The 56170-nt window shown below is 66.3% G+C and carries 49 protein-coding genes and 1 riboswitch (1 of these 50 cut by a window edge); of the genes, 25 read left to right on the top strand and 24 right to left on the bottom strand.

The features are described 5' to 3' along the window. The 3 genes from dxs to N0K08_RS03850 form a co-directional block, all read left to right on the top strand. Positions 1–1258, top strand: the 3' portion of a protein-coding gene (dxs, locus tag N0K08_RS03860; protein ID WP_261498714.1) for a 1-deoxy-D-xylulose-5-phosphate synthase. The gene continues 626 nt to the left of window position 1, outside the view; the window shows 1258 of its 1884 coding nt (coding positions 627–1884); the start codon falls outside the window, past its left edge; the stop codon is at positions 1256–1258. Positions 1259–1507: 249 nt separating this feature from the next. After that, a complete protein-coding gene (locus tag N0K08_RS03855) occupies positions 1508–2590 on the top strand; it encodes a TRAP transporter substrate-binding protein (protein ID WP_261498713.1) in 1083 nt (360 codons plus the stop codon). Positions 2591–2753: 163 nt separating this feature from the next. Continuing rightward, positions 2754–3833: a TRAP transporter substrate-binding protein gene (locus tag N0K08_RS03850; protein ID WP_261498712.1), complete on the top strand. Its 1080-nt coding sequence runs from the start codon at positions 2754–2756 to the stop codon at positions 3831–3833. A 247-nt stretch (positions 3834–4080) separates the two neighbouring features. Here N0K08_RS03850 and N0K08_RS03845 read toward each other — a convergent pair whose 3' ends face one another. From N0K08_RS03845 to N0K08_RS03835, 3 genes are all read right to left on the bottom strand, one after another. After that, positions 4081–5865, bottom strand: coding sequence for a TRAP transporter large permease (locus N0K08_RS03845; RefSeq protein ID WP_261498711.1), 1785 nt, complete (start codon positions 5863–5865; stop codon positions 4081–4083). Positions 5866–5883: 18 nt separating this feature from the next. Then, positions 5884–6504, bottom strand: coding sequence for a TRAP transporter small permease subunit (locus N0K08_RS03840; RefSeq protein WP_261498710.1), 621 nt, complete (start codon positions 6502–6504; stop codon positions 5884–5886). A 334-nt stretch (positions 6505–6838) separates the two neighbouring features. After that, positions 6839–7198, bottom strand: coding sequence for a hypothetical protein (locus N0K08_RS03835; RefSeq protein WP_261498709.1), 360 nt, complete (start codon positions 7196–7198; stop codon positions 6839–6841). 152 nt (positions 7199–7350) lie between these two features. Between N0K08_RS03835 and N0K08_RS03830 the strand changes: the two genes are divergently transcribed. Beyond that, positions 7351–8178 (top strand): undecaprenyl-diphosphate phosphatase, encoded by an 828-nt coding sequence (locus N0K08_RS03830; RefSeq protein ID WP_261498708.1) that lies wholly within the window; start codon positions 7351–7353, stop codon positions 8176–8178. A gap of 172 nt (positions 8179–8350) precedes the next feature. Here the strand turns inward: N0K08_RS03830 and N0K08_RS03825 are convergent, their stop codons facing one another. The 5 genes from N0K08_RS03825 to N0K08_RS03805 form a co-directional block, all read right to left on the bottom strand. Then, positions 8351–9178: an alpha/beta fold hydrolase gene (locus N0K08_RS03825; protein WP_261498707.1), complete on the bottom strand. Its 828-nt coding sequence runs from the start codon at positions 9176–9178 to the stop codon at positions 8351–8353. A gap of 57 nt (positions 9179–9235) precedes the next feature. Continuing rightward, positions 9236–10258 carry a proteasome-type protease gene (locus tag N0K08_RS03820; protein ID WP_261498706.1) on the bottom strand — a complete coding sequence of 341 codons (1023 nt, stop codon included), beginning with the start codon at positions 10256–10258 and terminating at the stop codon, positions 9236–9238. Next, positions 10255–12909, bottom strand: coding sequence for a DNA mismatch repair protein MutS (mutS, locus tag N0K08_RS03815; protein ID WP_261498705.1), 2655 nt, complete (start codon positions 12907–12909; stop codon positions 10255–10257). Before mutS ends, N0K08_RS03820 begins: the two co-directional genes overlap by 4 nt. A 133-nt stretch (positions 12910–13042) precedes the next feature. Beyond that, the gene (locus N0K08_RS03810; RefSeq protein ID WP_261498704.1) at positions 13043–13684 is read right to left on the bottom strand and encodes a DsbA family oxidoreductase; all 642 of its coding nucleotides are present in this window, start codon (positions 13682–13684) and stop codon (positions 13043–13045) included. Between the two features lie 20 nt (positions 13685–13704). Continuing rightward, complete coding sequence (locus N0K08_RS03805) at positions 13705–15021, bottom strand: MFS transporter (protein WP_261498703.1); 1317 nt, start codon at positions 15019–15021, stop codon at positions 13705–13707. A 413-nt stretch (positions 15022–15434) separates the two neighbouring features. Between N0K08_RS03805 and N0K08_RS03800 the strand changes: the two genes are divergently transcribed. Together N0K08_RS03800 and N0K08_RS03795 are read left to right on the top strand one after the other, a co-directional pair. After that, positions 15435–15866 carry a DUF2325 domain-containing protein gene (locus tag N0K08_RS03800; RefSeq protein ID WP_261498702.1) on the top strand — a complete coding sequence of 144 codons (432 nt, stop codon included), beginning with the start codon at positions 15435–15437 and terminating at the stop codon, positions 15864–15866. Positions 15867–16100: 234 nt separating this feature from the next. Next, complete coding sequence (locus N0K08_RS03795; RefSeq protein ID WP_261498701.1) at positions 16101–17582, top strand: PAS domain-containing protein; 1482 nt, start codon at positions 16101–16103, stop codon at positions 17580–17582. Between the two features lie 82 nt (positions 17583–17664). Here the strand turns inward: N0K08_RS03795 and N0K08_RS03790 are convergent, their stop codons facing one another. Then, positions 17665–18585 carry an inositol monophosphatase family protein gene (locus N0K08_RS03790; RefSeq protein ID WP_261498700.1) on the bottom strand — a complete coding sequence of 307 codons (921 nt, stop codon included), beginning with the start codon at positions 18583–18585 and terminating at the stop codon, positions 17665–17667. A 188-nt stretch (positions 18586–18773) separates the two neighbouring features. Here N0K08_RS03790 and N0K08_RS03785 point away from each other — a divergent pair, with 188 nt between their 5' ends. Next, positions 18774–19541, top strand: a complete 768-nt coding sequence (locus N0K08_RS03785) for an RNA methyltransferase (RefSeq protein ID WP_261498699.1) — start codon at positions 18774–18776, stop codon at positions 19539–19541. 31 nt (positions 19542–19572) lie between these two features. Further along, positions 19573–20364 (top strand): serine O-acetyltransferase, encoded by a 792-nt coding sequence (cysE, locus tag N0K08_RS03780; RefSeq protein ID WP_261498698.1) that lies wholly within the window; start codon positions 19573–19575, stop codon positions 20362–20364. Positions 20365–20370: 6 nt separating this feature from the next. Here cysE and N0K08_RS03775 read toward each other — a convergent pair whose 3' ends face one another. Continuing rightward, positions 20371–21087 carry a carbonic anhydrase gene (locus N0K08_RS03775; protein WP_261498697.1) on the bottom strand — a complete coding sequence of 239 codons (717 nt, stop codon included), beginning with the start codon at positions 21085–21087 and terminating at the stop codon, positions 20371–20373. Positions 21088–21226: 139 nt separating this feature from the next. On the opposite strand from N0K08_RS03775, the gene N0K08_RS03770 reads away from it, so the two are divergent. Beyond that, positions 21227–21880 carry a nitroreductase gene (locus N0K08_RS03770; RefSeq protein WP_261498696.1) on the top strand — a complete coding sequence of 218 codons (654 nt, stop codon included), beginning with the start codon at positions 21227–21229 and terminating at the stop codon, positions 21878–21880. A gap of 112 nt (positions 21881–21992) precedes the next feature. Here the strand turns inward: N0K08_RS03770 and N0K08_RS03765 are convergent, their stop codons facing one another. Beyond that, a complete protein-coding gene (locus N0K08_RS03765; protein WP_261498695.1) occupies positions 21993–22535 on the bottom strand; it encodes a DUF2799 domain-containing protein in 543 nt (180 codons plus the stop codon). A gap of 204 nt (positions 22536–22739) precedes the next feature. Further along, a riboswitch (TPP riboswitch) is annotated at positions 22740–22862 on the top strand. Positions 22863–23099: 237 nt separating this feature from the next. Between N0K08_RS03765 and thiC the strand changes: the two genes are divergently transcribed. After that, on the top strand, positions 23100–25004 hold the full coding sequence (gene thiC / locus N0K08_RS03760) for a phosphomethylpyrimidine synthase ThiC (protein ID WP_261498694.1): 1905 nt from the start codon (positions 23100–23102) through the stop codon (positions 25002–25004). Positions 25005–25015: 11 nt separating this feature from the next. On the opposite strand, the gene N0K08_RS03755 is transcribed toward thiC, so the two are convergent. From N0K08_RS03755 to yjgA, 3 genes are all read right to left on the bottom strand, one after another. Then, positions 25016–26644: a methyl-accepting chemotaxis protein gene (locus N0K08_RS03755; RefSeq protein ID WP_261498693.1), complete on the bottom strand. Its 1629-nt coding sequence runs from the start codon at positions 26642–26644 to the stop codon at positions 25016–25018. Between the two features lie 242 nt (positions 26645–26886). Further along, positions 26887–27498 carry a molybdopterin adenylyltransferase gene (gene mog / locus N0K08_RS03750; RefSeq protein WP_261498692.1) on the bottom strand — a complete coding sequence of 204 codons (612 nt, stop codon included), beginning with the start codon at positions 27496–27498 and terminating at the stop codon, positions 26887–26889. Then, entirely contained in the window at positions 27491–28186 is a 696-nt protein-coding gene (gene yjgA, locus N0K08_RS03745; RefSeq protein ID WP_261498691.1) for a ribosome biogenesis factor YjgA, read from the bottom strand. Before yjgA ends, mog begins: the two co-directional genes overlap by 8 nt. A gap of 63 nt (positions 28187–28249) precedes the next feature. Between yjgA and pmbA the strand changes: the two genes are divergently transcribed. Together pmbA and N0K08_RS03735 are read left to right on the top strand one after the other, a co-directional pair. After that, positions 28250–29659, top strand: a complete 1410-nt coding sequence (gene pmbA / locus N0K08_RS03740; protein WP_261498690.1) for a metalloprotease PmbA — start codon at positions 28250–28252, stop codon at positions 29657–29659. 232 nt (positions 29660–29891) lie between these two features. Next, on the top strand, positions 29892–30953 hold the full coding sequence (locus N0K08_RS03735) for an NAD-dependent epimerase/dehydratase family protein (protein ID WP_261498689.1): 1062 nt from the start codon (positions 29892–29894) through the stop codon (positions 30951–30953). 62 nt (positions 30954–31015) lie between these two features. Here the strand turns inward: N0K08_RS03735 and N0K08_RS03730 are convergent, their stop codons facing one another. The 3 genes from N0K08_RS03730 to N0K08_RS03720 all read right to left on the bottom strand — a co-directional run bounded on the left by N0K08_RS03730 (position 31016) and on the right by N0K08_RS03720 (position 33152). Continuing rightward, positions 31016–31462, bottom strand: coding sequence for a GatB/YqeY domain-containing protein (locus tag N0K08_RS03730; RefSeq protein ID WP_261498688.1), 447 nt, complete (start codon positions 31460–31462; stop codon positions 31016–31018). A 98-nt stretch (positions 31463–31560) separates the two neighbouring features. After that, positions 31561–31773, bottom strand: a complete 213-nt coding sequence (gene rpsU, locus N0K08_RS03725; protein WP_159917519.1) for a 30S ribosomal protein S21 — start codon at positions 31771–31773, stop codon at positions 31561–31563. 131 nt (positions 31774–31904) lie between these two features. Further along, complete coding sequence (locus N0K08_RS03720) at positions 31905–33152, bottom strand: BaiN/RdsA family NAD(P)/FAD-dependent oxidoreductase (RefSeq protein ID WP_261498687.1); 1248 nt, start codon at positions 33150–33152, stop codon at positions 31905–31907. Between the two features lie 154 nt (positions 33153–33306). Here N0K08_RS03720 and N0K08_RS03715 point away from each other — a divergent pair, with 154 nt between their 5' ends. Continuing rightward, on the top strand, positions 33307–33804 hold the full coding sequence (locus N0K08_RS03715) for an acyl-CoA thioesterase (protein ID WP_261498686.1): 498 nt from the start codon (positions 33307–33309) through the stop codon (positions 33802–33804). Between the two features lie 172 nt (positions 33805–33976). Here the strand turns inward: N0K08_RS03715 and cobA are convergent, their stop codons facing one another. Beyond that, positions 33977–34774 (bottom strand): uroporphyrinogen-III C-methyltransferase, encoded by a 798-nt coding sequence (gene cobA / locus N0K08_RS03710; RefSeq protein WP_261498685.1) that lies wholly within the window; start codon positions 34772–34774, stop codon positions 33977–33979. A gap of 12 nt (positions 34775–34786) precedes the next feature. Further along, positions 34787–35746: a DNA-binding protein YbiB gene (gene ybiB, locus N0K08_RS03705; protein ID WP_261498684.1), complete on the bottom strand. Its 960-nt coding sequence runs from the start codon at positions 35744–35746 to the stop codon at positions 34787–34789. A 322-nt stretch (positions 35747–36068) separates the two neighbouring features. Here ybiB and N0K08_RS03700 point away from each other — a divergent pair, with 322 nt between their 5' ends. The 8 genes from N0K08_RS03700 to N0K08_RS03665 all read left to right on the top strand — a co-directional run bounded on the left by N0K08_RS03700 (position 36069) and on the right by N0K08_RS03665 (position 46576). Then, positions 36069–36668, top strand: a complete 600-nt coding sequence (locus N0K08_RS03700) for a DUF937 domain-containing protein (RefSeq protein ID WP_261498683.1) — start codon at positions 36069–36071, stop codon at positions 36666–36668. Positions 36669–36794: 126 nt separating this feature from the next. Beyond that, on the top strand, positions 36795–37247 hold the full coding sequence (locus tag N0K08_RS03695; RefSeq protein WP_261498682.1) for a CBS domain-containing protein: 453 nt from the start codon (positions 36795–36797) through the stop codon (positions 37245–37247). Between the two features lie 216 nt (positions 37248–37463). Continuing rightward, positions 37464–38504 carry a tRNA (adenosine(37)-N6)-threonylcarbamoyltransferase complex transferase subunit TsaD gene (tsaD, locus tag N0K08_RS03690; protein ID WP_261498681.1) on the top strand — a complete coding sequence of 347 codons (1041 nt, stop codon included), beginning with the start codon at positions 37464–37466 and terminating at the stop codon, positions 38502–38504. Between the two features lie 93 nt (positions 38505–38597). Further along, positions 38598–40055 (top strand): efflux transporter outer membrane subunit, encoded by a 1458-nt coding sequence (locus N0K08_RS03685; protein WP_261498680.1) that lies wholly within the window; start codon positions 38598–38600, stop codon positions 40053–40055. A gap of 21 nt (positions 40056–40076) precedes the next feature. Beyond that, positions 40077–41408 (top strand): efflux RND transporter periplasmic adaptor subunit, encoded by a 1332-nt coding sequence (locus tag N0K08_RS03680; RefSeq protein WP_408642898.1) that lies wholly within the window; start codon positions 40077–40079, stop codon positions 41406–41408. Next, positions 41405–42181: an ABC transporter ATP-binding protein gene (locus N0K08_RS03675; RefSeq protein WP_261498678.1), complete on the top strand. Its 777-nt coding sequence runs from the start codon at positions 41405–41407 to the stop codon at positions 42179–42181. The genes N0K08_RS03680 and N0K08_RS03675 overlap by 4 nt, the downstream gene beginning before the upstream one ends. After that, positions 42181–43380 carry an ABC transporter permease gene (locus N0K08_RS03670; RefSeq protein WP_261498677.1) on the top strand — a complete coding sequence of 400 codons (1200 nt, stop codon included), beginning with the start codon at positions 42181–42183 and terminating at the stop codon, positions 43378–43380. The genes N0K08_RS03675 and N0K08_RS03670 overlap by 1 nt, the downstream gene beginning before the upstream one ends. 160 nt (positions 43381–43540) lie before the next feature. Next, on the top strand, positions 43541–46576 hold the full coding sequence (locus N0K08_RS03665; RefSeq protein ID WP_261498676.1) for an HD domain-containing phosphohydrolase: 3036 nt from the start codon (positions 43541–43543) through the stop codon (positions 46574–46576). A gap of 50 nt (positions 46577–46626) precedes the next feature. Here the strand turns inward: N0K08_RS03665 and N0K08_RS03660 are convergent, their stop codons facing one another. The 5 genes from N0K08_RS03660 to N0K08_RS03640 all read right to left on the bottom strand — a co-directional run bounded on the left by N0K08_RS03660 (position 46627) and on the right by N0K08_RS03640 (position 52236). Beyond that, positions 46627–47037 (bottom strand): Hsp20/alpha crystallin family protein, encoded by a 411-nt coding sequence (locus N0K08_RS03660; protein WP_261498675.1) that lies wholly within the window; start codon positions 47035–47037, stop codon positions 46627–46629. Between the two features lie 180 nt (positions 47038–47217). Continuing rightward, positions 47218–48291 (bottom strand): lytic murein transglycosylase B, encoded by a 1074-nt coding sequence (gene mltB / locus N0K08_RS03655; RefSeq protein ID WP_261498674.1) that lies wholly within the window; start codon positions 48289–48291, stop codon positions 47218–47220. Then, entirely contained in the window at positions 48288–50333 is a 2046-nt protein-coding gene (locus N0K08_RS03650) for a transglutaminase family protein (RefSeq protein ID WP_261498673.1), read from the bottom strand. Before N0K08_RS03650 ends, mltB begins: the two co-directional genes overlap by 4 nt. Then, positions 50330–51319 (bottom strand): DUF58 domain-containing protein, encoded by a 990-nt coding sequence (locus tag N0K08_RS03645; protein WP_261498672.1) that lies wholly within the window; start codon positions 51317–51319, stop codon positions 50330–50332. Before N0K08_RS03645 ends, N0K08_RS03650 begins: the two co-directional genes overlap by 4 nt. Then, positions 51316–52236 carry an AAA family ATPase gene (locus tag N0K08_RS03640; protein ID WP_261498671.1) on the bottom strand — a complete coding sequence of 307 codons (921 nt, stop codon included), beginning with the start codon at positions 52234–52236 and terminating at the stop codon, positions 51316–51318. The genes N0K08_RS03645 and N0K08_RS03640 overlap by 4 nt, the downstream gene beginning before the upstream one ends. 35 nt (positions 52237–52271) lie before the next feature. Here N0K08_RS03640 and N0K08_RS03635 point away from each other — a divergent pair, with 35 nt between their 5' ends. The 4 genes from N0K08_RS03635 to N0K08_RS03620 all read left to right on the top strand — a co-directional run. Beyond that, positions 52272–53231 (top strand): histone deacetylase family protein, encoded by a 960-nt coding sequence (locus N0K08_RS03635; RefSeq protein ID WP_261498670.1) that lies wholly within the window; start codon positions 52272–52274, stop codon positions 53229–53231. A gap of 38 nt (positions 53232–53269) precedes the next feature. Further along, entirely contained in the window at positions 53270–54085 is an 816-nt protein-coding gene (locus N0K08_RS03630) for an enoyl-CoA hydratase (protein ID WP_261498669.1), read from the top strand. 11 nt (positions 54086–54096) lie between these two features. Then, the gene (locus N0K08_RS03625; RefSeq protein WP_408642915.1) at positions 54097–55398 is read left to right on the top strand and encodes a mechanosensitive ion channel family protein; all 1302 of its coding nucleotides are present in this window, start codon (positions 54097–54099) and stop codon (positions 55396–55398) included. 135 nt (positions 55399–55533) lie between these two features. After that, positions 55534–56170 (top strand): electron transfer flavoprotein subunit beta/FixA family protein (locus tag N0K08_RS03620; protein WP_261498667.1); only part of this gene is annotated, 637 nt, incomplete at its 3' end.

Below are 56170 nucleotides of genomic sequence, written 5' to 3'. Positions count from 1 at the left end.
GGGCAAGAGCGTGCTCAAGCAGGTGCCGCCGCTGCTGGAACTGGCCAAGCGCCTGGAGCAGTCGGCCAAGGGCATGGTGGTGCCGGCCACGCTGTTCGAGAACTTCGGTTTCAACTACATCGGCCCTATCGACGGCCATGACCTGGACTCGCTGATTCCGACGCTGGAAAACATCAAGGGCCTTGAAGGCCCGCAGTTCCTGCATGTGGTGACCAAGAAGGGGCAGGGCTACAAGCTGGCCGAAGCCGATCCTGTCACCTACCATGGCCCGGGCAAGTTCGACCCGGCCGTAGGCATCGTCAAGCCGACGACGCCGTCCAAGACCACCTTCACCCAGGTCTTCGGCCGCTGGCTGTGCGACATGGCTGCCGAGGACAAGCGCCTGGTGGGCATCACCCCGGCCATGCGCGAAGGTTCGGGCATGGTGGAGTTCGAGAAGCGCTTCCCCCAGCGCTACTACGACGTGGGCATTGCCGAGCAGCATGCGATCACTTTCGCGGCCGGCATGGCCTGCGAAGGCGTCAAGCCGGTGGTGGCGATTTATTCCACCTTCCTGCAGCGCGGCTATGACCAGCTGATCCACGACGTGGCGCTGCAAAACCTGCCGGTGGTGTTTGCGCTCGACCGCGCCGGCCTGGTCGGCGCCGATGGCGCGACCCATGCGGGCAACTACGACATTCCGTTCGTGCGCTGCATTCCCAATATGTCCATCGCCTGCCCGGCCGACGAGCGTGAATGCCGCCAGCTGCTGAGCACGGCCTACGCGCAAAACCACCCGGTGGCCGTGCGCTATCCGCGTGGCAGTGGCGCCGGTGTCGAGCCCCTGCTCAGCCTGGAAGGCCTGCCGTTCGGCAAGGGCGAAATCCGCCGCGAATCCAGCCGCACTCCCGAGACCGGGCCGCGCGTCGCCATCCTGTCCTTCGGCAGCCTGCTGTACCCCGCGCTGGAAGCCGCTGCAGCGCTGGACGCGACGGTGGTCAACATGCGCTGGGCCAAGCCGCTGGACGTGGAACTGCTGCTGGAAGTCGCAGCGCGCCACGATGCGCTGGTGACGCTGGAAGAGGGCGCCATCATGGGCGGTGCGGGCAGTGCCGTGCTGGAAGCCTTGCAGGCCGCGGGCGTGCTGCGCCCGGTGCTGCAGCTGGGCCTGCCGGACCAGTTCATCGAACACGGCGATCCGGTCAAATTGCTGGCCTTGCAAGGGCTCGATGCCCCAGGCATAGAGAAGTCGGTGCGCGAGCGCTTTTACAGCGCCTGAGCATCCAGGACCGGACAGGAAAGCCGCCGCGAGGCGGCTTTTTTACGTCGCCACGCGGGACCTGCCCGCTCGGTGGCCGGAACTTGCAAATAAATGTGTCACGAATAGGGGTAAAGCCGGGTTTACCCAGGAATGTTTGCACAAGGTGCTTTCCTACAATCATTGGAATCAAGTCTGGATGGGCGCTGTGTCCATCTCCGCGGGGGAGCTGACGTCAGTGCAGCCAGACTTTCTAATGGAGTTGTTTACATGGATCGTCGTTCATTGATCAAGCAGGCGGGTATCGCCGGTGTTCTGGCTGCCGGTGTGGCCCCTGCGGTGCACGCGCAAGCCGCCGTGCGCTGGCGCATGGCATCGAGTTTCCCCAAGTCTCTGGACACCATTTTCGGCAGCGCCGAAATGTTTGCGCGCACCGTCAAGGCCTTGTCGGGCGGCAAGTTTGAAGTCTCCGTGCACGCTGCCGGCGAGCTGATGCCCGCTTTCGGCGTGGTCGATGCCCTGCAGAACGGCACCATCGAAATGGCGCAGACCGCGCCTTACTACTTCACCGGCAAGGACGCGATCTTTGCCTTTGCCTGCGCAGTACCCTTCGGCCTGACGGCGCGCCAGATGGACGCCTGGATGGACCATGGCAACGGCCGCAAGCTGATGGATGCGTTCTTCGCGAACTACAACATCAAGAGCTACAGCGCCGGCAACACGGGCACGCAGATGGGCGGCTGGTACCGCAAGGAAATCAAGTCCGCAGCCGACCTCAAGGGCCTGAAGATGCGCCTGGGCGGCGGCCTGTTCGGTGAAGCCATGGCCAAGCTGGGCGTGATCGCGCAGAACATGCCCGCGGGCGATGTCTACCAGGCGCTGGAAAAAGGCACGCTGGACGCCACCGAGTTCGTCGGTCCTTACGACGACCAGAAGCTGGGCTTCAACAAGGTCGCGCCTTACTACTACTACCCCGGCTGGTGGGAAGGTGGCGCCGAGCTCGAGTTCTTTGTCAACACCAAGGCCTACGCCGCGCTGTCGCCAGAGAACAAGGCCATCGTCGATGCCGCGACCAAGGTTGCGGCGCGCGACATGACGTCCAAGTACGACGCTTTCAACCCCATCGCCCTGAAGAAGCTGGTTGCCGACAAGACCCAGCTCAAGCCTTTCCCCAAGGACGTGATGGACGCCGGCTACAAGGCTTCGATGGAAGTCTTTGCCGAGCACGAGGCAAAGTCGCCCGAGTTCAAGAAGATCCATCAGGACATGCGCGCCTTCCAGCGCGACCAACTGCTGTGGGAGCGCTTCTCGGAGTTCCGCTTCAACAGCTACATGACTTCCGTCAAGCTGTAACAGCAGGCGTTAGGCAACGCACATGGCTGGCAACGCGCAGGCGCCCCAGCCCATGGCAAGCAACCGGTATCAGGACTGACTGCAGTGGTCCCGATGCCGGTTTTTTTTCGGCCTGTCGCCGCCATGGGATAGGCAGGCTGGGTCAACACACAGGAGACACAAATTGGATCGTCGTTCCATCTTGAAAAATGCCGGCATCGCCGGCGTGCTGGCGGCTGCGGCCGCTCCCGCCGTGCATGCCCAGCCTGTGGTGCGCTGGCGCATCGCCTCGAGCTTCCCCAAGTCGCTGGACACCATCTACGGCTCGGCCGAAGTGTTTGCGCGCGCGATCAAGGAGATGTCGGGCGGCAAGTTTGAAGTGACGGTGCACGCGGCTGGCGAGCTGATGCCGGCGTTTGGCGTGGTCGACGGCGTGCAGAACGGCACCGTGGAAATGGCCCATACCGCGCCGTATTACTTCTTCGGCAAGAACGAGGCCTTCGCCATTGGCGGCGCGATTCCGTTCGGCATGAACTCGCGCCAGCTCACGTCCTGGATGGTCGATGGCAATGGCCAGAAGCTGATGCGCGAGTTCTATGCCAAGTACAACATCGTCAACTACCTGGGCGGCAATACCGGCGCGCAAATGGGCGGATGGTTCCGCAAGGAAGTGAAGTCGCCGGCCGACATCAAGGGCCTGAAGTTCCGCGTCGGCGGCTTTGCCGGGCGGGTGATCGAGCGCCTGGGTGGCGTGCCGCAAAACATTCCCGCGGGCGAAATCTACCAGTCGCTGGAAAAAGGCACGATCGATGCGGCCGAGTGGATCGGACCCTACGATGACCTGAAACTGGGCCTCAACAAGGTCGCGCCTTTCTACTACTACCCCGGTTGGTGGGAAGGCAGCCTGAACCTGGAGTTCTACGTGAACCAGAAGGCGCTGGCGGCCTTGACGCCCGAGCAGCGGGCCATGGTCCAGGCGGCGAGCAACGAGGCGCATGTGGTCACGCAAGCCCGCTACGACGCGCGCAATCCGGGTGCGCTCAAGCAGCTGGTCGCCGCCAAGGCCAAGGTCTTGCCGTTCCCGCAGACGGTGATGGATGCGTCGTTCAAGACGACCATGGAGCTGTACGCCGAGCTCGACAAGAGCAACCCCGAGTGGAAGAAAATCTACGCCGATTACCGCAACTTCCAGCGCGACCAGATCCTCTGGTTCCGCTTTGCCGAGTCGCGCTTCGATAACTTCATGGCTTCGCAGAAACTTTGAGCACCCCCTGAGCGGCTGACGCCGCTCCCCCCTCTCATCCTTCGGTGGAGGGGGGCGACACCATCGCTGCGGGGCGGCCCTTGCTCGGTGTCCCCTTGCTGGGCAACGCCAGTTGCATAGGCTGCGAGCGATAACCAAGCTAGGCTCTGCCTGGCTTTTTTCATGGGCGTGACCATGTGAGGCGTCCATGAAAAAGCCCCTGCGGCCGGGCCGGCAGGGGCTTGGAGGGGCAGTGGCAGGCCAGGGCTTACTGCTTGGCGCCTTCGCGCTCCAGCGTGTCCTGCATGGCCTTGAGCGCGTCTTCGGCGCTGCCGGGGGCGCTGCTGGCCGGGGCGGGTTCGTTGCCCGGGATCTGCGTGCTCGGGTCGTCAAAGTCCATGGCCGGCGGCATGCTGGCTTCCATTTCCAGCCGCACCTTGTCGAGGTCGTAGACCACTTTTTCGTCCAGGCCGCTGGAGACAATGCCCGGGAAGAAAATGATCAGGCCGACCATGACCAGCTGGATCGCGACGAAAGGCACGGCGCCCGCGTAGATCTGCATGGTGGTGACAGGGTCGACCATCTTCTTCGTGACCTTGTCGACGTAGGCCTTGGTGGGCGCGACGCTGCGCAGGAAGAACAGCGCGAAGCCGAACGGCGGGTGCATGAACGAGGTCTGCATGTTCACGGCCAGCAAGACGCCGAACCACACCAGGTCGATGCCCAGCTTGTCGGCCACGGGCGCGAGCAGGGGCACGATGATGAAGGACAGTTCGAAGAAGTCCAGGAAGAAGGCCAGGAAGAAGACCAGTATGTTGACGACGATCAGAAAGCCGGTCTGGCCGCCGGGCAGGCTGGTCAGCAGGTGCTCGACCCACAGCGGGCCGTCCACGCCCTGGAACGTCAGGCTGAACATGGTGGCGCCGATCAGGATGAACAGCACAAAGCAGGACAGCTTGGTGGTCGACATCAGCGCCTGGCGCAGCAGAGGCATGTTCAGGCGCCCGCGCAGCAAGGCCATGATGCCCGCGCCCAGTGCACCCATGGCGCCGCCTTCGGTGGGCGTGGCCACGCCCAGGAAGATGGTGCCCAGCACCAGGAAGATCAGCAGCAGGGGCGGGATCAGCACAAAGGTCACGCGTTCGGCGACCTTGGACAGCAGGCCCATGCGGGTGATGCGGTTGAACGAGGCGGCGGCAAAGGCCAGCGCCACGCCAAAGCACATGGCGACGACGATGGTTTCGTCGAGCGCGACTTTTTCCACCAGCTCGCCTGTCCACCAGGTGTGCAGCTCGGGCATGTGCTTGCCGACGAAAATCGAGGCGCCCACGCACAGCGCGGTGAGCACCAGCAGCGAAGGCATGCCCGACTGGCCATTTTCTTCACGCAAGGTGCGGGCTTCGGGTGGCAGGGCCGGTACCAGGTGCGGTTTGAAGATGGCCAGGGCCATGATGAACAGGGCGTAGAAGCCGGTCAGCATCATGCCGGGAATGAACGCGCCCTTGTACATGTCGCCGACGCTGCGGCCCAACTGGTCGGACAGCACGATCAGCACCAGCGATGGCGGAATGATCTGCGCCAAGGTGCCCGAGGCGGCGATCACGCCCGAGGCGATGCGTCGGTCATAGCCGTAGCGCATCATGATGGGCAGCGAAATCAGGCCCATGGAAATCACCGAAGCCGCCACCACGCCGGTGGTCGCGGCCAGCAGGGCGCCGACAAAGATCACCGCCAGGGCCACGCCGCCGCGCACCGGGCCGAACAGCTGGCCTACGGTTTCCAGCAGATCTTCGGCCATGCCGCTGCGTTCGAGAATCAGCCCCATGAGAGTGAAGAACGGGATGGCGAGCAAAGTGTCGTTTTGCATGATGCCGTAGATGCGCAGCGGCAAGGCCTGCAGCAGCGCTTCGGGCAGCACGCCCAGCTCGACGCCGATGAAGGCGAAGAACATTCCGCAGGCACCGAGGCTGAACGCCACGGGAAAGCCCAGGATCATGAAAAAGATCAGGCCCACGAACATGATCGGGGCGAGGTTATGGGTCAGGAATTCCATTGAGTGTGTCTCCTGCGCTCAAGCGTCCGGGGTGTTCTTCTTGCTGTTGCCCTTGGAGGCTTCAGCCAGGTTGCGGATGGCTTCAGCGAGGTCTTCCTCGGCCGTTTTTTCCATCTTCTTGGCGGTCGGGTCCTCGATCAGGCCTTGCAGGAAGGCAATGCGCTTGATCAGTTCGGACCAGCCTTGCAGCAGCAGCAGTCCGAATCCCAGCGGCATCATCAGATACACCGGCCAGCGGATCAGGCCGCCGGCATTGCTGGACATTTCGCCGGTCTGGAAAGCCTGCCAGAAGAAGGGCACGCCCAGCCAGAGAACGGCCAGGCTCATGGGGGTGAGAAAGCAGGCAAAGCCGAAGATGTCGATCCAGATCTGCTTGCGCTTGGACAGGCGGCTGGAGAGCACGTCGACCTTCACATGTTCGCCCTGCAGCAGGGTGTAGCCCGCGGCCAGCAAAAAGGAGGCAGCGAACAAATACCACTGCACTTCCAGGAACGCGTTGGAGCTGGTGTTGAACACCTTGCGCACCACGGCATTCACTGCGCTGATGACGGTGGAGCCCAGAATGAGCCAGATGACGTACTTGCCGACCTGGGTGTTAATCCAGTCGACCCCTCTCGAAAACTTGAGTAAAGCCTGCATGGTGTCTCCAATCAAAAGGCCGTGCGTTTTTGACCGGATGGGCGCGGGTAAGCGACCTCCGGTGAATTTTTATCAACCCCTGATTTTAAAGAGCAGTTGTGCGATTTTTTCACCTGAGAATATAGGAATAACACTATATTTAACGCCTATACATTGCTATCTATTTGGTAGCTATAGGTGTTTACCTTTGTGTGGCGGAATTGTCAGCGTGGAGTGATTTTGACGACGGGCCGTCCCAAGCCAAAAAGTGCCCCTTTGGGGCGGCCCGCGTAGGGGCAGCGGCTACGCGAAGCGAGCAAGCGTGGGGGCCATTTCCACGGCATTTGCCCGCGCTTCATTCCAGTTCGAAGCGCTCGCGCAGGGCCTGGCTGAAGGCGGCGCTGGCACTGAGCGTCAGGCTCAGCGTGGTGCGCTGACCGGGCTGTGTGGCGAGCTGCAGGCGGCCCGTCGCCGGGTCGTAGCTGACGGGCAGGGGCTGGCCGTCGTCCTGCTGGGCCTGCAGGTCATAGTCCCAGTCGCCGCCATCTTCGACCGGACCGCGGCGGCCTGCAAAGCGGTGGGCCCAGCGCAGCAGTTGCTGCACTTCTTCGCTCAGCGCCGGCAGGCGCTCGCTGGTGACGCTGGCCAGCGCATCCCAGCTGCCCGTGCCTTCATCGTCTTCGCTGTAGTCAAAATCCAGATAGTCCAATTGCATGGCGGTCTCGTCGTGGGGGCTGGCCCCGGTGAAAAGCCGCCATTGTGGCGCGTCGGCGCGGGCCGTAGCCCTTGGTTACCTGGATGCCTCCAGGGTGGGGGGGGCTGGGCGTTGATAATGGCGGGGTTTCAACCGTCAAACAGGACATTTCCGTGGATATCGTATTGCTGCTCAAGGCCGCCATCATGGGTGTGGTCGAAGGGCTGACCGAGTTTTTGCCCATTTCCTCCACTGGACACCTGATTCTGGCGGGCGCGCTGCTCGGCTTCGAGGGCGAAAAAGCCAAGGTGTTTGACATCGCCATCCAGACCGGCGCGATTTTCGCGGTGATCCTGGTGTACTGGCAGAAGATCCGCAGCACCATGGTCGATCTGCCCACCAGCGCCAATGCCCGGCGCCTGGTGCTCAATGTCGTCATCGGCTTTCTGCCGGCCGTGGTGCTGGCGCTGGCGTTCGGCAAGCTGATCCAGCTGCATTTGTTCACCCCCATGGTGGTCGCCACGACGTTCATTCTGGGCGGCTTCGTGATCCTCTGGGCCGAGCGGCGCCCGGCGACGTCCATCCGTGTGCAGTCCGTGGATGACATGACGCCCATGGACGCGCTCAAGGTCGGCCTGGCGCAGTGCCTGGCCATGGTGCCCGGCACCAGCCGCAGCGGCGCGACCATCATCGGCGGCATGCTGCTGGGCCTGTCGCGCAAGGCCGCCACGGACTTCTCTTTCTTCCTGGCCATTCCCACGCTGATCGGCGCGGGCGTCTACAGCCTCTTCAAGGAACGCCACCTGCTGAGCATGGCGGACATCCCGCTGTTTGTCGTGGGCCTGGTGTTTTCCTTCATCAGCGCCTGGCTGTGCGTGCGCTGGCTGCTGCGCTACATCTCCAGCCACAGCTTCGTGCCGTTTGCCTGGTACCGCATCGCCTTCGGCATCGTGGTGCTGATCACGGCCTGGAGCGGGGTGATCGCTTGGCATGGGGCTTGACGCACCCCCTGAGCCGCTTACGCGGCTTCCCCCTCTCATCCTTCGGTGGAGGGGGACGGCAGCCTCGGTGCGGGGCGGCCCTTCCTCGCTGCCCCCTTGCTGGGCCGCGCCAAGTTTATGGACTGTGTGCCATGGATGACTGAATCACTGGAGCGCTGGGCGCTCCTTTTTTTTAGGCCGAGTGCACTGGCGCGGGCAGCGAAGCCAGGTTCAGCAGCGCCGCCTCGATGGCTGCTGCCGTCGCGTGGGGGCGCTCCATGGGGAACAGGTGGCTGCCGTCGAGCATCATGGTGCGCCCGCGGGTCACGCGCAGCGTCATGTCCATGCCGACCTGTTTCATTTCCTGCGAGCTGCGTCCGCCGATGAAGGCCACAGGGCAGCGCAGCGGGTGGCGGCGCAGCATGGCGTCGAGGTTGTGTGGCAAGGTGTTGTAGATGGCGGTCTCGATTTCGCGCTCGAAGGCCAGCACGCGCTTGCCGTCCTGGTCCTTGAGGCCCAGGGTCACATAGTCCTGCAGCACGTCGGGGTGCCACTGGGCGAAGGCTTTCTTCGAGCGGAAGTAGTCCAGCGCTTCCTGGTGGCTGGCCCAGCTGTTGCGTCGGCGCTGGCTGATTTTTCCGGGCGAGACCGAGCCCACCAGCTGGGCGCGCTTGGCCATGCCCAGGGTCGTGGCGCGCCAGCCGCTGATCAGCGGTGAGTCGATCAGCAGCACGCCTCGCGCCAGCTCGGGGTGCAGGGCGGCGGCCATCGCGCTGAGGAACCCGCCCAGCGAGTGGCCGACGAAGAACACCGGCTCGCCCAGCCGGTCGACTTCGGCGCGGGCAAAGTCGGCGAGCTGCTGCACCAGGTGCGGCCAGTTGTCGCTGACGGGATAGCGCTCGTCGTGGCCGAAGCGATCCACGCCTTGGGGCTCGCAGCCACGCTCGCGCAGCAACTCGAACAGCAGGCGGTAGGTGGCGATGGGAAAGCTGTTGGCGTGGGAGAAAACGATGGGCAGCATGGGCAATCTATCAGGCAAGCGGATTCAAAAAAATGGCCCCCACCGGGGCCGCTTTGATCAGGCTGACGGCGGGCCGTCGCCCCCATCGGCATCGGCATCGGGGGGCATGGCGGGCGGCGCAGCGGGGGTGGCATTCCCGGCCATCAGGTGGTCCGGGTGGACCGGAGTGATCTCCAGGTGGGCGGGCGGGTGCAGGGCCGCGGTCGCGGAGAAGACGCCCGGGCGCGGGCCTGTCGCAGCTGCTGCGGGCGCGGGCTGGGCAGCGACGACGGCGGGCGTGATCTTGAGCAGCGGATGGCAGCGCCGGCTGCTGACACGGATAGGCGCATTGGTCGCGCCGCCGTCCCAGGCCGGGTCTTCGATGCTGTCGAAGACATTGCGCAGGCGCTCGCCCCAGCTGTCGTGCAGCAGGCGGTAGTAGGGGTTGGATTCGTCGATGCAGACGATCTTGTCGCTGGAGAGTTTGTCGGCCTCGTAGACGATCAGGTCCAGCGGCAGGCCTACCGACAGATTGGACTTGAGCGTGCTGTCCATGGACACCAGCGCGCACTTCGCGGCTTCGTCCAGCGGCGTTTGCGGCGTGATCACGCGGTCCAGCACGGGCTTGCCGTACTTGGATTCGCCGACCTGGAAAAAAGGCGTTTCGTGGGTGGACTCGATGAAGTTGCCGGCCGAGTAGACCTGGAACAGGCGCATTTCCTCGCCGTGGATCTGCCCGCCCAGCACCAGCGAGACATTGAAGTCCAGGCCGGCGCGCTTGAGCGCCACGCCGTCGCGCTCATAGACATGGCGCACGGCCGCGCCCAGCACGCGGGCGGCATCGAACATGCTGCGCGCATTCCAGATGGTCAGCATCTCGCCCGTGGTTTCGTCGCGCAGTTGCTGCTGCTGCAGGATTTCGCGCACCGACTGCGTGATCGACAGGTTGCCGGCCGACAGCAGCACCATGAAGCGGTCGCCGGGCGACTCGTAGACCATCATCTTGCGAAAGGAGCTGATCTGGTCCAGACCGGCGTTGGTGCGCGAGTCGGCCAGGAACACCAGTCCGGCGTCAAGTTTGATGGCTACGCAGTAGGTCATGATGGGGTTTGAGCGAGTCTTTGCAGAGCGTACAGGATGTCGAGAGCTTCGCGTGGGCTCATTGTGTCTGGTTGCAATTCCAGCAGACGCTGCTGCAGCAGGCTGACTTCGGCGCGCGGCTCGGGCGCTTCGGGCGCGGCGAACAGGTCCACCTGGCGCCGGTCCTCGCCGGCGCGCTCTTCCAGCGCGGCCAGCGTATGGCGTGCGTGGTAGAGCACGGCCGTGGGCATGCCGGCCAGCTTGGCCACCTGGATACCGTAGCTGCGGCTCGCGGGGCCGGGCTGGATTTCGTGCATGAAGACGATGTCGCTGCCCGACTCGGTCGCGCCCACATGCACGTTCACGGCCTGGCGCGCCTTGACGGGCAGGTCGGTGAGTTCGAAGTAGTGGGTGGCGAACAGCGTGAAGGCGCGGGTCTTGTCGTGCAAATGGGTGGCGATGCCGCTGGCCAGGGCCAGGCCGTCGAACGTGCTGGTGCCGCGGCCGATTTCGTCCATCAGCACCAGGCTGTGGGGCGTCGCGGAATGCAGGATCTGCGCGGCTTCGGTCATCTCCAGCATGAAGGTCGACTGGGCATTGGCCAGGTCGTCGGCCGCGCCGATGCGGGTGTGGATGGCGTCTATGGGGCCGAGGCGGCAGGCCGTGGCCGGCACATGGCTGCCCATGCTGGCCAGCAGCACGATCAAGGCCACCTGGCGCATATAGGTCGACTTACCGCCCATGTTGGGGCCGGTGATGATTTGCATGCGCGCATTGGCATTCATGCGCGTGTGATTGGCGATGAAGGCGCCGCTGGAGGTTTCCGCGAGCCGGGCTTCGACCACCGGGTGGCGGCCTGCCTCGATCTCTATGCAGGGCTGGCTGACGAACTCGGGCGCGCACCAGTTCAGCGTGAGCGAGCGTTCGGCCAGCGTGCACAGCAGGTCCAGCGTGGCCAGCGCGCCGGCGACCCGGGTCAGGTCGGGCACATGGGGTTGGAGCTGGTCGAGGATTTGCTCGTACAGCCATTTTTCGCGGGCCAGCGCGCGCTCGTTGGCCGACAGCGCCTTGTCTTCGAAGTTCTTCAGTTCGGGCGTGATGTAGCGCTCGGCGTTCTTGAGCGTCTGCCGGCGGCGGTAGTCGTCGGGCACGCGGCCCGTATAGCTGGACGTGACTTCGATGTAAAAGCCATGCACCTTGTTGAACTGCACGCGCAGATTGGGAATGCCGGTGCGCGCTTTCTCGCGGGTTTCGAGGTCGAGCAGGAAACCGTCGCAATTGGTCTGGATGGCGCGCAGCTCGTCGAGTTCGGCGTCGAAGCCGGTGGCGATCACGCCGCCGTCGCGCACCAGCGCGGCCGGCTCTTCAAGCAAGGCGGCCTGCAGCAGCGCCTGGCAGCCCGCGGGCGGCAAGGTGTCGGCGAAGACCTGATTCAGATAGCTGGACGGCGACGCGCCGGTGGCGGCCAGCAGCTGGGCTTTTTCCAGCGTCTTGGCCAGGGCCACCAGTTCGCGCGGGCGCACCTGGCGCAGCGCGATGCGCGCGGTGATGCGCTCGACGTCGCTCACGCCCTTGAGTTCGGCGCGCAGCATCTGCCACGGCGCCGCGCCCGCGGTCTGGTGGCCGCGCAGCACTTCGGTCGCGGCCAGGCGCTCGCGCGCGGCGCTGCGGTCGCGTTTGGGCTCCAGCATCCAGCTCTTGAGCAGGCGGCTGCCCATGCCGGTCTGGCAGGTGTCCATCAGCGAGAACAGGGTCGGGCTGTCTTCGCCGCGCAGCGTCTTGAGCAGCTCCAGATTGCGCCGGGTGGCCGGCGGCAGGGCGATAAGTTCATCGTCGCGCTGCACCTGCACGCTGTGCAAATGGGTCAGCGTGCGGCCTTGGGTATGTTCGGCATAGGCCAGCAGCGCGGCGGCGGCCGCATGGGCCAGGCCCAGGCCTTCGGCGTTCCAGGCCAGCAGGCTGGCCGCGCCCAGTTGCTCGAGCAGCTTGCGTTCGCCCAGCGCCGCGTCGAACTGCCAGTCGGGCCGCGGGCTCAGGGGGCAGGCCAGGTTGCCGCTCTGGCGCAGGCCTTGCAATTGCTTTTCAAAGCGCTCGGTCACGCCGGCGCTGTAGATCAATTCGCTGGGTGCGACGCGCACCAGCCAGTCGCCGAGTTCCTCGGGCGTGCATTCGGCCAGGTGCACCCGGCCCTGGGTGACGCTGAGCCAGGCCAGGCCGCAGCGGTTGCGCGCGCCGGCGTGCACGGCCAGCAGCATGGCTTCACTCTTGTCGGACAGCAGGGCCGCGTCGGTCAGCGTGCCGGGCGTGACCACGCGCACCACCTTGCGCTCCACGGGACCCTTGCTCGCGCCGACTTCACCGACCTGCTCGCAGATCGCCACCGACTCGCCCATCTTGATCAGCCGCGCGAGGTAATTCTCCAGCGCGTGGAAAGGCACGCCGCACATGGGGATGGGCTGACCGCCCGACTGGCCGCGCTGCGTCAGGGTGATGTCGAGCAGGCGCGTGGCTTTTTCGGCGTCGCCGTAGAAAAGCTCGTAGAAGTCTCCCATGCGGTAGAAGACCAGGGTGTCCGGGTACCCGGCCTTGAGGCCCAGGTACTGCTGCATCATGGGGGTGTGCTTTTCCAGCGCGTCCGGCGCGGGAATCGAGTTCGAATTTTCTTTTGACATCAACAACTTAGATAAATACCATTTTTGCGGCTGCCATCATTGGACAACAAATCGCAGTATTTATCTTTGCCGTTGGACGTATTGCCCCCGCGGTTTCTGCCCAAGCCGGGCTGCGCAATGCAGACCCGCTCGCTCAGGTCGCTTGCTTTTGCAGCGCTTGGCGCATGCCCGACAGCAGCAGCTCAGGGGGCTGCGCACCTGACAGGGCGTAGCGCCGGTTGAATACAAAAAAGGGTACGCCAGGCACGTCCAGGGACTCAGGCTTGCCCATGCCCGATTCCAGCCACTGGTCGAGTTCCGCCGTGGGCAGGTCGAACTCCCGGGCAATGGCCAGCAAGGTGGCGCGGTCGCCCAAATCCTCGCCGCGGGTGAAGTGAGCGGCCAGCAAGCGCTCGAGCAGCAGATCGCGCTGCGCGGGCGACTGGCGCGTGCCGGCAAACGCCAGCAACTGATGTGCCTGCAGCGTATTGGGCATGCGCCGGATGGCGGCGAAATTCACTTCGGCACCGGCCTGCGCCGCCGCCTGCTGCACCCGTTCCTGGCCTTGGCGCACGGCCTCCAGGCTGCCCTTGCGGTGGATGTAGAACTCGAGGAAATCCCGGCCTTCGGCGGGCAGGTCCTGCAGCAGTTGCACCGAATGCCAGCGCACTTCGGGCGCCACTTCGGGCGCGGTCCGGGCCAGTTCGGCCAGCGCCTGGTCCAGGTGGCGTTTGCCTATCAGGCACCAGGGGCAGATCAGGTCGACATACACATCGATGACAAGTTCTTGGGACATATTGCAATTTCTCGGTGAATTCAGGCGGGTTGGGCGGCCAGAGCATCCACACGGATGCCCTCGACCTTGCGCACGTCCTGGTCGTAGCAACGCGCGCCGAAGACGAAAAAGATGGCGGCCAGTACGCTGCACAGCGATACGGCCTCCATGGCCTGCTGCAGGCCCCATATGTCGGACAGCGCACCGACCAGAATCGGGCCTATGGCCAGGCCCAGCAGATTCTGGAACAGCGCCAGCACGGCCGAACCGGTGGAGCGCATGCCGGGGTGGATGACATCAATCACGATGCCCGACACTGTACCCAAGGTGCAGGTCATGAAGAAGCTGCCCAGCAGGATCAGCCGGATTTGCGCCGCACCCGACGACCAGGAGGAAAACGCCACCAGAAACACCAGCATGGTGATCACGCACAGCACGGCCAGCGACGTCAGCTTGTTGCGCGGGCGGCGCAGGGCGAGGCGGTCCACCACATAGCCCCAGAACACATTGCCGGCCGCGCTGACCAGGATCACCACCGCCGCGTGCTTGGCGGCCGCATCGGGGGCCATGCCATGAAAGCGGTTCAGGTAGCTGGGCAGCCAGGACCAGATGGCCGAGATCACGATCAGCTGCATGGCGCCTCCCAGGCACACCCACAGCAGGGTGGGAATGCGCGCCAGGGCACTGAAAATATGCCGGATGGTGCCCTTGACCGAGCTGGTGGCCTGCTCCAGCTTGGGACTCAGTTCCACCGTCTTGTAATCGCGCACCAGCATGTACAGCAAGGCCAGCACCAGACCGGGCACACCGACCACGCCAAAGGCCGCTTTCCAGCCCCAGTGGGCAGCGATCACGCCGCCCAGCACCACGCCTATCACCGAGCCCAGCGAGGCCGCGGCAAAAAAACCGCCCAGCAAGGCGCCGCGCAGCTGCTTGGGAAACAGGCTGGAGATCAGCGCCGCGCCCACCGAGCCATAGCCGGCTTCGCCCGCGCCCACCAGGGCCCGCGCCGTGAACAACTGGGCGTAGTTGCCCGCGAACATGCAGGAAATCGTGGCCAGGCTCCAGGTGGTGGCCATGACCACCACGCTCTTGACGCGGCTCACGCGGTCCGCCAGCAGCGCCACCGGAACGCTGCCCACGGCGACAGCGATGGAGATGATGGAGACCAGGCCGCCCAGCTCCTTGTCGCTGAGATTCCACGCGGCCTTGATGTGAGGAAACAGCGAGGCGACCACCTGTCGGTCGATGTAGTCGAACATCATCAGCGCGAAGGTCATGGCAAAAGCAAACCAGGCCTGCTTTTTGCCGACAAGGTAGCCGTCTTGCGGGCTGGTGTTCATGTCGATAGGGGTCATGCTTGTCTCCGGGGCTGTTTTTCAGCCGTGCTTTCAGTGGTCTTGCGGCGCCGCTCTGGGTTCGGCTTTGGCATGTGCGGCTGTTGAAGCATTTTTGGACGGCCCTTGGATTCGTGCTTGATATTGCGCGACAGATATTGGCCATAGGCGACATCGGGCCGTCATTTTTTGCAGCAAGCGGTAATTCACGCTGCGGGTGAGGGGCGTCGCAGCTTGCCGACGCGTAGTGTTGGAGCTCGGCGGGCGAGTAATTAAATGAGAATTATTCTCAATTGATGTACACTGCGGCAGAGCACAGGCGGCGTTGGCCGAAGGCGATGACGCCACCGCTCGCCAGCCATCCGAGGGCCCGGTTTTGCGGGCGTCTTTCCCCGCGGCCTGCGCGCCGCGACCGCATTTCGCCGAGGCCGACCATGCATCTTGCCGCGCACGACACCCAGCAACTGATGAACGAATACCATGCGCTCATACGCCACCATGGCCAGACACAGGCGCGCTGCGATGCGCTGGTGCGAGCCCAGGCCTCCGAAATCGCGTGCCTGCAAGGCCTGGTCATGCGCTTGCGCGCGGCCGTGATCGTGCGTGACACGGCGCTGACCTGGGAGAGGGCGCGGGCCCCACTGCCAGTCCCGTACACCGCGGGCGATGGGGCTGACGCCGAACAGCCAGGCCTGGAGGCCAGCGCGGCTGCCGCCGATATGGTGATCTGCCAGACCGGCTGTGTCAGCCATGGCGACTACTGGCGCGTGCAGGACCATTGCCGTCGCACGGGAAAGACCTGCGTGCTGGTGGAATCAGCCGCTGCCGCGCACGGGATGCTGGAGTCGGAAAAGACCGGCCCCTGACGCGCCAGGCGACCCGCAGGCCCTCGTCCGGACGCACGAATGCAGGCCTTGCCAGCCGCGACTGTCACAAGCCGCTCCAGTGTTGTTAGTATTTGTCAGCAGATTTGCCGATGGTGCCACCGCACCGGGCAGAAAACGGGCTGTACAAGCCCGTCTGCCACCTACAGATAACAATGACATGCTGGGTCGCGGCGGCCACAAGCCGAGCGTGACGAATCGAGGGAGTGTGCAGGAATGTTGGATCACAGTGAACGAGCGCCGACGGTGGCGGCTTGGCGCGCCGGCCTGGGCGCCATGACAGGCTGGATCCCGGGGGCCGCGCCGCGGCGTCCAGGCGCCGGGCTGCGCGATGCGCTGTGGCTCACGGCCGCGGCCGGCGTCGGTGCGATCCTGGCGGTGCAGGCCGTGGCCTTGTGGCGCCTGGACTATAGAGCGGATGAACGCCAGCGCATACTGGACGAGACACGCCAGGCCTTGCTGGTGCAGACCTTGCACAGTCCGGTGCTGTCGGGCGCCGTGGCGGTCGGGCTGGCCGATACGGCCATCAAGGATTTGGCGCGCGGCATGGACGTGCCGGTGGAGCTGGCGCAGCAGCACCTGGCGCAGATCCGCGCGCGTTTGCCGGTACTGAGCGTGCATGTGCTCGACCGTGACGGCCGCAGCATGGCCCAGGACAATGGCGAGAACCCCGCGCCCAACCGCCATCCGGCTTTCTTGCCGTATTTTCGCCAGGCCATGCAAGGCCGGTCCAGCGTGTTTGCCGCGCTGGAAGTGGGCAGCCACTCGCGCGGTCTGTTCTTTGCAGCGCCCGTGCGCGATGGCCTGGATGCCAGCTCCGCGGTGCTGGGCGTACTGGTGCTCAAGACCGATGCGGGCGCGCTCGATGCCTTGCTCCATCGCAACGGCCTGACGACCTTGCTGCTGAACCCGCAGGGCGTGGCGTTTTCGTCGACCCGGCCGGAATGGCGCTATGCGATGACGGGGCCGCTGACGCAGGAGCGCATCGACGCCGTGCGCCGCAGCAGCCTGTTCGGATCGTATTTCGACAATGGCGTGGCTTCGGCGCTGCCGTTTGCCGCGGACAGCAGCGAAGTGCGGGTCAACGGCGTGCGCTACGCGGTGGACCGGCGTGCGCTGGACTGGCGCGATCCCGCGGGCGACTGGCAACTGGTGGCACTCGACAATGTCAGCGCCTTGATGCCCTGGCGCGACCGCTTGTGGGTGGCCGCGCTTTCGTTTGCCTTACTGATGCTGGCCGGCGCCATGGTGCTGCGCCTGCGCTGGCTGGGCTGGCGCCTGGACAGCGAGCAGCGACGCCATGACGTGCTGCGCGCAGCCTTGCATGCCTGCCCGGCCGCCGCGGTACTGACCGATGCCGACGGGCGGATTCTGTGGGTCAACCGGCGCTATGAACAGGACAGCGGTTATGCGCTGGCCGAATTGCGCGGACGCAAGCCGTCCGTGGTGGCCAGCGGCCGCACGCCGCAGTCGACCTATCGCGACCTGTGGTCCACGCTGATGGCCGGCCAGTGCTGGGAGGGCCATCTGGTCAACCGGGATCGTGCCGGGGCCTTGCACGAGGAGCAGGTGCGGCTCACGCCGGTGCTGGACCGCCATGGCAGGCGCATTGCCATCATGGGCTGGCAGCAGCGCCTGCGCAGCGTGGCACCGGCGCCGGCTTCCAAGCCCGACACGGGGCCGCCGCCCGGCGCTTGATCCGCCGGCAGGCGAAAAAAAACAGCCCGAGGGCTGTTTTTTTTGGCGGTCAGAGCAGGCGGCGCCGGTGGCGCCACGGCGCTCAGACCTGGGGAGCGGCAGGCTCTGCGTCGGTCTGGTCGTCGGCTGGCGCTGCTTCGGCGGCAGCGCTGTCTTCGGCCAGGGCCTGGCGCACGCCGGCCTTGTCGCCGGCACCGGCGAACTGGCTGTACTTGCCCAGCAGGCTGACCAGGTGACCATAGACGCGGGGGTTGCCGGCCATGCATTCACGCTGCTCGAGGAAGTCGGCTTCGCCGGTGAAATTGCCCACCAGACCACCGGCTTCGGTGACCAGCAGCGAGCCTGCAGCCACGTCCCAGATGCTCAGGCCGGTATGGAAGAAACCGTCATTGAAGCCGGCTGCCACATAGGCCAGGTCCAGTGCCGCGGCGCCGGGCGTGCGCACGCCAGCCACGCGGGGCATGACGTCGGTCAGCATGGCCATGTGGGCCTTGAAGTTGTCGCCCTGGCGGAAAGGGAAACCCGTGGAGATCAGGCAGTCGCGCAGCTGGGCGCGCTTGCTCACGCGGATGCGGCGATCGTTGAGGAAGGCGCCGCGGCCGCGCGTGGCGGTGAACAGGTCGTTGCGCGAAGGGTCATAGACCACGGCGTGCTCGATCTTGCCCTTGACGGCCAAGGCGATGCTCACGCAGTACACGGGCAGGCCGTGGATGAAGTTGGTCGTGCCGTCCAGCGGATCGATGATCCAGACAAAGTCCGAATCCTTGGCGCCGAATTCCTTGCCGGTTTCTTCGGCCAGGATGCCGTGGCCGGGGTAGGCCGTGAGCAAGGTGTCGATGATGGCTTTTTCGGCCGCCTGGTCGGTCTCGGTCACAAAGTCGTTGACCTGCTTTTGCGCGATGCGCACGGATTCCACGTCAAGGGCCGCACGGTTGATGAGAGCGCCGGCGGCGCGTGCGGCTTTGATAGCCACGTTGAGCATGGGATGCAGGGTAGACGACATAGATTGTGAGCGTTGGCGCTGCGCTGCAAAAAGGCAGCGCAACACGCGGGTAAGAACAGGGAGGACCGGCCTCGGCGATGCGGGCGGCGACAATGGCTGGCGATTTTACCCGGCCTGCCCGATTTGTGCTGCGGCTTGTGATGCAACCTCAGCCGCCTGCCGCCTTTTGCCAACGTTTTGTGAATGCCATGAAGACCCGATTCGTCCTGATCCAGACCAGCCATGCTGGCAATGTGGGTGCTGCCGCACGCGCCATGAAAACCATGGGGTTTGACGACCTGGTGCTGGTGGCCCCGCGCTGGGCCAATGTGCTGCGCCGCGAAGAAACCATACAGCGCGCCAGTGGTGCCCTGGATGTGCTGGCCAATGCACGCATCGTGGAGACGCTGGACGAGGCGCTCGACGGCATGAGCCATCTGTGCGCCACGGCCATGACGCAGCGCGATTTCGGCCCGCCTACGCGCACGCCGCGCCAGCATCTGGAGATGCTGGTCCAGGGGCAGTTGCAGGCCGAGCCCGCCGCGCCGTCCACGGCCCCCGAAACCGGCGTGGCCTTTTTGTTCGGTTGCGAGCGCTTCGGCATGGCCAACGAAGATGTCTACCGCTGCAATGTGGCGCTGTCGATTCCGTCGAATCCGCAGTTCGGCTCGCTCAATCTGGGCGCCGCCATCCAGCTGATTGCCTACGAATGGCGCCAGGCCCTGGGCGGGTTTCCACTCGAAAATGCGGCGCCGGCGCAGTTGCCCGACCGCGCGGACGCGGGCCAGGTGGCGGGCATGCTGACCCACTGGGAGCAGGCGCTCACTCATCTGGGATTCCTCGACCCTGCTGCACCCAAGAAGCTGATGCCGCGCTTGAACCAGCTGTTCAACCGCGCGCAACTGAGCCCCGAGGAAATCCACATCCTGCGCGGTGTCGCCAAAGCCATGCTGCAAAGCACGCCGCCAAACCGCTAGACTGAACGACTGTCCACTCATTTTTTCCGCGATGCTTGCACGCCTGCGCTCCGATATTCAGTGCATTCTCGACCGTGACCCCGCGGCACGCAGTACCTGGGAAGTCGTGACCTGTTACCCGGGCCTGCATGCCATCTGGTTGCAGCGTCCCGCGCATTGGTGCTGGAACCATGGCTTTCGCTGGCTGGGACGTTTCATTTCCCATCTGGCGCGCTGGCTCACGGGCATTGAAATCCACCCCGGGGCGGTGATAGGCGAGCGCGTCTTCATCGATCACGGCATGGGCGTGGTGATAGGCGAAACCGCCGTGGTCGGCGACGGCTGCACCATCTACCACGGCGTGACCCTGGGCGGCACTTCGCTGTACAAGGGCGTCAAGCGCCACCCCACGCTGGGCCGCGATGTGGTGGTGAGTGCCGGCGCCAAGGTGCTGGGCGGCTTTGAAGTCGGCGATGGCGCCAAGATCGGCAGCAATGCCGTGGTCATCAAGCCCGTGCCCGCCGGCGCCACGGCCGTGGGCATTCCCGCGCGCATTCTGCCCTCCAAGGCCGGCCAGAGTGCCGACGTCACCGACCAGGATGCGCCCGCGGCCGCGCCGCGCCCGTTCACGGCCTATGGCGTGACCCAGGAAGACGACCCGATTTCCCAGGCCATGCGCGGCCTTAGCGAAGGTGCGGCCTGCCATGAGCAGCAGATCGCGCTGCTGTGGGAAGCCATCCAGAAACTGTCGGCCCAGACCAAGACCGACGACTGCGTGCCCTGCGAATCCGAGCGCCCGCAGAAGTTCGAGAAAGACAAGATCGACCAGCTGATGGGCAAGTAAGCGGCGTCAGAGAAATTCCACCCGCCCGCTGTCCAGGTCGTAGTGCGCGGCCACTACGCGGACCTTGCCCTGGGCCACGGCCTCGGCCACGAGCTTGCTGCGCGTGACTATGGCCTGGGCGGTGCGCCTGGCATTTTCCCGCACGGCATTGTCGAGAAAATCGCCGCTGCGGCCGACCACGGCGCGGGCCGCGGGCACGATGGCTTCCACCAGCGGGCCGATGAAGCCAGGGAATTGCGTGTTTTTCTGCACCACTTCGCAGGCCGCGGCCACGGCGCCGCAGCTCTCGTGGCCCAGCACCACGATCAGGGGCACGCCCAGCACGGCGCTGCCGTATTCGATGGTTCCCAGCGTGGCCATGTCGGCCAGATGGCCGGCATTGCGGGCCACGAACAGCTCACCCAGGCCCAAGCCGCCGAACAGCAGTTCGGGCGGCACGCGGCTGTCGGCGCAGGACAGTATCGTGGCCCAGGGGGCCTGGTAGGTCGTCAACTGCGCGCGCTGCTCGCCCAATCGGGCCGCGCACAGTGCCGGCGTTTCGGTAAAAGTCGCGTTGCCGGCTTGCAGGCGGGCCAGGGCGTCGTCGGCGCTCAGCGTCGTCTTGGGCTTGTCGGCCGCCCGGGCCGGGGCTGCTGACAGACCCATTGCGCCCGCCACGCCAGCTGCTGTCAGGGTGAGGAAATTGCGCCGCTGGGTTTGGCGCGTGTCGCAGATTGTGCACATGGTATTCCTTGGGGAACGGTTGGCATGGACTGACATGGCCAGGCAAAGGCGGCAGTCATTCTGCGCCTGGCCTGCGTCGGCGGCTAGACTGTTCGCAATCCTGTCATGGGCAGGTGGTTGCTAGATCCAGGGAGTTCCGATGAACGTTGAAGATGCTTTGCACGCGCGCCGCTCGGTGCGCGCTTTCCTGCCCCGCGTGCCCGATGGCGCGCTGGTGCGCCGTCTGCTGCACGCCGCCTCCCGCGCGGCTTCGGGCGGCAATATGCAGCCCTGGCGCGTGACAGCGCTCACGGGCGAGCCGCTGCAGCGGATCCTGTCGGCGGTGGCCACGGCCGCGCCGCAGGAGAATGCCTTGTCCTATCCGCCCAGCCTCTGGGAGCCTTACCGCAGCCGCCGCTTCGAGAATGGCGAAGAGCTGTACCGCACGCTGGGCATTGGCCGCGACGACAAGCCCGCGCGGCTGGAACAGCTGGGCCGCAACGGGCAGTTCTTTGGCGCGCCCGTGGGCATTTTTGTCTGCGTCGACGAGCGCATGGGCCAGCCGCAGTGGGCGGACCTGGGCATTTACCTGCAGTCGCTGATGCTGCTGGCCGTGGAGCAGGGCCTGGCGACCTGCGCCCAGGGTTTCTGGCGCCGCTTTGGCGACACCGTGGCCGCGCAGCTGAACATGCCCGCGGGCTACAGCGTGGCCTTCGGCATCGCGCTGGGCTGGGAAGACGTTGAGGCACCGATCAATGCCTTGCGCGCCACCCGCGCCGACCCCGAGGAGTGGCTGGAGCTGCAAGGCTTTTGAGTGCCTGCGCTGCGGGGCGAGCCCGCAGCGGCCGGTCACGAGCGGGCCAGCGCCAGCAGGCGTTTCTGCTGGCCTGGCTTTCGAGGGCGCGCTGTCCATGCGGATGCCGCCATCAGTGGATGGCCCGCATGTAGATCTCCATGTGCATGTCATTTTTCAGCAGTCGGATCTCTCGCCTCAAGCGATCAATTTCCGCATGGTTTCGGTCTTTCTTGTCCAACTCGTTGCTCAGCAAGTGGTTCTTGTGGGAAATTTCAGATTGCAGGTTTTTCATCCTCGTCTGGAACCTGTATTTTTCATACGCCGGTGTATAGCCGGACAGAAAATCAGCCTCTGTGCTGGATGGGCAGAATCCGCGGCTGTAATAGCCACCGTTTTGGCCGTGGGCGCTGCCTGACGCGGCCGTGCAGAACGCGATCAGGCCTGCCTGCATGCCACGCTCGTAGGAAAACTGATCGGCTCCCAAGCCATGCTCCTGGCAGGCTTGCGCGCGGGAAGAAAATTTATTTCTTCCACTGAATGCATCCATCTTTCCCAACTCGTTCCAGTTGGCTTGGGTGCACGCTGCCTTGTCCATTACGGCGCAACCCGAGAGGGCAAAAAGCAGGGTCAGGAAACCGATGATGCGCAGGAAGTTGTTGGATTGATATTTCATTCTTTCCTTTGGTTTGAAAGCTTCGCATCGCGCTCTTCATGAGAAATCAGGCCTATGCGTTTTAGTCACCAAACGGTGGGCTGCGTTCCCTGGGCGGGCCATTCGCCGTGATCCGCGCCCTGGGCAGGGCCCATGCGTGCAGGCCTGCGCTGGAGCGCTGGACGCGGCAAAAAGCCCCTGATGTCAGCAGGACTGGCTATACTCGCGCCAGCTCCGGGGTGTGCGTATGCGCTGAGATGCCAGACGGTCTGTGTGAACAGACTGGCTGGCGAACCCGACGAACTTGATCCGGTTCATACCGGCGGAAGAAGAGCGAGACCCTGAAGCGGGGTGGGGGAGGCAACAGTCAGCGGTGGGGCAATGCGCCTGCAACCGATACAGGCTGAGCGCTTTTTTCCACCCGCGCCACCCATGGCTGCTCGTGCACCTGGGTGCGCGTGCGGGGCAAGTCCCCAGCCGGCGGTGGTCCGTCCACCTGCCCTTGCGGCGGGCGGTCGGGCGGCAGGTCCGGCCTGGTATTCCTCGGAGCGTTGTTGACCCAACCATCCACCCGAGGAGACTGCGATGAACGCCCCCCAGCCGGAATTTCCCACCACGACCCCGTCTTTCACGGAACTGCTCGCGCAATCGCGCCAGCCGTTTCCCGCCTCGCGCAAAAGCTATCTGCCCGGCCAACTGCATGCCGACCTGCGCGTGCCGGTGCGTGACATTGCACTCACCAATGGCGAGCAGGTCAGCGTCTATGACACTTCGGGCCCCTACACCGACCCTGATGCGCAAATCGATATCCGGCGCGGCCTGCCCAGCCTGCGCGCGCCCTGGATAGACGCCCGCGGCGACAGCGAGTGGTATGTGGGCCGCATGCGCATGGCGTTGGACGACGGTGGCCGCAGCGATGAGGCGCTGCGCCTCAAGCAATTGCGCGCCGAGGCCGCGGGCCTGCAACGCCAGCCGCGCCGCGCCAAAAGCGGCGCCAACGTGACGCAGATGCACTATGCGCGCCGCGGCATCATCACGCCGGAAATGGAATACGTGGCGCTGCGCGAAAACGGCCGCCGCGAATGGATCGCCGCCTACCAGCAGGATGCCGAGCGCGAACAGCGCCTGGTCGGCAACCCGCTGGGCGCGAGCATTCCGCGCATCATCACGCCCGAGTTCGTGCGCGAGGAAGTGGCGCGCGGCCGGGCCATCATTCCGGCCAACATCAACCATCCCGAAATCGAGCCCATGGCCATCGGGCGCAATTTCAAGGTCAAGATCAACGCCAACATCGGCAACTCGGCCGTCACTTCCAGCATTGAAGAAGAGGTGGAGAAGCTGGTCTGGGCCACGCGCTGGGGCGCGGACAACGTGATGGATCTGTCCACGGGCAAGAACATCCACACCACGCGCGACTGGATCCTGCGCAACTCGCCCGTGCCCATCGGCACGGTGCCGATCTACCAGGCGCTGGAAAAAGTCGGCGGCGTGGCCGAGGACCTGACCTGGGAGATCTTCCGCGACACGCTGGTCGAGCAGGCCGAGCAGGGCGTGGACTACTTCACCATCCACGCGGGCGTGCGCCTGGCCTTCATCCACCTGACGGCGCAGCGGCGCACGGGCATCGTCTCGCGCGGCGGCTCCATCATGGCCAAGTGGTGCATGACGCACCACCGCGAAAGCTTCCTCTACGAGCATTTCGAGGACATCTGCGACATCATGAAGCAGTACGACGTGAGCTTCAGCCTCGGCGACGGCCTGCGCCCGGGCAGTGCCAGCGACGCCAACGACGCGGCCCAGTTCGCCGAGCTGCAGACGCTGGGCGAGCTCACGCAGATCGCCTGGAAGCACGATGTGCAGACCATGATCGAAGGCCCTGGCCATGTGCCCATGCACCTGATCCAGGCCAACATGGCCGAGCAGCTCAAGCACTGCCACGAAGCGCCGTTCTACACCCTGGGCCCGCTGACCATAGACATCGCGCCGGGCTACGACCACATTGCCAGCGCCATCGGCGCGGCCATGATCGGCTGGATGGGCACGGCCATGCTGTGCTACGTGACGCCCAAGGAGCACCTGGGCCTGCCCGATCGCGACGACGTCAAGCAGGGCATCATGGCCTACAAGATCGCGGCGCATGCGGCCGATGTCGCCAAGGGCCATCCGGGAGCGCGTGCGCGCGACGACGCGCTGTCGCAGGCGCGTTTCGACTTCCGCTGGCAGGACCAGTTCAACCTGGGACTGGACCCGGACACGGCCCAGGCCTACCACGACGAAACCCTGCCCAAGGACGCGGCCAAGGTGGCGCATTTCTGCTCCATGTGCGGCCCCAAGTTCTGCTCGATGAAGATCACCCAGGAAGTGCGTGAATTCGCCGCGCAAAAGGGCCTGGCCGAGGACGCGGCCCTGGCCCAGGGCATGCAGGCCAAGGCCCAGGAGTTCCAGCAGGCCGGCGGGCAGTTCTATGTACCGATCACGCCGGTGAACTGACGCGCGTCGGCTCAGGCTGGCAAGGCAAATCGCGTTGCAATACGCGATAGCGCCCCGGCCTGATCCTGCAGGCTGTGGGCGGCCGCGGCCGACTCCTGCACCAGCGCGGCATTGTGCTGCGCATGGTCGCTGAGCGCGTGCACGGCCTGGTGCAGGGCCTGGATCTCGTGCTGCTGGCCGTGGGCCTGGGCGGTGATGGCCGACATGCCCTGCGTGGCCTGCTCCATGGCCTGCAGCATCTGGGCGGTGCGCGTGCGCGCTTCGGTGGCCAGGCGGCTGCTTTCGCCGACCTGGGCACCCGAGGCCTGGACCAGTTGCTTGATCTCCTTGGCGGCTTCGGCGCTGCGGTTGGCCAGCGCGCGCACTTCGGCGGCGACCACGCTGAAGCCCCGGCCGTGCTCGCCGGCACGCGCGGCTTCCACGGCCGCGTTCAAGGCCAGCAGATTGGTCTGGAAGGCCAGGGTGTCGATGACGCCGGTGATGTCGGCAATGCGCCGCGCGCTGCCGGCCATGTGGTGGATGGTGCCGGCCAGGGCCTCGATGGAGGCGCCGCTGGCCTGCGCGCACTGGCTGGCCTGCTGGGCCACCTGCTGGCCGCGGTCGGCGGTGCTGGCGGCCTGGGCGGTGGTCTCGCGCAGGGTGGCCAGGTGTTCGCTCGCGGACTGCAGTTGCAAGGCGCCGTGTTCGGTGCGCTGCGACAAGTCGTGGTTGCCGCGTGCAATGTCCTGGGAAGCGTCGGCCACATGGCGGGTGGCGGTTTGCAACTGGCCCACCAGATCGCGCAGGCTGGTCTGCATGCGCGCCATGGCGCCTAGCATCTGGCCGGCTTCGTCGCGGCCCTGGCCTTGCAGATCGGTGCGCAAATCCAGCGCGGCGACGCGCTGCGCGGCGCTATGCGCCTGGGCCAGGGGCTGGACTATCCAGCGGCGCAGCGCCCAGCCCAGCCACAGACCCAGCAGCACCGAGGCGGCGCACAGCGCGAGCAGCACGCCGCGCGCCGTGGCGGCGCTCTGGCCGGCCTGGTGCGCGGCGTCGTCCATGGCCTGGCGCTGGTAATTCGACAAGGCCTGGAGCTGCAGTGTCAGCGCCTGGGCGGCGGGCAGGAATTGCTGGTCCACGGTGTCGCGCACACGCTGCGTCAGGCCGCTGTCGCGGGCCGTGACCAGGGCGGCGCTGGCGGCGAGAAAGCCTGCGTGGCGTTCATCCAGTGCCTGCCACAGCGCCTGTTCGGCCGCGCTGTGCCCGGCCTGGGCCACGCCTTGGCGCAGCTTGGCATAGGCGGCTTCGTCGGTGGCCACTTCGGCGCCGAGCACATCGCCGACTTCGGGCTCGGAGCTCAGCGCCATGGCCTTGAGGCGTTCGATATTGCGCGACTGCAGCCAGAACGCATCGGCGACCTGGCGTTCGGCCTGGCTGCGCTCGGCCATCACGCGCTGCAGCGCATCCTGGCTGCGGTCCAGCGCCCACAGGCCCACACCGGCCGAGCCCCAGCCCAGGGCCAGGGCCAACGCAAAAATCAGCTGCAGGCGCGCGCCCAGCGAACGCCGCCAGGACACGCGCGCCGCTGGCGTTGCGCTGCTGGACTGAAGAAGGGCTGGCAGGGCCGGGGAGGGCAGGCGAAGCAGTGAAGAGGCGGGCATGTGCAGACAAGGCTGGTGAAAAGGCCGTGCCCGGCACGCTGTGGGAGGCTGGCGCATCGCGCCGCTTGGCAACTGCTGCCGCAGCGTTCGGCTGCCGCAGCGTTCGGGCTATATGTCACATGCTAGTTACACGGTGTGTAAGGAATGTGACACGTTCACATGCAGCCCTGTCTGCCTGGCCGACGGCGAAATGCGGCGGCCAGGGCAAAAAAAAGCGCCGCTCGGGGGCGGCGCTGGGGGCGTCAGCCGGCGGTGGGCGCCGGGCGCTGTGCGCTCTTGGGGCGGAAGGCCGCGCAGACTTCCGCGTGGGTTTCCAGGTAGGGGCCGCCGATCAAGTCGATGCAATACGGCACGGCCGCGAAAATGCCGGGCACCAGGGTCTGGCCGTCGGCGTCCTTGAGACCTTCGAGGGTCTGGGCGATGGCCTTGGGCTGGCCGGGCAGGTTGATGACCAGGCTCTGGCCGCGGATCACCGCCACCTGGCGCGAAAGAATGGCCGTGGGCACGAAGCGCAGGCTGATCTGGCGCATCTGCTCGCCAAAGCCCGGCATTTCCTTGTCGGCAATGGCCAGCGTGGCTTCGGGCGTCACATCGCGCAGGGCCGGGCCGGTGCCGCCCGTGGTCAGCACCAGGCAGCAGCCGACATCGACCAGCTCGACCAGCGCCTGGCTGATCTGGGCTTGCTCGTCGGGAATCAGGCGCGACTCGAAGGTGACCGGGTTGCGCAGCGCGCGGCCCAGCCAGTCCTGCAGGGCCGGCAGGCCCTGGTCGGCGTAGACGCCACTGCTGGCGCGGTCGCTGATCGAGACAATGCCGATGCGCACGGCGGCGCAGTTTGTCGTGGGCTCAGTCATCGCCGTCTTCGGAGGCCTCGGCGGCCTTGGGCGTCACCGCGCCACGAAAGCCATTGCTGCCGGACAGCTGCTCGCGCAGCAGGGCGAACAGTTCGCGGTAGGCGCGGCTGATCTTGCGCGGTGCGCTGGCAGCGCCTTCCTCGGCATCGGCGGCTTCCGCGGGTGCGGCCGCCGGTGCATCCTTGCGGGCCTGACGGATCAGCGCGCGGATTTGCTGGGAGTCGGTGGCGGGGAAGCTGTCCAGCCATTCGGCCATGGCGCCGTCATCGGCCATCAGGCGCTCGCGCCATTGTTCGGCTTGCAGCACCGTCAGCTTTTCGGTGGGCGAGCCGCTGCGCTGCTCTTCCATCGCGGCCTGGATGTCGGCGATCAGGGACTCGTCGAGCTTGCGCATGATCTTGCCGATGTATTGCATCTGGCGGCGCTTGCCTTCGAAGTTGGTGATGCGGCGCGCTTCGGCGACGGCATCCAGCAGCTTGTCCGAGAGTTGCAGGCGTGCGATCAGATCGCTGCGCAGATTCAACAGGTCTTCACCGAGTTTTTGCAGCGCATCACTTTCGCGCTTCATATCGGTGCGGCTGGAATCCCAGGTGCCTTTGAGTTCGGCCTTGAGTTCGAGGTCCAGTTCGCTGCCTTCGGCAACGAATTGGCCTTTTACGTAGTAGCCTTTTTTGGGTTTGCGTGACATGGTAGGGGGCAATAGGATGGCAATGCAGGGCGCATCGCAGTGGCAAGTATCATAGCTGTCGCTATGAAAAAACCCCGTCCCCGCTCCGTAAGCACCGCCGTAACGCAGGCCGATTCCGGCTTTAGCTATAGCCGCCCCTTCTTTGAAGACCTTGTGGACCGTGCCTTGGCGCATGCCAAGAAGCTCGGAGCCACCGACGCCGGAGCCGAAGCCTCCGAAGGCTGCGGCCTCTCGGTGAGCGTGCGCAAGGGCGCCCTGGAGACGGTGGAACGCAACCGCGACAAGTCGTTGGGCGTGACCGTCTACCTCGGCAACCGCCGCGGCAATGCCAGCACCTCCGACTTTTCCGATGCCGCGATCGCGCAAACCGCGCAGGCGGCCTATGACATCGCCCGCTTCACCGCCGAAGACCCTACTGGCGGCCTGCCTGATGCGGCCGACATCGCCCAGCCCGGCACGCACCGCGATCTCGACCTGTTCCACCCCTGGGACGTGACCAGCGAGGAAGCGGCGCGCATTGCCATGGAATGCGAAGCGGCGGCCCTCAAGACCCACAAGCGCATCACCAACAGTGAAGGCGCGGGCGTGTCGGCCCAGCAAAGCCATTTCTTCACCGCCCACACCAACGGCTTTCGCGGCGGCTATGCCAGCTCGCGCCACAGCCTGTCGGTCGCGCCCATTGCCTCGCTGCCGGGCCGCAATGCCGAAATGCAGCGCGACGCCTGGTACAGCTCCATGCGCGCGGCGTCCGAACTGGCTTCGCCCGAGGCCGTAGGCCGCTATGCGGCGCAGCGCGCCCTGAGCCGCCTGGGCAGCCGCAAGATCCCCACCACCGAGTGCCCGGTGCTGTTCGAATCCACGCTGGCCGCGGGCCTGCTCGGCAGCTTTGTGCATGCCGTCAGCGGCGGCGCGCTCTACCGCAAGACCAGCTTCCTGCTGGACTCGCTGGGCAAGCCGGTGTTCCCCAAGCACATCGACGTGCTCGAGGACCCGTTCGTTCTGCGCGGCAAGGGCAGCTCGCCTTTCGACGAAGAAGGCGTGCGCGTGCAGCCACGCCAGGTGGTCGATGCCGGGCGCGTGCAAGGCTACTTCCTGTCGACCTACTCGGCCCGCAAGCTGGGCATGAAGACCACCGGTAATTCCGGCGGCTCGCACAACCTGATCATGAGCTCGCGGCTCACGCGCCCCGGTGACGACCTCGACGCCATGCTCAAGAAGCTGGGCACGGGCTTGTTCGTGGTCGAACTGATGGGCCAAGGCGTGAACTACGTGACCGGCGACTACTCGCGCGGCGCCAGCGGCTTCTGGGTGGAAAACGGCGAAATCGCTTATCCCGTGCACGAGATCACCATTGCCGGCAACCTCAAGACCATGTTCAAGGGCATTCAAGCCATCGGTGCCGATGCCTACAACTACGGTGCCAAGACCGTGGGCTCGGTGCTGATCAACCGCATGAAGGTGGCTGGAAGCTGAAGTCCGACGCTTCGGCCCAAGGCCTGCACCAGCAATGGTGCAGGCCTTTTTTGCGTGCGCTCGCGGCTTGGGCGGCCTCTGGCCTAGGGATTTCCGTAGGGGATTTTTGTAAACAAAGGTGTCTTAATCGAAGGGCGCGCTGAGGCGAGTGCATGCCAGATTGCCGAGCTTCAGCCGGGGCAGGGAAAAACGGACACAGGACGGACACACAACCCGGGGATAACGGGTGAATATGACGCAGGGACAAGAGCACATGCAGCAGATGGAACAGACGCCGGTAGCACCGGCGCAGCGGATTTTGGTGACGGGCGGTGATGGTTTTCTGGGGCGCAGCGTGGTCGCCGCCCTGGCCCGGCGCGCGGGCTCCGAGGCCGTGGTGGCGCTGGACCGTCAGCCCGTGCCCGTGGCGCGCCATGTGCCGGGCGTGCACTACAAGACCGGCGACGTGCGTTCACCGCAACTGGCCCAATGGCTGCGCCAGCACCGCATCGACAGCGTGGTGCACCTGGCGTCCAGTGCAGCGCCGGTCAGGCCTTGCGATCGCTCCCAGGCGTTCGATGTGGACGTGAACGGTACGCGCAATGTGCTGCAGGCCTGCGCAGACGCCCAGGTGCGGCATCTGGTGGTGGCCTCCAGCGGCGCGGCCTATGGCAGCCATGCCGACAACCCGCCCTGGCTGACCGAGTCCTGTGCCTTGCGCGCCAGTGCCGGTGCCGCCCACGCCCACCACAAGCGGCTGGTCGAGGACATGCTGGCCGAATGGCGCATCAGCCACCCGCAGCTGCGTCAGACCGTGCTGCGCATGGCCACCATTCTGGGAGAGACGGTCGACAACCCGACCACGGCGCTGTGGGAGTCCAGGCGCCTGCTGGCGGTGCGCGGCAGCGACAGCCCGTCGGTCTTCATCTGGGACGAAGACGTGGCGGGTGCCATCGTCCAGGCGCTGACCGGCGCCCGACCCGGCTGCTACAACGTTGCCGGTGACGGTGCGCTGGGTCTGCAGGAGATCGCGCAGCGCCTGGGCAAGCGCACCAGGCCGCTGCCCGCGGGCCTGCTGCGGGCACTGCTGGCCCTGGGCTTGCGCCTGGGTTTGAGCCGCTACGGGCCCGAGCAGATCGATGGCCTGCGTTACCGGCCGGTGCTGGACAATACCGCGCTCAAGACGCAGCTGGGCTATGTGCCGCGCAAGACCAGCGCCCAGGCCCTGGACGCCTTCATCGCCGCGCGCGCGGCCCTGGGGCGGCCCGTGACGGCGCCGGGCGCGCAGCAGCCCTTGGAGGCCAGCCTGCGCTGAAGTTCGGCTTCAGGCCAAAAAAAAAGAGCGCCAGGCGCTCTTTTTTTGCGAGGGGCAGGGGATCAGCCCGCGAGTGCGGCCTTGACGGCGGCGGACACCTGGCCCATGTCGGCCTTGCCGGCGAGCGCGGTCTTGACGGCGCCCATGACCTTGCCCATGTCGCCCGGGCCCTTGGCGCCGAGTTCGGCCACGATGGCTTGCACGGCGGCAGTGACTTCTTCGGCCGACATGCGCTGGGGCAGGTAGACCTTGAGCACTTCGAGCTCGGCCTTTTCCTTGTCGACCAGGTCCTGGCGGCTGGCCAGTTCGAACGCGGCGATGCTGTCCTTGCGTTGCTTGATCAGCTTGTCGACGATGGCGATGATGGCCACGTCGTCGAGTACCACGCGCTCATCGACTTCCTTTTGCTTCATGGCCGCCAGCAGCATGCGGATGGTGCCCAGGCGCTCGCTGTCCTTGGCGCGCATGGCGGTCTTCATGTCTTCGGTGATCTGGTCCTTGAGGCTCATGGCATTTCTCCTGAGGGTGAAAATGGGAAATCGGAAAACAAAAAACCCGCGCCTGGCGTCCCGAGCGCGGGTTTGCGGCTTTTGAAGGCCGGCTGTGCTTAGTAAAGCTTCTTGGGCAGCTGCATGCTGCGAACGCGCTTGTAGTGACGCTTCACGGCAGCGGCCTTCTTGCGCTTGCGCTCGGAAGTGGGCTTCTCGTAGAACTCGCGAGCGCGCAGGTCGGTCAGCAGGCCGAGCTTTTCGATCGTGCGCTTGAAGCGACGCAGAGCGACGTCATAGGGTTCGTTTTCTTTTACGCGGATGGTGGTCATTAGCTAATGTTTCCAAATATTTGTTGCCGACAGCGGGAGCACGGGAGATCGAGCCTGTGCACCATGTGCGGCGGTTGTTCCCCGTCTATAACTAGTATTGGCCGACGGGGCATTGCCAGCAAAGCCAAGGATTATAGACGAGTTGTGGCGGGTTTTAGCGATTGCGCGCAAGCAAATGCGCTGGCCCAGGCCCATTGGAAGTTGTAGCCACCGAGCCAGCCGGTGATATCGACGACTTCGCCTATGCAAAACAGGCCGGGCTGGTCCTTGCATTCCATGCTCTGCTGCGACAGCGCGCGGGTGTCGACGCCGCCCAGCGTGACTTCGGCTTTCTTGTAGCCTTCCGAGCCCGTGGGCGTGATTTCCCAGCGGCTGAGCCGCTCGGCGAGGCGGTTCAAGGCCTTGTCCGAAGCTTCGGCCACGGGACGCTGCCACTCGGCATCCTGGGCCACCCAGGCATCGGCCAGACGGCTGGGCAGCCAGGCGGCGAGCTCGTTGGCGATCAGCTTGCGCGAGCGCAATTTGGCCTGGGCCAGCGCCGCGGCTAAATCCACGTTGGGCGCAAGGTTGATGGACAGCGGCGTGCCCGGCTGCCAATAGCTGGAGATCTGCAGCACGGCCGGGCCCGACAGGCCGCGGTGGGTGAACAGCAGGTCTTCATGGAACGTCATGCGCTCCTTCTTGCTGCCGGTGCTGATTTCCACGGGCAGGGCCAGGCCCGACAGCTGGGCATAGGGTTCCCAGGCCGCGCCGTCGAAAGTCAGCGGCACCAGGCCGGGCGAACGTTCGACCAGCGGCAGGTCAAACTGCTGGGCCAGGCGGTAGCCGAAGTCGGTCGCGCCGATCTTGGGAATCGACAGGCCGCCGGTGGCGATGACCAGATTGGTCGCGCCGGCCGGTCCCTGGTCGGTGGTCAACTGGTAGACGCCCGCAGCGCCATGCTCGCCGCGCTGGTAGCTCACGCTGTTCACCTTGCACGGCTGCCAGCGCTCGACGCCACCGGCCGCGCACTCGGCCAGCAGCATGGCGATGATGTCTTCGGCCGAGCGGTCGGCAAACAGCTGGCCCTTGTGCTTTTCATGGTGGGCAATGCCATGGCGGTCCATCAGGGCGATGAAGTCCGCGGGCGTATAGCGCGACAGGGCCGAGCGGCAGAACTGCGGGTTGCGGCCGACAAAGTGCTTGTGCGGCTGGCGCACGTCGAGTTCACGGTTGGTGAAGTTGCAGCGCCCGCCACCCGAAATACGGATTTTCTCGGCGACCTTGGGCGCGTGGTCTATGAGCAGCACCTTGAGGCCGCGTTGACCCGCCTGGGCTGCGCAGAAAAGGCCGGCAGCGCCGGCGCCGAGAATGATGGCGTCGTAGAAAGGGGTGGTCACAGGGGGCAAAGCAGGTCGGGGCGCCAGGGCGCGGGTGCGGGCAAAGCGGGTATTGTCCTTGAGCTGGGCAAAATACCGGCGCGCAGGGTTGCCCGGCGGCGCGCCAATAGCCTGCAATCCCCTGTTGCTTGCCGCAGTTTTTACAATCCTGGGCATGAACCAACCCGCACACCAACTCAGCATGACCGTGCTGATGTCGCCCGACATGGCCAATTTCTCCGGCAATGTGCACGGCGGCGCGATCTTGAAGCAACTTGACCAGGTGGCCTATGCCTGCGCCAGCCGCTACGCGGGCCGCTATGTGGTCACGCTGAGCGTGGACCAGGTGACTTTTCTGCAGCCCATCCATGTGGGCGAGCTGGTGACTTTCCTGGCCAGCGTCAACCACACCGGCACTTCGTCGATGGAAGTCGGCATCAAGGTGGTCGCGGAAGACATTCGCAACCAGAGCGTGCGCCACGTCAACAGCTGCTTTTTCACCATGGTCGCCGTGGACGACGATCGCAAGACGGTGGCCGTGCCGCCGCTCAAGCCGTCCAACTACGACGAGCGCCGCCGCTGGGGCGCGGCCGTGCTGCGCAAGCAGATCCGCAAGGAGCAGGCCGAGCGCTTTGAACAGGTGCGGCAGGCGGCTGCACTAAGCACCCCCTGAGCCGCTTCGCGCTAGGCGCGCCCCGTCTTCCTCCTCTCATCCTTCGGTGGAGGGGGGCGCCCGGCTAGGGACGGCACCCTCGCTGCGCGGCGGCGCTTGCTCGGAGCCCCTTTGCTCGGCAGCGCCAGTTGCTCAGACTGTGAGCGATGTACGCGCTGAGAAAAGGTGGCGTTCAGGCGGCCTGCTGGGCTTGAGGCTGCGCTGGCGCAGCCGCCCAGGCGGCCACGCCTTGGACCACGTCGCCGACCACGATCACGCTGGGACTGGCGAGCTTTTCGGCATCGATGGTGGCTTGCAGGGTCGCCAGCGTGGTCACGGCATGGCGCTGGCCGGGCAGGCTGGCGTGCTGGATCACGGCCACCGGAGTCTGTGGCGGCAGGCCTTGCAGCAGGCCTTGCTGGATGTGCGCCGCGCCGCGCATGCCCATGTAGATCACCAGGGTCAGGCGCATGTCGCGCGCCGTGACGGCGAGCTGGGCCCAGTCGGTGTCGTCGGCGCCGGGCTGGGCATGGCCGGTGATGAAGATCACGCCGCGTGCATGCGCGCGGTGGGTCAGCGGCGCGCCCAGCGAAGTCAGCCCGGCCAGGCCGGCCGTGATGCCGTTGACCACTTCGACTTCCACGCCGGCGGCACGCAGGTGCTCGACCTCTTCGCCGCCGCGGCCAAAGATGAACGGGTCGCCGCCCTTGAGGCGCACCACGTTGTCGCCGTCCTGCACGGCCTGCAGCATCAGCTTTTCGATGAAGGCCTGGGGCGTGCTCTTGCAGCCGCCGCGCTTGCCGACATAGACGATGCGCGCCGTGGGCGAGGCATGGGCCACGATGGCATCGCTGACCAGGTCATCGACCAGCAGCACGCTCGCCGCCTGGATGGCCTTCAAGGCCTTGAGGGTCAGCAGCTCCGGGTCGCCGGGGCCGGCGCCGACCAGGGTGCAGCGGCCTGCGGGGATCGAAGAGGCAGAGTGGTTCATGGCATGGACTCCTCAGGCGCCGGGCGCCGATGGTGTGGGTGCGGCTTCGAGAGCCTGGGCGATTTGCAAAATGAAAGCCACCTGCTGGGCAATGGCCGCGGGCACGGGCAGTTCGCCGGCGAGCACGCGGCGAGTGTAGTCGGCCGTGGTCGCCACATCGATGGCTTCGGGCAGGCCGGGGATTTCATTGCTCGTGCCGGGCAGCTGCTCCTGCAGCAGGCGGTGCGTGCCGCGCACAAAGCCGTCGTAGCGTGGCGAGCGGCGCGGGTCGGCGACCACTTCGCCTTCGAGTCCGCGCGACAGCAGCGCCGTCGCGCCCTGGGCTTGCAGGCAGGCCTGCAGCATGGCGGCGTATTCGGGGTGGGTGTAGCTCGAGACCAGCACATTGGCTCCGGCGCAGGGGGTGTAGAGCTTGGCCACGCTGTGGCCGGGGTTGCGCAGGCCAATCACTTCGCGCACCGCGAGCAGCCGCGCCAGACCGGGCTGCAGGTCGCCGGTGGCAATGTGGGCGACCGTGCCTGGCGCAATCGCGGCCAGCTCGGCTGGGTGGTCGCAGCCGGCCTGCGTGGCGGGGATGTCCAGGGCTTGAAGCACATCGCTGGCCAGCACCCGACGCGCTTCGGTACGCATGCCGTGCACCAGCACGGGCAGGCCTTCACGCGCCAGCAGCAATGCCAGCAGCGGCGTCAGCACGGGCAGGCGGCGCGCGCCGTTGTAGCTGGGCAGCACCACCGTCGGGCGGGCGCTGGCGGCAAAGCGGCGGCTGCGCGCATGCAGCGCATCGAGAAAGCCACACATCTCTTCGACCGACTCGCCCTTGATGCGCATGGCGATGCAGAAGGCGCCGATTTCCAGGTCCGTGACCCGGCCGTCGAGCACCTGGCCCAGCAGGTCCTGCGCCTGTTCACGCGTGACTGCGCGAGCGCCCCGCGCGCCGCGGCCTATGTCTTTGATGTAGTGGCTGATGCCCATGAATGCGCTACCTGAATTGGTTGGTAGCGTTATTTTCGGGTGTTTGAAAGAACTTTTTGTTATATGAAGACACCCCCCTGGAAAAATAGGGAAACCGGGGGCTGCATATCCATTTCGGCGGACATGGCTTTGCGCTGGGCCGGCAGGTCGTCCCGCAGCCATTCCGAGTGTCGGACCAGAGCCGGATCCAGCGGGGGCAATCCCATGGTGCGCGCTTGGGTGTTGTCCTGGTGCAAGCTGCCGGTTTGCGCATACCATTCTGGTTCGACCTCCCTTTTTCATGCATGCCTGCCGCCAGACGGCTCGGTGCGAAGGAACTGACATGAACGCCTCGAACTCCTTGACCGACGAACTGATGGGCCAGCTGCAAGGCGCGCCGTTGCAAAACATGGCGCAGCAGCTTGGCATGGACAGCGCACAGACCGAGCAGGCCGTGAGCACGGCACTGCCGGTATTGCTGGGCGCCTTGGGTGGCAACAACGGGGACCAGCCCCAGGGCGCGATGGACATGCTGGGCGGTGCGGGCGGTGGCCTGGCCGGCATGCTCGGTGGCATGGGCGGAATGGGCGACATGCTGGGCGGGCTGCTCGGCGGCGGCCAGGCGTCCGGCGGCGGCGGCGCGGATATCCTGGGTCAGATCTTTGGCGGCCAGCACAAGGAAGTCGAATCCGGTGTGGCACAGGCCACGGGCCTGGGTGCGAATGCCGGTCAGCTGCTGCAAATGCTGGCCCCCATCGTGATGGCCTTCCTGGCGCAGCGTGCGCAAGCGGGTGGCCAGGGCCAGGCACCGGGCGCCGAGGCGCAGCCGGGTGCTGGCGTTGGCGGCATGCTGGGCGGCATGTTGGACCAGAACGGCGACGGCAAGCTGGACGTGGGCGATCTGTTCAAGCTGGGCGCGGGCTTTCTCGGCGGCCGCCGCTGAAATACAGCGTGCCAGCGACCAAGGGCTGCCCAGGCAGCCTTTTTTTCGTCCCGGTGTTTCTAGATATTGCATTGCCGACCGTCAGCGCCGACACTGGTCAGGCTTGTTCGACTTCAGGAGCCAGGTATGACGACTGTTGCAGACATCCTGCGGGCCAAAGGGAGTGCCGAGGTTCACCACGTAGGGCCGGAAGATTCCATGCTGGAAGCACTGCAGCGCATGGCCGAGTACCGTATCGGCGCCTTGATGGTGCTGGAAGGCGACCGGTCCAGCCGTATCGCCGGCATCGTCACCGAGCGCGACTATGCGCGCAAAATCGTATTGCAAGGCCGTAACTCGGCGACCACGCCGGTGCGCGAAGTGATGACGGCGGCCGTGCACTGCGTGGACATGGCGCAAACCTGCGAAGAGTGCATGGCCTTGATGACGCGCGAGCGCATACGCCATCTGCCGGTGCTCGACGACCAGAAGATGCTCGCCGGCATCGTCTCCATCGGCGATCTGGTGAAAGCCATCATTTCGGAGCAGCAGTTCACCATCGAGCAGCTCGAACACTATATTTCGGGCAAGCACGGCTGAAATGAAGCACCCCCTGAGCCGCTAATGCGGCTTCCCCCTCTCAACCTTCGGTGGAGGGGGACGGCAGCCTCGGTGCGGGGCGGCCCTTCCTCGCTGCCCCTGGACTGGGGCACGCCGGTGTCATGGGCTGCGGGTGGCGCGAACGTGGAATGGATACCTCAGGGCCTTTGCTGTGACTGGCAAGGCAAAGGCCACAGTGGTTTTACACTCCAGCCCATGAGCTTGCTGATCCTGGGTATTGAATCTTCGTGCGATGAAACCGGTGTGGCGTTGGTGCGCCTGCCCGAAGGCGGGGCCGTGCCCCAGCTGCTGTCGCATGCCTTGCACAGCCAGATCGAAATGCACCAGGCCTATGGCGGCGTGGTGCCCGAGCTGGCCAGTCGTGACCACATCCGCCGCGTGCTGCCGCTGACCGAAGCCGTGCTGGCCGAATCGGGCAAGCAACTGGCCGATATCGACGTGGTGGCGTTCACGCGCGGCCCTGGCCTGGCCGGTGCACTGCTGGTCGGCGCCGGCGTGGCCTGCGCCCTGGGCGCGGCGCTGGACAAGCCCGTGCTGGGCATCCATCACCTCGAAGGCCATCTGCTGTCGCCTTTCCTGAGCGCGGACCCGCCTGAATTTCCTTTCGTGGCCTTGCTGGTGTCGGGCGGCCACACGCAGTTGATGCGCGTCGACGGCGTGGGCGCCTATGAAATCCTGGGCGAAACCATTGACGATGCGGCCGGCGAAGCCTTCGACAAATCGGCCAAGCTGATGGGTCTGGGCTATCCCGGCGGGCCGGCGCTGTCGCGCCGTGCCCAGGACGGCGACCCCAAGGCTTTCAAGCTGCCGCGTCCGCTGCTGCACAGCGGCGACCTGGACTTTTCCTTTGCCGGTCTCAAGACCGCCGTGCTGACCCAGGCCAAGAAGCTGGGCGACGAACTGCCAGCGCGCACGGCCGATCTGGCGGCGAGCACCGAAGCCGCGATCGTCGACGTGCTGGTCAGGAAGACCATGACGGCGCTCAAGCAGACCGGCATGAAGCGCGTGGTCGTGGCCGGGGGCGTGGGCGCCAACCGGCTGCTGCGCGAGCAGCTCAACCAGGCCTGCGCGCAGATGAAGGTGCGCGTGCACTATCCCGAGCTGCACCTGTGCACCGACAACGGCGCGATGATCGCCATGGCCGCGGCCATGCGCATCCAGTCGGGTCGCGAGCAGCCCGCCCGCCATTACGCTTTCGACGTAAAGCCGCGCTGGTTGCTCGATTCCCTCGCCTGAAGGCGGTTTACCAAAACTTCACGGGGCCGAAGCGGGGCTGACAAGGGGGGGCTGCACAATGGTCAGCATGCCCATTCTGACTTTGTCCCCCCTATGAACCCCAATGCATCGTGCCGTCCTGTCGTGACGCTGGCCGCGGCGTTGGTCGCGCTGGCGCTGGCCGGTTGCGCCGTGACGCAGCCGCCGGGCGCGGCCTTGCCGGCACTGGCCGTGCCCAGCACCTGGTCGTCCAGCCATGGCGTGGTGGTGCCCGATGCCAGCCCGCAGTCCCTGGCCCGGTGGTGGCAGGGATTGGGCGATGCCCAGCTCAGCACCCTGGTCGAGCAGGCGCTGCAAGCCAATCCTTCGCTGCGCGCCACCCAGGCCGCGCTGCGCCAGTCGCGTGCCCAGCGCGATGTGACGGCCGCGGGCCTGGCGCCATCGCTGGACGGCTCGGGCTCGGCCCAGCGTTCGCGCTCGGGCAATTCCACGGGCAACAGCTTTTCCGCCGGTCTGGATGCGAGCTGGGAGCTGGACGTGTTCGGCCGGCTCGCCAGCGGCCTGGAGGCCAGCGACGCTGATGTGCGCACGGCCCAGGCCACGCTGGAAGGCGCGCGCGTGTCCCTGGCGGCCGAAGTGGCGCTGACCTATATCGACTTGCGCAATCAGCAGCAGCGCCTGGTGATTGCGCGCAACAACCTGGCGAGCCAGCGCGAGACGCTGCAGATCACCGACTGGCGCATGCAGGCCGGACTGACCACGTCGCTGGCCACCGAACAGGCCAAGGCGGCGGTCGAGCAGACGGCGGCCCAGGTGCCGACGCTGGAAGCCAGCCTGGCCCAGTCGCGCCATGCGCTGGCCGTGCTCACGGGCCAGAACCCGGCCGCGCTCAATGCGCAGTTGGCCGCCGTGGCCCCCGTGCCCCAGGCACCGACCGAACTGGCCCTGCAGATTCCCGCCGAAACCCTGCGCCAGCGGCCCGACGTGATCGCGGCCGAAACGCGCGTGGCGGCCGCGCTGGCCCGGGTGTCCCAGGCCGATGCCGCGCGCTATCCCAGCTTTCGCCTCGGCGGCTCGCTGGGCCTGCGCGCCTTGACGCTGGGCACGCTGACCCAGGGCGGCTCGGTGGTGGGCGCGCTGCTGTCGAGCATTTCGGTGCCGCTGCTGGACGGCGGCGCGGCCCGCGCCCAGGTGCGCGTGCAGCAGGAGGGGCTGGAGCAGGCGCGGCTGGCCTATGTGTCCACGGTGCTGACGGCCTTGCAAGAGGTGGAAGACGCGCTGGCCGCGGTGCAGGGCGACGCGCAGCGTCGCGAGCGCCTGCAGGCCGCGGTGGAAGCGGCGCAGAACGCCGCGCTGCTGGCGCAGCAGCGCTACAGCAGCGGTCTGGTGGATTTCCAGACCGTGCTGGAAACCCAGCGCAGCCAGCTTTCCTCGCAGGACAGCCTGGCCACCGCCACGGCCACGCTCACGGCCGACCATGTGCGCCTGTACAAGGCGCTGGGCGGCGGCTGGACGCCGCAGCCGGCCGAGGCCACCGCAGGCGCCGCAGCGGCAGCGCCGGCAACGAATTGAATGACGAACGGATCACGCAACATGAGCACCACACCTTCTTCTTCCACGCCGGTCGCCAGCAAGGCCGAGCTGCTGGGCATTACCGCGGCGCGCCCCTGGTGGCGCCGTACTTCGGTCTGGGTGGGCGTGGCCCTGCTGGTGGCGGTGGGCGCGGGCCTGGCCTACTGGCAGGTCCAGCAGGCGGCCAAGGCCTTGCCGCAGTATGTGAGCCAGGAAGTCAAGCGTGGCAACCTGCGCCTGACGGTCGCGGCCAACGGCACGCTGGTGCCTACGCGCCAGGTGAATATCGGCAGCGAACTGTCGGGCACGGTGCGCAATGTGCGCGTGGATGTGAATGACAAGGTGAAGAAGGGCCAGGTGCTGGTCGAACTGGACACGGCCAAGCTCGACGCCCAGGTGCTGCGCTCGCGCGCTTCGCTGGCCTCGGCGCAGGCCCGCCAGGCCCAGTCGCAGGCCACGACCAAGGAGGCGCGGGCCAATCTGGGCCGGCTGGAAGAGGTGGCACGTCTGTCGGGCGGCAAGGTGCCGTCGGCGGCCGAGCTGGACACGGGGCGGGCCACGCTGGAGCGGGCGATCGCCGATGACCTGGCGGCCGCGGCCGCGGTGCAGGATGCGCGCGCCGCGCTGTCCACCGACGAGACCAATCTGTCCAAGGCGTCGATCACTTCGCCCATCGACGGCGTGGTGCTGACCCGGGCCGTGGATCCGGGCAATGCCGTGGCGGCTTCGCTGCAGGCCGTGACCCTGTTCACCCTGGCCGAAGACCTGTCCAAGCTGCGCCTGGAAGTCAGCGTGGACGAGGCCGATGTGGGCACCGTCAAGCCCGGCCAGAAAGCCACCTTCACGGTGAGCGCTTATCCTTCGCGTCTTTACCCGGCCCAGGTGACGCGCGTCGCCTATGGCTCGACCAAGACCGACAACGTGGTGACCTATATCGCCACGCTGGACGTGACCAACGAAGACCTGAGCCTGCGCCCCGGTATGACGGCCGCGGCGACCATCACATCGACCGAGCGCGAAGACGTGCTGCTGGTGCCCAATGCGGCGCTGCGCTTCACGCCTTCGGTGGCAAGCGTACCGGCGGCGGTGAGCAGCGGCGGCGGCATCATGGGCCAGCTGATGCCCATGCCGCGCGGTCCGCGCCCTGGTGGCGGCCAGCGCCGCCCGGGCAGCGCGGACGCGGCGCAAGACCACGACGCCGCACGCGATGTGTGGGTGCTCGAAGCCGGCAAGCCCGTGGCGGTGAAGGTGAACACCGGCATCAGCGACGGCCGCATGACCGAAGTGCACAGCGAAGCGCTCAAGCCCGGCATGGCCGTGATCACCGACCAGCGTTCCGGGAGCGTGAAATGACGGCGGCCCAGGAAGATTCCGTCGGCGCGACGCCGCTGATCGAGTTGCGCAACATCACCAAGGTCTACGGTGAAGGCGGCCTGGCTTTCCAGGCCCTCAAAGGCGTGGACCTGCGCATAGAGCAGGGCGATTTCGTGGCCATCATGGGCCCCAGCGGCTCGGGCAAGTCCACGGCCATGAACACCCTGGGCTGCCTGGACCGGCCGACCACGGGCGAGTATTTGTTCAAGGGCGCGCATGTGGAGACGCTCACGCGCGACGAACGCGCGCTGCTGCGCAGGCGCTTCTTCGGCTTTGTGTTCCAGGGCTTTCACCTGCTGCCGCGTACGACGGCGCTGGAAAACGTCGAGCTGCCCCTGCTGTACCGCGGCGAGCCTACGGCCAAGCGCCATGCCGCGGCCAGGAAGGCGCTGGCGGCCGTGGGCCTCACGGGTTGGGAGCACCACACGCCCTCGGAACTGTCGGGCGGGCAGCAGCAGCGCGTGGCGATTGCGCGTGCCATCGTCACCGAACCGGTGGTGCTGCTGGCCGACGAGCCCACGGGCAATCTCGACAGCCAGCGCAGCGGCGAAATCATGGAGCTGCTGTGGCGCCTCAATGCCGAGCTGGGCATCACCGTGCTGATGGTCACGCATGAGCCCGACATGGCGGCCTATGCGCGGCGCATCGTGCGCTTTGTCGACGGGCTGCTGGACTCGGACCATGCCAATCCCGCGCCGGTCATGCTGGCGCGCGAGGCGTTGGCGGCCGCGCCGTTCGGGGAGGCACTCTGATGTTCTTCAGCACCATCTTGCTGTCGTTGCGCTCCATACGCCGCAACCTGCTGCGCTCTTTCCTCACCATCCTGGGCATCGTCATCGGCGTGAGCGCGGTGGTCACCATGGTCACCCTGGGCAATGGCGCGACGCTGGCCGTGCAGAACCAGATTTCGGGCCTGGGCACCAATCTGCTGCAAGTGCGCCCCGGCCAGCGCATGATGGGCACCGGCAACGCGCCGACCTTCAAGGACACCGACGCCGATGCGGTCGCGCAGCAGATCGGCGGCATTTATGCGGTGGCGCCCGAAGCGCGCGCCACGGCCACGGTGGTCGCCGGTGGGCGCAACTGGTCGAGCAGCGTGATCGGCAGCACCAATGAATGGCTCAAGACCGGCAACTGGAAGCTCGCGGTCGGCCGGGAGTTCACGGCCGATGAAATCCGCGCGGGCTCGGCGGTATGCATCATCGGCGCGACGGTGCGGCGCGAGCTGTTTGCCGATGCCGATGCTGTGGGCGAGCAAATGCGCGTGAAAGCGTTTTCCTGCGAAGTGGTGGGCGTGCTCGAATCCAAGGGCCAGGGCGCTTTCGGCAACGACCAGGACGACATGGTGCTGGTGCCGCTGAACACGCTGCAGCGGCGCATCACCGGCTCCAAGCGCATCAACACCTTGCTGGTGTCGATGGAAGACGGCAGCGAGCCCGAACGGGTCAAGGCCAGCCTGCGCCAGTTGCTGCGCGAGTTGCGCAAGCTGGCTGAGTCGGACGAGGACAATTTCAACATCCTCGACACCAAGCAGCTGGCCGACACCTTGTCGGGCACGACCAAGGTGCTGACCATGCTGCTGGGCGCGGTCGCGGGCGTGAGCCTGCTGGTCGGCGGCATCGGTATCATGAACATCATGCTGGTCAGCGTGACCGAGCGCACGCGCGAAATCGGCCTGCGCCTGGCCATCGGTGCGCTCGAGCGCGAAGTGCTGCTGCAGTTCCTGATCGAAGCGGTGGTGCTCGCGGCGCTGGGCGGGCTGGTCGGCATTGCGCTGGCGACCGTGGCCTCGATGGTGCTGGCCGGCGTGATGGGCGTGCCCTATGTGTTCAATGTGGGCGTGAACCTGCTGTCCTTTGTGTTCTCCGCGGTCATCGGCGTGGTCTTCGGCTACTTCCCGGCGCGGCGCGCGGCGCGGCTCGACCCCATCGAGGCCTTGCGCCACGAGTGAGGCGCAGCGCGCGCCAACACTGAAAAAAACCCGGCAATCGCCGGGTTTTTTGCTGGGCACTCGAATAGTGAAACATGGTCAAGCACACGAGAACACCGTGGGGCCGGCGCAATTTTCTACAGAATGGCCGGACTGCACTGTTGTGCTTGGAGTCCATGCCATGACCCACTTGTTCCAAGGCGCGCGGATTCGTCTGCACCTGTTGATGGCGTTGCTGATGGCGCTGTGTCTCATCGCCATGACGGCCCTGGTGGCGGGCTTGACCCAGGTGCGACTGCGCACGTCCGCCGACGAGACGGCCCAGGATTTGTTCCGCCAGGTGGCCCAGCGCAATGCGCAAAAGCTGCAGGACGTGCTGACCACCACCGGCAATGCCGTGCAATTCCTGGCCGCGATGCCGCTGATCGGCGTGGACGGCGCCGGCCGTATGGACCGTCCGAAACTGATGGCGCTGCTGCTGGCGGCCGTGCAGGCGCAGACCCAGCTCTATAGCCTCTACATCGGTTTTGACAGCGACGAAATGCTGCAGGTCATAGGCCTGCGCAACCAGCCGCAGCTGCTCGCCACGGTGGGGGCGCCCGCAGGCTGCCATTTCGCGCTGCGCACCATAGAGCGCAGCGCGGCGCATGGGGGCCAGCCCATGGAGTCCTGGATTTTTCTGGATGCCCGCGGCGTGCGTATGGGAGAGCGCGCCGCCGTGCCGACAGACTATGCGCCCAGCCGCCGGCCCTGGTTTTTGCAGGCCAGGAAGTCCACGGGCTTGCAGTTGACGCCGCCCTATGCCATGTCCAGCGCCAAGGAGCAGGGCATGTCGCTGGCGCGGGCGCTGTCGGTGGGGGATGGCGTGGTGGCGGCGGACCTGGTGTTTTCCGAGTTCGATCAGTTCGCCCATGCCTCCATGCAGGGGCACGAGGGTGGGGTGCTGCTGACCAACGGGGAGGGCGAGTTGCTGGCCCGTTTTGCGCAGCCGGCGTTCTCACAGCCGCCGGTGGAGCGCATGGAAAAGCTGGCCCGCTCGGCCAATGGATTTTTCGCCGCGACCGCCACGCTGGTGGGCGAGGAGACCAGCCGCATCATCACCGTGCAAGGCCGGGAGCTTGTCTATGCGCGCAGCGCCGTCCATGCCACGCCGGACAGCTGGCTGTGGGTGACGGCCTTCTCACCCGTCGACCGGTTTGTCGCACCCTTGCGCGCCGTGCAGCGCGAGCTGTTGTGGTTGGCCGTGGGTGGCTTGCTGCTGATATTGCCGCTGGCCTATGCCTTGTCGCACTGGCTGGGGCGCTCGCTTGGCGGGCTGGTGCGGCAGTCGCAGCGTATCCAGCGCGGCGATTTTTCCGGCGACGAGGCCCAGCATTCGGCGATCCGGGAGTTTGACGAAGTCTGCCAGGCCCAGCACACCATGAAGCTGGCCATCCGCGAGCATTCGCTGGCGCTGGACGAGGCCATGCGCCAGCTGTCCTGTCTGGTCGACAGTGGCAAGCAACTGTCCCGGCGCCGCACTGCGCGCGAGGTGGCGCAGCAGTGCGTGGACAGCGCCTGTGCGCTGGTGGGGGCGCACAGCGCACAGCTGTGGCGCCGCGAAAGCGACGGTCTGCTGCGCCTGGTGGCGGACAGCGGCTATCCCGATCTGCCGGCCACGGCCTGGGACGATGCGCCCCGCATCGCCGGGGACAATGGGGCGCCGGACGACAAAGCCTTGGTGGACCCCTGCACGGCGGTGGCACGCAGTCGTCTGCCCTGGTTCTACACGCGAGGGCAGTTGCCCGAAATCGACCTGGGCCATCAGGCCGAAGCCGCGCAGTGGCTGCAAGCGCAGGACCCTGCACGCGCGCCGACGCCGCATGCCGCGCCGGACACGCTGCTCGCCGTGCCGGTGCTGGTGGGGCACGAGAAGCTCGATGGCGTATTGGTGCTGCTGGACCCCCGCGGTGGACCGTCGGGGCGCGGTGGCGGCCAGGACGCCTTGCATGGTGTGCAATCGTTGGCGGCGCAGGCCGGCATCGTTTTCGAGAACCTGGCGCTGGAGCAGGCCCAGGAAGACTTCATGGAAGCCTTGCTCAAGCTGCTGGCCGGTGCCATCGATGCCAAGAGCGCCTATACCGGCGGCCACTGCGCACGGGTGCCCGAGCTGGCGCGCATGCTGGCCGAGGCCGCCAGTGCGACCCGCAGCGGTCCGCTGGCGGATTTCCATTTCTCCACCGCGCAGCAGTGGCGCGAATTCCATATCGGCACCTGGCTGCACGACTGCGGCAAGGTCACCACGCCGGAGCATGTGATGGACAAGGCGACCAAGTTGGAGACGGTCTACAACCGCATCCACGAAGTGCGCATGCGTTTCGAAGTGCTGTTGCGCGACGCGCAGATTGCCTGTCTCGAGGAGCTGCAGGACGGAGAGGACGCGGCGCTGGCGTACAGCCGCTGCGCGGCACGGGTGGCCGAGCTGCAGGCTGATTTTGCGTTTGTGGCCGAGTGCAATATCGGCGGAGAAGTCATGGCACCCGAGCGGGTGCAGCGGCTGGAGCAGATCGCGGCGCAGTTCTGGTGGCGGCATTTTGATGACCGTCTGGGCCTGTCGCATGGCGAGCGCGAGCATCTGACCGGTTTTGCGCCCCTGCCACTGCCGGTGCGCGAACAACTGCTGGCCGACAAGCCCGAGCATGTGGTGCCACGGCCGCCGATGGACCTGCAGGAGCACCGTTACCGTTTCGCCATGGACGTGCCCGAGGCGCTGTACCACTACGGCGAACTCCACAACCTCAGGGTCCAGCGCGGCACGCTCACGCCCGAGGACCGCTTCAAGATCAACGAGCATGTGATCCAGACCATCGTCATGCTGGAGCAACTGCCCCTGCCTGAGGACCTCAAGCGCATTCCCGAATACGCGGGCACGCACCATGAAACGCTGACCGGCACGGGCTATCCGCGCCGGCTCGATGGCTCGCAGCTGTCCGTGCCGGCGCGCATCATGGCGGTGGCCGACATCTTCGAGGCCCTGACCGCGGGCGACCGGCCTTACAAGCCGGCCAAGACACTGTCGGAGTCGCTGGCGCTGCTGAATCGCTTCAAGCGCGATCGGCATATCGATGGTGATGTGTTTGATCTGTTTCTGACTTCGGGCGTGTACCTGGAGTACGCGCGCCGATTCATGAAGCCCGAGCAGATGGATGCCGTGGACATCGCGCAATACCTGGGCTAGGGCCTGCCTCGGGCTTGCACCCGGCCCCGGTCAAGGGGCCGGGGTCGCGCTTACTCGATGGCCAGCGTGACGGCCTTGTCCGGCGGCGTGCGCCGGGCCAGGCGCAGCGTCAGCACGCCGTTTTCCAGCTTGGCGTGGCTGGCCGCGGCATCGATTTCGTGGCTCAGCTCCCAGGAGCGTTGCACCTGGCGCGGAGCACCCTCGACGCTGGACAGGTGCACCAGCCGGTCTTCGAGGCGCAGTTGCAGCTGTTCACGCGACAGGCCGGGCACATCGAACTGCAAGGTCGTGGCCTGCTCGTCCTGGGTGGCCTTGAAGGCGGCGCTGGCCGTGGCCGTGGCCTCGGAAATGCGCTGCAGCGGCGTGGTGAGCGTGTTGTGCAAGAAGCGCTGCAAGGCCTCATCGGCAGCCCCGGGGAAAACAGGGGCGGAACGGCGGATCATGGGGGCGGTGAAAATCATCACAGTGACTCCTATCAACTCTGCGGCGCTCGACACGGCGGCCGCTTGTCTCAGAAATGCAGGCACCCAAGCCGTATTTCAAGGAAAAAAAGCGATGTTTATTTCCGTGGCCCATCCCTTGAAATCATGCGTGCAGCCCCTACCCGTACGCGTGCAACAGGCGCATGCCGCCGCCGGTTTTCAGCGCGCAGCTTGCCTTGCAGCATGCACGGCTTGGCCCAGTTCGATCACCGACAGCGCGTAGTAGCTCGACCAGTTGTAGCGGGTGATGGCGTAGAAGTTTTCGGTGCCGGCGATGAACAGCGGCGCATCGCCACCGTTTTGCAGCTCCACCAGGGCCAGCGGTCCGTTGTGCGCGGCGCCTGCGCCAGGCACCCGGGCGCCGAGTTCGGCCATGCGCGCAGGCGTGAACGTGGGCAGGATGTCGGGTGCCAGCAGCTCGGCCATCTGCGCCGGCGTGGTGTCGAGCAAGACCGGGTAGTGGGTGGCCATGCCGGGCTTCCAGCCATGGGCGATGAAGTAATTGGCCACCGAGCCGATGGCGTCGACCGGGCTGGCGAACAGGTCGATGTGGTCGTTGCCGTCGAAGTCCACGGCCCATTGAACCCAGCTCGAAGGCATGAACTGGCCCAGTCCCATGGCGCCGGCGTAGCTGCCGCGCAGCGAGAACGGGTCGATATCGGAACGGTGCGTGAGGCTCAGGAACTGCTCGAGTTCGCTGCGGAAATATTCGGTGCGCGCGGCGGCGCGCGGATGGGCCTGGGGGAAGTCGAAGGACAGCGTGGCCAGTGCGTCGATCACGCGGAAATTGCCCATTTGCTGGCCGTAGACGGTTTCCACGCCAATGATGCCGACGATGATTTCCGCAGGCACGCCGAACTCGCGCTCGGCGCGGGCCAGGGCCGCGGCATGGGTCTGCCAGAAGCGCACGCCGGCGCGGATGCGCACCGGGTCGATGAAGCGGCTGCGGTAGCTGTTCCAGTTCTTGGCCGTGCCCCGGGGCGCTGGCGTCATCAGCCGCGGCACCTGGGGCAGAAAGCGGGCCTGGCCCAGTGTGGCCTGGACCCAATCAAGGGGCAGGTCGCGGCGCGCGGCGATGTCGGCGGCCAGCTGCATGGCATCGCTGCGCTCGGCGTAGGGTGTCGTTCCCTGGACCGCGGCGGGGCGTGCCTTGGCGGACTGGGCCAGCGCTGCGGTGGACGGCAGGGCGCCTGCGGCGAGGCAAAGAAGGGCAGTGGAAAGCAGTCGTTTCATGGGGTCTCGGGCCGGCGTGGGATTGGCCAGGGCAGGGCTTTGAAGTCGCGCCGCAGCTGGGACAGGCGCTGGGCCTGGTGGGCGGGGGCGGGGTGAGGGGCGTAGCGCTGGTGCTCCAGGCGCAGCAACCAGTCATGGAGTGCCGCAGCATCCGGCCCCCATTGTGCGCTGGCACAGGAGGCCATCGTTCGCGGTGGGGCATGGGCGGGCAGCGCGAGGCCGGCCTGTTGCAGCCGGTGGCGCGCCTGCTCCAGCAGGCGCTGCCAGCCGTCTTGCGGCAGGCGGCGCTCGCGCCACAGCCAGGCGCAGACCGCCAGTGCGCAAGCCGCGGCCAGGCCGGCGAGCCATTGCAGCAGCGTCTGCCACTGCGCGGAGGGTAGGCCCAGCTGGCGCAGCAGATCGAATTGGCGGCTTTGCGTGTAGTTCAGCACCCACTGGTTCCAGCCGTTGTTCACGGCTTCCCAGGTGGCGCGCAGCTGCTGCACCAGGCCCGGCGCGATGACGCTGTCCATGGCTTGGCCGAAGGTGCTGCGCGGCGCCACCAGGCGCTGGAGTTCGGCCGTGCGTCCGGGCGCCACGGCCGTGGTCGGGTCCACGCGCACCCAGCCCCTGCCGGCGAGCCAGACTTCGGCCCAGGCATGGGCGTCGCTGTTGCGCACCGTCCAGTAGCCGTCCACCGGGTTGGGTTCGCCGCCCTGGTAGCCGGTGACGATGCGCGCCGGAATGTCCAGCGCGCGCATCAGCACCACGAAGGCCGAGGCAATGTGCTCGCAAAAGCCTTGCCGGCTGTCGAACCAGAAGTCGTCGGCGGTGTTCATGGTGACCACGCCGGGCTCCAGCGTATAGCGGTAGCCGCCGCTGCGCAGGCGCGCGAGCGCGGCCTCGACCAGGGCGAAGTTGTCGGCACGGCCCATTTCGGTACGCATCTGGGCGGCCAGCGCCACGGTGCGCGGATCGGAGCCGTCGGGCAGCACGGTATAGGCGGCCAGTTCGGCGCTGGGCTGCAGCGGCCCGTACTGGAAGTCCAGGTGGCTTTGCGCGCGGTAGCGCAGCATGTCGGTCACGGGTCGCCGACTCAGCCATTGCAGCTGGGGCGTCATGCGCGCGCGCTGCCCGGACAGCTCGGGCGCGGTGGCCGTGGCGTCCAGCGTCAGCAGCCAGTTGCGGCGGTGCGGCTCCAGCGTGATTTCGTAGTCGAGGGGCTGGCCGCGCACGCGCAGCTGGGGTACCTCGGAGATGCTGTCCCAGGACTGGGGGCCAAAGCGCGGCGTTTCACGCCACTGGCGGCCGTCGAACACCGACAGCACCGGGCCGCGAAAATACAGCAGCGAGCGCGGCGGTGGCTGGCCGTCGAAGCGCACGCGCAGGGCCACGCTGTCGTCGAGTGCCAGGCGGGCCATCTGGCCCACCGTCATTTCCGCCGAAAGGCCGCTGCGGCCGGTCAGCTCATCGCCCGGCGTGCCCCACAGCGGCGCCATGCGCGGAAACAGCACAAACAGCACCAGCATCACCGGTGCGCCCCAGAGCGCGAGCTTGCCGGCAATGCGCAGCGAATCGCTCAGCGGCGGGCGGCCCACGGGCAAATGGGCGTTCACCACCGCCGTCAGCAGACCCAGCAGCGCGACCAGCATGGCCGCGGCGATCGCCAGCGACTGCGAGTAGAAGAAGTGGCTCAGCAGCGTGAAGAAGCCGAGAAAAAACACCACCAGCGCGTCGCGGCGCGCGCGCATTTCCAGGGTCTTGAGCGCCAGCAGCAGCACGATCAGCGTCACGCCGGGATCGCGCCCCAGCAGGCTCTTGTGGGTGAGCCAGGTCGCGCCCACGGCCAGCGCGAGCAGCGCGGCCAGCACCCAGCGCCCGGGCAGGGGCCGGGCATGCCAGGCCAGGGCGCCGCGCCACAGCAGCAGCAGCGCGGCCAAGGCCGTGGTCCACCAGGGCAGGTGGCTGGCGTGGGGGGCAATCACCCAGGCCACGACGCACAGCAGGAACAGGCTGTCGCGGGCCTCGCGGGGCAGGGCGTCCAGGCGTGAGAACAGTGTCATGGCGTGGCTTCGGGCGCGCACAGCGCCAGGGCTTCCAGGCAGCGCTGGCGGTGGGCGGCGCCGCTGTCGGGTGCCAGGCGGGCTCCGCCGGGCAGGCGCAGGCCCCAGCGCAGGCCCTGGTGGTCGGCGGCCAGCACCCAGGCCGTGAGCCGGGAGATGCCGGCTTCGGTGTCGGCCAGGCCCGTGGCCGCGGCGTCCAGCCACAGCAGACCCGGCTGGGCCTGCGGGCGGTCGCGGCTGACCAGCGCATGGCTGCCCGTGGCCAGCGCCTGGGCGGCTTTTTTCCAGACCACCTGCTTGAGCGGGTCGCCGCGCCGGTAGGCCCGCACGCCGTCAAAGTCCTCGCCGCCGATCGCGCTGCGGCCCGCGCGGCCTGCTTCCTGGATCTGGGCCGGCGGCAGGGGCGGCGGCGTGACTTCGGCCAGCGGGTAGACCAGCAACTGCGTGGCCGGGCGCAAGAGACTCCAGGCGCGAAAACTGCCCAGCGGAAAGCGGGTTTCGGCGGTGATCAGGGGCAGGGCATGCCAGCCCCGGCGTTGGGGCACAAAGGCCAGCTCCACCACGGCAGCGGCCTGGGCCGGCACATCCGTCCAGGCCCATTGCGGCGCTTCGCTCACGGCCAGCGCGATGCCGTGGCGCGCGCGCGGGCCGGGGTTGTCGAGGTGAATGCGCAGCGCGCAGCGCTGGCCCGCAAACACCGGCTCGGGTGGCTGCAGCTGCAACTGCAGGCCGCGCAGGTTGGCGTGGCCCACGAGCATGCCGGCGGCCGCGCTGCCGGCCAGCAAAAAGGTCAGCAGATAGCCCAGGTTGAGCTGGTAGTTGATGCTGGCGACCAGCAGCACGGCCAGCGTCAGCGCAAGCATCCAGCCGGCGCCGGTCGGCAGGATGTAGACATTGCGCTGGGTCAGGCGCAAACCGTCGCTGCGCGGCTGGCGCGACTGCCACCAGCGCAGCAGCCGCCGGCGCGGGCTTGCCGGCCATTTCATGGCAGGGGCGTGGCCTCGGCCATGGCGCGCACCTGTTCGATGGCGCCGCGGCCCGCATGCACCGTGGGCACCAGGCGGTGGGCCACGGTCTGCGCCAGAACCGCCTGCACGTCGTCGGGAGCGACATAGTCGCGTCCGCTGATCAGCGCCTGGGCCTTGGCCGCGCGCAGCAGGCCTATGCCGGCGCGTGGCGACAGGCCCTGGACAAACCAGTGGCCCGAGCGCGTGGCCGCGATCAAGTCCTGCACATAGTGCAGCAGCGCGTCCGAAGCGTGGACCGCCAGCACCTGGGCTTGCAGCTGGGCCAGTTGCGCGGTGTCGATCAGCGGCCGCAAGGCGTCGAGCATGGCGCGCCGCCCGTTGCCCTTGAGCAGTTCGCGCTCGGCGGCGCGGTCGGGGTAGCCCAGGGAAATGCGCATCAGAAAGCGGTCGAGCTGGCTTTCAGGCAGGGCGAACGTGCCCAACTGGTCCAGCGGGTTTTGCGTGGCGATGACGAAAAACGGCTGAGGCAGGCGGTGGCTGCGGCCTTCGACGGAAACCTGCTGCTCCTCCATGGCTTCGAGCAGGGCGCTTTGCGTCTTGGGGCTGGCGCGGTTGATTTCGTCGGCCAGCAGCAACTGGGTGAACACCGGGCCCGGGTGGAACTGGAAGTTCTCCTGCCCGCGGTCGTAGATGGACACGCCCGTGAGGTCGCTGGGCATCAGGTCGGCGGTGAACTGCACGCGCGAAAACTGCAGGCCGAAACTGTGGGCCAGTGCGTGGGCCAGTGTGGTCTTGCCCACACCGGGAACGTCTTCGATCAGCAGGTGGCCGCCGGCCAGCAGGCAGGCCACGCAGTCCTGGACCTGGGAGGCTTTGCCCACAATCACCGTGTTAAGCTGATTCAGAAGCGATTGGATGTGGTGCTGTGCTTGCATGGCACGACGTTAGCCGAAAAAACGACCCTGGAGACATGACAGTGGGCAAGACGGGCTATTTCACCCATAAAGAATGCTGGAAACACGAGATGGGCCCCGGGCATCCTGAGTGTCCGGCACGGCTGGACGCGATCGAGGACCGGCTGCTGATCAGCGGCGTGGCCGATGCGCTGGAGCGCCGCGACGCGCCCCGCGCACCCATGGCCGATATCGCGCGGGCGCACGACAGCCAGTACCTGGAGGCCTTGCATGCGCGCTGCGACCAGATCGAGCAGGGCCTGCTGATCGGCGGCGCGCCCTATGCGCAAATCGACGTCGACACCGCCATCAACGCCAGCACCTGGTCGGCCTCCCTGCACGCGGCCGGCGCGGCCGTTGCGGCCACCGATGCCGTGATGGCGGGCGAACTCGAAAACGCGTTCTGCTCGGTGCGCCCGCCGGGCCACCACGCCATGCGCAGCCAGGCCATGGGCTTTTGCTTTTTCAACAATGTGGCGATCGCGGCCCTGCATGCGCTCGAGCACCACCACCTCAAGCGGGTGGCCATCGTCGACTTCGACGTGCACCACGGCAACGGCACGGAAGACATTCTGGCCGGCGATCCGCGCGTGCTGATGGTGGGCATTTTCCAGCACCCCTTCTTTCCGTTTTCCGGCGACCAGCATCCCGCGGCCAACATGGTCAACGTGCCGCTGCCGGCCTACACCAAGGGCATGGACATCCGCGAAATCGTGGAGATGATGTGGATTCCCCGGCTCGAAGCCTTCAAGCCCGAGATGATTTTCATCAGCGCGGGCTTCGACGGCCACCGCGAGGACGACATGGGTCAGTGGGGCATGAACGAGCAGGACTATGCCTGGATCACCAGCCGCATCAAGGACCTGGCCCGGCGCTTTTCCAAAGGCCGCATCGTGTCCTGCCTCGAAGGCGGCTACGCCATGAGCGCGCTGGGCCGCAGCGTCGAAGCCCATTTGCGGGTGCTGGCCGATCTCTGAGAACCTGTTCCGATTTTCCTCTTGACCCTGGTGTAGCCATGACTGCTGTTGCTTCCTCCGTCCCCGGCGCCCCTGACCCCTTGGTGCAGGTAGAGCGCGATGCGCGCGGCGTCGTCACCCTGACGCTCAATGACCCGGCGCGCTTCAACGCCCTGGGCAGCGCCATGCTGGCGGCTTTGCAGTCGGCCATCAATACGGTGGCCGCCGATGCTGGCGCGCGGGTGCTGGTGCTGGCCGCGCAGGGCAAGGCGTTTTGCGCCGGTCATGACCTCAAGGAAATGGCGGCGAACAGCGATCTGGCCAGCCACCAGGCGCTGTTTGCCCAGTGCAGCCGGATGATGCTGAGCCTGCAGAAGCTGCCGGTGCCGGTGATCGCCAAGGTGCAGGGCATGGCCACGGCGGCCGGCTGCCAGCTGGTGGCGCAATGCGATCTGGCCGTGGCCGGCAGCACGGCCAGCTTTGCCACCAGCGGCATCCGCTACGGCCTGTTCTGTTCCACACCCAGCGTGCCCCTGGTGCGCAATCTGCCGATCAAGAAAGCCATGGAGCTGCTGCTCACGGGCGACTTCATGGATGCGGCCACGGCGCTGGACCAGGGCCTGCTCAATCGCGTGGCTGCGCCCGAAGCGCTGGATGCGGCCGTGGAGCAGCTGGTGCAATCCATTCTCGACAAGCCGCGCGTGGCCGTGGCCATGGGCAAGGCCCTGGTCTACCAGCAGCGCGAACTGGGCGTGGAAGCGGCCTACCAGCTCGCCGGCCAGACCATGGCGGTGAACATGCAGGACCCTGACGCGCAGGAAGGCGTCAATGCATTTGCGCAAAAGCGCCAGCCCAGCTGGAAGGTGCAGGCATGAGTACGACCGGCCTGTCCGTCTTTGAGCAACTGATCGCCGATTTCCAGAACGCCAGTACCTGGCTGGAGCTGGCGCTGCTGGCGCTGTGCCTGGCGCTGGCCTTCGGCATCACGCGCATGCTGCGCAAGCATTTCGCCAGCGACACCTCGGTGTGGCTGGGGCCGACGGCGCTGCGTGGCGCGCTGTTCCCGCTGCTGACGCTGGTGCTGGTGTGGATCGCCCAGGCCGTGCTCGCGCATTACCAGCAGGTGTTCTGGCTGCGCATGGCCGGCTCGCTCTTGCTGTCCCTGGCGGTGATTCGCTTTGTCGTGCGCGTGCTGTCCAAGACCTTCCCGAATTCCACCGCGGCGCGCCTGTTTGAGCAGGTGTTCTCCTGGCTGGCCTGGGGCGTGGCCGTGCTGGCCAGCCTGGGCCTGCTGCAGGACGTGATGCAGGAGCTCGACAGCCTGCACCTGGCCCTGGGCAAGACTTCGGTGAGCCTGCTGACGCTGATCGAAGGCCTGTTGTCGGCGGGTTTGATGATGGTGGCCGTGCTTTGGGCCTCGTCGCTCTTCGAGCAGCGCGTGCTCAACCAGGTGGTGAGTGATTTGTCGATGCGCAAGGTGGCGATGAACATCACGCGCACGGTGCTGATCACCGTGGGCCTGCTGGTCTCGCTGTCCATTGTCGGCGTCGACCTGACGGCACTGTCGGTGATGGGCGGCGCGGTGGGCGTGGGCCTGGGCTTTGGCATGCAGAAAATCGCCTCCAACTACGTCAGCGGCTTTCTGGTGCTGATCGAGCGTGCGCTGCGCATCGGCGACAACGTGCGCGTCGACGGCTTCGAAGGCCGTATCACCGACATCAAGACGCGCTTCACCGTGATCCGCGCGAGCAACGGCCGCGAATCCATCGTCCCCAATGAAACACTGATCACCCAGCGCGTGGAAAACCTGACCCGTTTCGATCAGCGTTTTTCGCTGACCACCGACATCGTGGTGGAGTTGAACAGCGATGTGGAGCAGGTCAGGGCGCTGCTGCTGGCCGCTGCCGCTGCCCAGCCGCGGGTGCTCAAGGCGCCGGCGCCATCGGTGCTGCTGGTGGAAATCCTGGCCTACGGCCTGCAGTTCAGCCTGACCTACTACATCGCCGACCCGGTCAACGGCCAGGGCAATGTGCGTTCGGACGTGAATATCGCGGTGCTGGCCGGCTTGCGCGCGGCGCAGGTGGCGTTGGCCGTGCCGCAGCAACGGCTGTCATGGCCGAGTGAAACGCCGATCGAGGGCGTGGTGCCAGTTGTAAAAAATGGTGCTGATTTCATCGGTCATGCGTAAAATCGAACGAACGTGCTTTTTTTCCGTTAACCTTGGTTCTCCCATTGAGGTATTCCGGAAATGCTGCTGTGCGGCATAGAATGTTTTAGGTTTACGTTCACGTCAATTCAATCGAGAAATCAAGGAGCGGCAGCAATGAAGGTACTGGTCCCAGTCAAACGCGTGGTCGACTACAACGTCAAGGTCCGCGTCAAGTCCGACGGCACAGGCGTGGACATCGCCAACGTCAAGATGAGCATGAACCCGTTTGACGAAATCGCCGTCGAAGAAGCCGTGCGCCTCAAGGAAAAGGGCGTGGTCACCGAAGTCATCGCCGTCTCCTGCGGCGTGACCCAGTGCCAGGAAACCCTGCGCACCGCCATGGCCATCGGCGCCGACCGCGCCATCCATGTGCTGACCGACGTCGAACTCCAGCCCCTGGCCGTGGCCAAGCTGCTTAAGGCCCTGGTTGACAAGGAACAACCCGGTCTCGTGATCCTGGGCAAGCAGGCCATCGATGACGACGCCAACCAGACCGGCCAGATGCTGGCCGCGCTGGCCAAGCTGCCCCAAGCCACGTTCGCCTCCAAGGTGGAAGTCGCTGGCGACAAAGTCAATGTGACGCGCGAAATCGACGGCGGCCTGGAAACCCTGGCCCTGTCGATGCCCGCCGTGATCACCACCGATCTGCGCCTGAACGAGCCGCGTTACGTGACGCTGCCCAACATCATGAAGGCCAAGAAGAAGCAGCTGGACACCGTCACTCCAGAAGAGCTGGGTGTGGACGTCACGC

Source organism: Acidovorax bellezanensis (genome assembly GCF_025421555.1).
GTDB lineage: Bacteria > Pseudomonadota > Gammaproteobacteria > Burkholderiales > Burkholderiaceae_C > Comamonas > Comamonas bellezanensis.
Note: the sequence above shows the minus strand (reverse complement) of the source record. Positions and strands in the feature narration are given on the sequence as shown.

What these genes read in the sequence shown, in the direction of transcription:
- N0K08_RS03775 (WP_261498697.1), bottom strand. Translation starts at nt 21,087, where the DNA reads ATGTGCACAATCTGCGACACGCGCCAAACCCAGCGGCGCAATTTCCTC.
- rpsU (WP_159917519.1), bottom strand. Translation starts at nt 31,773, where the DNA reads ATGACCACCATCCGCGTAAAAGAAAACGAACCCTATGACGTCGCTCTG.
- N0K08_RS03785 (WP_261498699.1), top strand. Translation starts at nt 18,774, where the DNA reads ATGAAGACCCGATTCGTCCTGATCCAGACCAGCCATGCTGGCAATGTG.
- N0K08_RS03800 (WP_261498702.1), top strand. Translation starts at nt 15,435, where the DNA reads ATGCATCTTGCCGCGCACGACACCCAGCAACTGATGAACGAATACCAT.
- N0K08_RS03730 (WP_261498688.1), bottom strand. Translation starts at nt 31,462, where the DNA reads ATGAGCCTCAAGGACCAGATCACCGAAGACATGAAGACCGCCATGCGC.
- N0K08_RS03715 (WP_261498686.1), top strand. Translation starts at nt 33,307, where the DNA reads ATGAACCAACCCGCACACCAACTCAGCATGACCGTGCTGATGTCGCCC.
- N0K08_RS03640 (WP_261498671.1), bottom strand. Translation starts at nt 52,236, where the DNA reads ATGCAAGCACAGCACCACATCCAATCGCTTCTGAATCAGCTTAACACG.
- N0K08_RS03845 (WP_261498711.1), bottom strand. Translation starts at nt 5,865, where the DNA reads ATGGAATTCCTGACCCATAACCTCGCCCCGATCATGTTCGTGGGCCTG.
- N0K08_RS03685 (WP_261498680.1), top strand. Translation starts at nt 38,598, where the DNA reads ATGAACCCCAATGCATCGTGCCGTCCTGTCGTGACGCTGGCCGCGGCG.
- N0K08_RS03840 (WP_261498710.1), bottom strand. Translation starts at nt 6,504, where the DNA reads ATGCAGGCTTTACTCAAGTTTTCGAGAGGGGTCGACTGGATTAACACC.
- N0K08_RS03660 (WP_261498675.1), bottom strand. Translation starts at nt 47,037, where the DNA reads ATGATTTTCACCGCCCCCATGATCCGCCGTTCCGCCCCTGTTTTCCCC.
- N0K08_RS03635 (WP_261498670.1), top strand. Translation starts at nt 52,272, where the DNA reads ATGACAGTGGGCAAGACGGGCTATTTCACCCATAAAGAATGCTGGAAA.
- N0K08_RS03770 (WP_261498696.1), top strand. Translation starts at nt 21,227, where the DNA reads ATGAACGTTGAAGATGCTTTGCACGCGCGCCGCTCGGTGCGCGCTTTC.
- N0K08_RS03675 (WP_261498678.1), top strand. Translation starts at nt 41,405, where the DNA reads ATGACGGCGGCCCAGGAAGATTCCGTCGGCGCGACGCCGCTGATCGAG.
- N0K08_RS03700 (WP_261498683.1), top strand. Translation starts at nt 36,069, where the DNA reads ATGAACGCCTCGAACTCCTTGACCGACGAACTGATGGGCCAGCTGCAA.
- N0K08_RS03790 (WP_261498700.1), bottom strand. Translation starts at nt 18,585, where the DNA reads ATGTCGTCTACCCTGCATCCCATGCTCAACGTGGCTATCAAAGCCGCA.
- tsaD (WP_261498681.1), top strand. Translation starts at nt 37,464, where the DNA reads ATGAGCTTGCTGATCCTGGGTATTGAATCTTCGTGCGATGAAACCGGT.
- cobA (WP_261498685.1), bottom strand. Translation starts at nt 34,774, where the DNA reads ATGAACCACTCTGCCTCTTCGATCCCCGCAGGCCGCTGCACCCTGGTC.
- N0K08_RS03645 (WP_261498672.1), bottom strand. Translation starts at nt 51,319, where the DNA reads ATGAAATGGCCGGCAAGCCCGCGCCGGCGGCTGCTGCGCTGGTGGCAG.
- N0K08_RS03765 (WP_261498695.1), bottom strand. Translation starts at nt 22,535, where the DNA reads ATGAAATATCAATCCAACAACTTCCTGCGCATCATCGGTTTCCTGACC.
- N0K08_RS03755 (WP_261498693.1), bottom strand. Translation starts at nt 26,644, where the DNA reads ATGCCCGCCTCTTCACTGCTTCGCCTGCCCTCCCCGGCCCTGCCAGCC.
- N0K08_RS03835 (WP_261498709.1), bottom strand. Translation starts at nt 7,198, where the DNA reads ATGCAATTGGACTATCTGGATTTTGACTACAGCGAAGACGATGAAGGC.
- N0K08_RS03680 (WP_408642898.1), top strand. Translation starts at nt 40,077, where the DNA reads ATGAGCACCACACCTTCTTCTTCCACGCCGGTCGCCAGCAAGGCCGAG.
- N0K08_RS03665 (WP_261498676.1), top strand. Translation starts at nt 43,541, where the DNA reads ATGACCCACTTGTTCCAAGGCGCGCGGATTCGTCTGCACCTGTTGATG.
- mog (WP_261498692.1), bottom strand. Translation starts at nt 27,498, where the DNA reads ATGACTGAGCCCACGACAAACTGCGCCGCCGTGCGCATCGGCATTGTC.
- N0K08_RS03810 (WP_261498704.1), bottom strand. Translation starts at nt 13,684, where the DNA reads ATGTCCCAAGAACTTGTCATCGATGTGTATGTCGACCTGATCTGCCCC.
- thiC (WP_261498694.1), top strand. Translation starts at nt 23,100, where the DNA reads ATGAACGCCCCCCAGCCGGAATTTCCCACCACGACCCCGTCTTTCACG.
- yjgA (WP_261498691.1), bottom strand. Translation starts at nt 28,186, where the DNA reads ATGTCACGCAAACCCAAAAAAGGCTACTACGTAAAAGGCCAATTCGTT.
- ybiB (WP_261498684.1), bottom strand. Translation starts at nt 35,746, where the DNA reads ATGGGCATCAGCCACTACATCAAAGACATAGGCCGCGGCGCGCGGGGC.
- N0K08_RS03670 (WP_261498677.1), top strand. Translation starts at nt 42,181, where the DNA reads ATGTTCTTCAGCACCATCTTGCTGTCGTTGCGCTCCATACGCCGCAAC.
- mutS (WP_261498705.1), bottom strand. Translation starts at nt 12,909, where the DNA reads ATGTCAAAAGAAAATTCGAACTCGATTCCCGCGCCGGACGCGCTGGAA.
- N0K08_RS03630 (WP_261498669.1), top strand. Translation starts at nt 53,270, where the DNA reads ATGACTGCTGTTGCTTCCTCCGTCCCCGGCGCCCCTGACCCCTTGGTG.
- N0K08_RS03650 (WP_261498673.1), bottom strand. Translation starts at nt 50,333, where the DNA reads ATGACACTGTTCTCACGCCTGGACGCCCTGCCCCGCGAGGCCCGCGAC.
- N0K08_RS03695 (WP_261498682.1), top strand. Translation starts at nt 36,795, where the DNA reads ATGACGACTGTTGCAGACATCCTGCGGGCCAAAGGGAGTGCCGAGGTT.
- cysE (WP_261498698.1), top strand. Translation starts at nt 19,573, where the DNA reads ATGCTTGCACGCCTGCGCTCCGATATTCAGTGCATTCTCGACCGTGAC.
- pmbA (WP_261498690.1), top strand. Translation starts at nt 28,250, where the DNA reads ATGAAAAAACCCCGTCCCCGCTCCGTAAGCACCGCCGTAACGCAGGCC.
- N0K08_RS03735 (WP_261498689.1), top strand. Translation starts at nt 29,892, where the DNA reads ATGACGCAGGGACAAGAGCACATGCAGCAGATGGAACAGACGCCGGTA.
- mltB (WP_261498674.1), bottom strand. Translation starts at nt 48,291, where the DNA reads ATGAAACGACTGCTTTCCACTGCCCTTCTTTGCCTCGCCGCAGGCGCC.
- N0K08_RS03855 (WP_261498713.1), top strand. Translation starts at nt 1,508, where the DNA reads ATGGATCGTCGTTCATTGATCAAGCAGGCGGGTATCGCCGGTGTTCTG.
- N0K08_RS03795 (WP_261498701.1), top strand. Translation starts at nt 16,101, where the DNA reads ATGTTGGATCACAGTGAACGAGCGCCGACGGTGGCGGCTTGGCGCGCC.
- N0K08_RS03820 (WP_261498706.1), bottom strand. Translation starts at nt 10,258, where the DNA reads ATGACCTACTGCGTAGCCATCAAACTTGACGCCGGACTGGTGTTCCTG.
- N0K08_RS03805 (WP_261498703.1), bottom strand. Translation starts at nt 15,021, where the DNA reads ATGACCCCTATCGACATGAACACCAGCCCGCAAGACGGCTACCTTGTC.
- N0K08_RS03825 (WP_261498707.1), bottom strand. Translation starts at nt 9,178, where the DNA reads ATGCTGCCCATCGTTTTCTCCCACGCCAACAGCTTTCCCATCGCCACC.